Source organism: Amycolatopsis circi (assembly GCF_003385235.1).
Classification (GTDB): domain Bacteria; phylum Actinomycetota; class Actinomycetes; order Mycobacteriales; family Pseudonocardiaceae; genus Amycolatopsis; species Amycolatopsis circi.
Window position 1 is genome coordinate 111,062 of record NZ_PQIA01000019.1, and the last position, 54,689, is coordinate 165,750.

A 54,689-nucleotide genomic window follows, 5' to 3' on the forward strand; every position below is an offset into this window, starting at 1 on the left:
TGACGTCGAGGCCGTAGCGGCCGCTCGCCAGCTCCAGCGCGACGACACCGCCGAGCGAATGGCCGACGACAGCGACCGGGCCGGGCTCGTCGAAAGCATCGGCCACCGCGGCCGCGAGCGCCTCGAACGTGTACTCGGGCAGCTGCGGTGAGCCGCCGTGGCCGGGCAGATCCGGCACGAGCACTCGCCGGTCGAGCAGCCCGGTGAGGCCGTCCCAGACCGCGCCGGTGGCGCCGAGCCCGTGCAGGAGCAGGGCTGGCAGTTCGCCTTGTCCGGTGACGCGCAGCTTCAGCTTTTCCACCGGACGGATCTTTCCGCAGGCGGTGGTCTCGGGGCTAGGGTCGGAACGTGTCGAGTGCTGTCATCGCCGACCCGGACACCTACGTCACGGGCGTGCCTTACGACCTGCTTGCCCGCCTGCGCCGGGAAACGCCGGTGACGCGCATCGGCGACTTCTGGGCGGTGCTGCGCCACTCCGACGTGCGGCACGTGCTCCGCACCCCGGCGGTGTTTTCGTCGCAGCTCGGCGGAACCCAGATCCGCGACCCGGCCAGCGCCGAGGACATCCGGTACGTGCGCCGGATGATGCTCAACATGGACCCGCCCGAGCACGGCAGGCTGCGTGGGCTGCTCACAAAAGCGTTCACGCCGCGCGCGGTCGGCCGGATCGCGGAACGGATCGAAGGCTGGGCACACGATCTCGTCGCGGCGGTGGCCGATCGCGGCGAATGCGATTTCGCCAAGGACATCGCCGCCGACCTTCCGTTGCTCACGCTCGCCGAGGTGTTCGGCGTGCCCGAGCAGGACCGCCGGCTGATGTTCGACTGGAGCAACCGCGTGATCGGCTTCCAGGACGCCGAATACGCGGTGAGCGCGACCGTCAAAGCCGACGACGTCACCGACCTCGCCCGCGCCGCGCTGGCCGTGCGCCCGGAACCCGGACCCGACGGCCGGATGCCGGATCCGCGCAGCCGCGCCGGAATGCCTGATCTCTACGCCTACGCGCACGCGCTTGGGGAGCACAAACGCGCGCACCCCGGCGACGACGTGATGAGCAACCTGATGCAGTACGTGGACGACGACGGCGGCCGTGTGTCGATTGAGGAGTTCGAGAACCTCTTTTGGTTGTTTTCCGTAGCTGGCAACGAAACCCTGCGCAACGGTCTGCCCGGCGGGATGGCCGCGTTGCTCGCGCATCCCGAGCAGTACCGCAAGCTGCTCGACGACCGGAGCCTGCTGCCCGGCGCGGTCGAAGAGATGCTGCGCTGGCACACGCCGGTGATGCACTTCCGCCGCACCGCGACGCAGGACACCCGACTGTCCGATGTGGACATCAAGGCCGGGGACAAGGTCGTGGTGTGGTTTTCCTCGGCCAACCGCGACGAGACGGTCTTTCCGGATCCGGACGTGTTCGACGTGACGCGCGCACCGAGCGAACACCTGACGTTCGGCCACGGCCCGCATTTCTGCCTCGGTTCGCACCTCGCGCGGACGCAGATGCGGGCGTTGTTCGCGGCGGTGTTCGACCAGCTCGGCGAGGTCCGTCTCGCGGGCGAACCCCGCCGGCTGCGGTCGAACTTCCAGAACGGCCTCAAGAGCCTCCCGATCCGCTGGGACTGACCGGCTCAGCCGAAGCCGACGAGCGAAAGCCAGCGGTCCAGGTACACCGTGTCGCCGGCGCGGTGCGCGACCTCCGACGACAACCTGCCGTAGACCATCAGCAGCAGGTCGCCCAGCGGCGCGGCCGCGGTGACCGCCGTGTTCTCCGGCGGGCCCGGGCACCAGGCCGGTCGATCGCCGGTGAGATCGACCGTCCAGGAACTCGCGTGGTCGGTCGGTGCGAGGTGGATCGTGCGGTCCGGGCCCAGCAGTTCGCGCCGTTCGGGTACGTGCTCCAGCAGCTGCGGCAGCGACCCGAGTTCCAGCCATTCCTCCATCGCGTCGTGCGCGACTTCCGGCGTGACGGTGAATTCCCCGCCCGCGGCCAGCGTCGCGTCGGCGCGGTGGATCAGCGTCTCGTTCATGAACCGGCGCGCGTAGAACGCTGCTCTCGGCGGCCCGTTCGGCACCGGTGTGAATACCTCCGCGTCCGGACCCGCTTCGCGCAGCGTCGCCACCAACGCCTTCGCCCCGTCCACGAGCCACGATGCCGGGCGCGGGGTGTTCACCGGATTCTGGAGTCCGTCGGCCTGCAGCCAATGGTCGGCCCGCGTGCGCACGATTTCTTCCGCCCATCGGTGCCCGGTGCTGACGTGATCGAGCAGTTGCCCGAGGTTCCATTCCGGGCACGCCGCGACCCGCGCCGTCCGGTCCGCGCCTTCGACGGCCGCGGCGAGCAGTTCCGTCTGCCGCACGATCTCCGCGCAACGCTCGTGGAAGTCCATCGGGTGTCCTTTCCGGTTCAGATCCGCTGACACCAGACAGTCGGAGCCGACGCGGCTGACCAGACACCGCGGCCGGAGAAGCGGGAGAAACTGGGTTACTCCACGCTCCAGGCGTCTCCCCATTCCGCGTCGCGAGCGGCGCGGTAACGGACGCCGTGCCGCTTCGACACGACGGTGCCGGGCGCGAGCCCGTCGGCCGTGCAGAGGTCGAGTTGCACGAACCCCTTGTGCTTGCGCGGATGCCGGATGATCCGGGCCGACGGACGGTCGACTGGTGCCGACGTGGCCGCCACGTACGAAAACTTTTCGTCCTCGAATCCCAGAGTGCCGGACTTGATCCGCCGGTGCACCCCGCTTCGGGGCAGCCGGGCGGAGAAGTGGCACCAGTCCTCGCCCGGCTTGATCGGGCAGACGTCGTCGTGCGGGCACGGCGCCACCACGCTGCGGCCCATCTCGCGCAGAACGTCGCGAGCCTCGCGGATCCGCTCGAATCCGGCCGGCGTTCCGGGCTCGATGAGCACGACGGTGCCAGCCTTGGCAGCGAGCCACTGGACGATGTCGGTACGGCCGCGTTCGGGCAGTTCGCCGAGGACGTACGAGAGAGTGACCAGGTCGGCCTCCGGCGCGGCTGACGCGGAATCGACCAGCCCGCGCTGCCAGACCGCGGTGCGGACGGCCGGTTCGTCGGCGTTCGCCGCCAGCTTGCGCCCCAGCGCCAGCGCGGCCGCCACCTGCTCCAGGACAGTGCACTTCTCCAGCGACGGCCAGACGCCGGCCGCTGCCCACACCGCCGCTCCGGTGCCGCCGCCGATGTCGACGTGGGTCTTCGGGGCGAACCCGGGCGCGGCGGCAGCCACCTCGCCCAGCACGGCGCTGACCGCCGCGTACGTCGCTGGCATCCGGTACCCGGCGTACGCGGCGACATCCAGCTCAGACGAGAGGATCGGCGACGTCGCCGAGTCGCCTTGTCGATAACGCTTGCTGAGCCGGTCCACGGCCTGCGCGAGCCGGGATTCGGGGAACCGGCCGAGCTCGTCGTCGAGGGCGGCGCGGAGACGTTCGGGGAGTACTGCCACGGACAACGATTCTCCCACGCCCGTTTTGTCCGCCGAAGTTCGCCTGACCTGCTAGTTTCGCGACCGGGAAAAAAGTTTGAGGATCGTGTCGATCCGGCCGCGGCCCGTTCGACGCAGGGGTGAAGGCAAGCCGAGAGCGAAGGGGAACCGAAGATGCGATTCATGGTGATCATGAAGGCCAGCGAAGAGAGCGAATCGGGCCAGCTGCCGAGCACCGAACTGCTCGCCGAGATGGGCAAGTTCAACGAGGAACTCGTGCGGGCCGGCGTGATGCTCGCCGGCGAGGGACTGGCCCCCAGCTCCCAGGGCGCCCGGGTGAAGTTCTCCGGCGACAGTGAGCCGAGCGTGGTCGACGGGCCGTTCGCCGAGACCAAGGAGCTGATCGCCGGATTCTGGATCCTCCAGGTGCGTTCGCTCGAGGAAGCGGTGGAGTGGATCAAGCGCGTGCCCAACACCGACGGCGCGCACCACGAGATCGAGATCCGGCGGATCTTCGAGGCCGACGACTTCGGCGACAACCTCACCCCGGAACTGCGGGACGCCGAAGAGAAGCTGCGCGAGCAGGCCGCGCAGAACTGATGCGGTTCATGGTGCTGGTGAAAGCCAGCGAGGATTCGGAAGCGGGAGCTTCGCCCAGCCCCGAGCTGATCGAGCAGATGGGCCAGTTCAACACCGAACTCGCCGAATCCGGCCACCTCGTGCAGGCCGCCGGGCTGACGCCCAGCTCGGCGGGCGCCCGGCTGCTGTGGTTCGAAGGGGAGGCGGAGCCGGGCGTGGTCGACGGCCCGTTCGCCGAGACCAAGGAACTCGTCGCCGGCGTGTGGATTCTGGAGGGGGAGTCGGTCGCCGAAATCGTCGAGCTGATGAAGCGGGCGCCCAACCCGGACCGGCGGGCGGGCACCGTCGAGATTCGCCCGATGGCGGGCGAGCTCTGACTCCGCGCCCGCCCGAGGGTTGCCTCGGGCGGGCCGGGCCGGTCTGATGGGCCGGTGGACACGCGAAATGCGGTAGAGGCCGTTTGGCGGATCGAGTCGGCGCGGGTGATCGCCGGTCTCGCGCGGATGACCCGCGACGTGGGCCTCGCGGAGGAGCTGGCGCAGGACGCGCTCGTCGCCGCGCTCGAACAGTGGCCGGAGACCGGGGTGCCGCGCAACCCGGGCGCCTGGCTGATGACGATCGCGAAGCGGCGGGCCATCGACCTGTTCCGGCGCAACGAAACCTTCGGCCGCAAGCTGGACGAGATCGGCCGGGAGGCCCAACAACTCGGCGAGGGCGTGCTGCCTGACTTCGACGCCGTGCTCGACGACGAGCAGATCGAGGACGACCTGCTGCGGCTGGTGTTCACCGCGTGCCACCCGGTGCTGTCCGCCCAGGCGCGGGTGGCGCTCACGCTGCGCATGCTCGGCGGGCTCAGCACCGACGAGATCGCCCGTGCCTTCCTGGTGAAGGAATCCACTGTCGCGCAACGCATCGTGCGGGCGAAGAAGACGCTTGCCGAGGCCAAGGTGCCGTTCGAAACCCCGGTGGGCGACGAGCGCGTGGCACGGGTGCCCGCCGTGCTCGAAGTGATCTACCTGATCTTCAACGAGGGCTACTCCGCCACGCGCGGCGACGACTGGATGCGGCCCGCGCTGTGCGAGGACGCGCTGCGGCTCGGCCGGGTGCTGGCGGGCCTGATCCCCGGCGAACCGGAAGTGCACGGCCTGGTGGCGCTGATGGAGATCCAGGCGTCGCGCTCGGGGGCGCGCACCGGCCCGAACGGCGAACCGGTGCTGCTGATGGACCAGGACCGCAGCCGCTGGGACCGCCTGCTGATCCAGCGCGGCCTCACCGCGCTGGCCCGGTCCGAACGGCTGGCGGACGGCACATACGGGCCGTATTCCGCGCAGGCCGCGATCGCCGCGTGCCACGCCGTGGCGGTCACGCCGGAGGAGACCGACTGGGCGCGGATCGCGGCGCTGTACGCGGGGCTGGCGCAGCTCACGCCGTCTCCGGTGATCGAGCTGAACCGGGCCGTCGCGGTCTCGATGGCCGAGGGACCGGAAGCCGGGCTGGTGCTGGTGGACAAATTGCTGACCGAGCCCGCGCTGAAGAACTACCACCTGCTGCCGAGCGTGCGCGGCGACTTTCTGTACAAGCTGGGCCGCCGCGACGAGGCGCGCGCCGAGTTCGAGCGCGCGGCGAAGATGACCGGCAACGAGCGGGAGCGCGCGTTGCTTCTGGATCGGGCCGAGTCGTGCAGCAAGCTGGAAGCGGGAACGAGGTAGCGGGGCACCGTGCGGTGCGGGAGTGCTCGTCATGCCCGCAACGGTCCACCGCGAGCCCGACAATTCCCGGCCCTGCCACCAGCCATCCCCAGGGTTGTCCACAAGTCGACACGCCTGTGGACAACCTGTTTCCGCTGGTAGAAGCGGCGAACAACCGGCAAGAAACCCGATCCGGTGAAAAGATCAGCGGTTTCGCACGTACCCCAGCCGCATCGACAACGCGGCCGCCGTCCCGGCCACCGTCGCACCCAGTTCGTCCGCCCGGCGCATCACCCGAGGCGCCGGCCCGGCGACGCTGATCGCCGCGATCGGACGCCCCGAGTGGTCCCGCACGGCCGCCGCGACACAGCCGACGTCCGGCTCGTTCTCCAGGTCGTCCACGGCCCAGCCGCGCCGCCGCGTGCGCGCCAGCTCGTCCAGCAGCCGGACCGGATCGTTGATGGTCTTGAGGGTGAGGCTGTCCAGCTTCATCCGGCGCACGCGCTCCACCCGATCGGCTTCCGGCAGCGCGGCGAGCCAGGCCTTGCCCAGCGACGTCGCGTGCTGCGGCCGTCGAGTGCCGAGGCGGCAGGAGAGCGTGACCGCGCTGGCACTGCGTTCGGTCGCGACGTAGACCATCGCGTCGTTGTCCGGCACCGCGAGGTACGTCGTCTCCCCGGAACGCTCGGCCAGCGCGGTGAGATACCGCGGCGCGCAGCGGTGCAGGTCGGTCGCCGCCATCGCGCGGGCGCCCAGCTCGACCAGTCGGGTGCCGAGCCGCACGCGTCCGGTGACGGTGTCCGCCTCCAGGTACTCCAGCCGCTTCAGGGTGCCGACGATCCGGTACGCCGCGCTGCGCGACAAGCCCAGCTGGCGGGCGAGCGCGTTCGTGGAGATTTCCTGGTGCTGCCCGACGTGCTCGAGCACCGCGAGCCCACGCTCCAGGGTGCCGCTTTGGTCCAGCCCGCGTACTGCTGCGTCCACGTTCGCCCTCCGCCTGTCGCTCTGCGTTCCCGGTCACCGGTGCGTGGTGCCATCAAGCGGGGTTGGACGCTAACACCTCCGATGTATGGACGGAAGATCTTGACCGATCCTTGTCATTCGGCGACGTAAAGGTTGCGCCGAATGGTTCAACCTCCGATCGGTAAGACTGCTTACAAAGGGTAACGGAGACTGGAGTCACCCTCTCAGGGAAATCACAGCGCCTGTGACGCACGGTTTGCGTGATGTCTACACGTCTGCGTACCCGGGCGTCGGTCGCCGCCGGGCGGCTGACCGCGTGGTTTTCCCGTACCGCCCGGCTGGGCCGCGGCGGGGTGATCGGCGGCCGCGTCACGCTGCGGCTCGACCCCAAGGCGCTGCGCAGGCTCGGCCGCGATCGCACAGTCGTGATCATCACCGGCACGAACGGCAAAACCACTACCTCGCTGATGCTTACCCGCGCGCTCGAAGCGCTCGCCGAGGTCGCGCACAACGGCGACGGCGCGAACATGCCCGACGGCCTGGTCGCCGCGCTCGCCGCGAGCCCGGACGCGCCGTACGCGGTGCTGGAGGTGGACGAAACTTACGTTCCCTGGGTGGCCGAACAGGTGCAGCCCGCGGCGCTCGTGCTGCTCAATCTCAGCCGGGACCAGCTCGACCGCGTAGGCGAAGTCCGGATGATGGAGCGCGACCTCCGCGCCGCCTTCGCCGGGCTGTCGCGCACGGTCGTGGTCGCGAATTGCGACGACGTCCTGGTCACCTCGGCGGCTTCGGCGGCGGCGCGCCCGGTGTGGGTCGGTACCGGACGGCGCTGGTCGGGCGATTCCGTCTCCTGCCCCCGCTGCGGCGGCGCGATCACCCACACGGATCGCGAATGGCGGTGTGCGGTCTGCGCGTTCGCTCGCCCGGAGCCAACCTGGACCCTCGACGGCGACCTGGTCCACACGCCCGGGGGCCGGCAAGTGGACCTCGACCTGCGCCTGCCGGGCGAGGCCAACCGGGCCAACGCCGCTCTCGCGCTCGCCGCCGCGCATTGCGTCGGCGTGCCGCCGCACACCGCCGCGGCCCGGCTGCGCACGATCACCGATATCGGCGGGCGATACCGCACGATTCGCCGCACCCGGCATTCGGTGCGGCTCATGCTTGCGAAAAATCCGGCTGGGTGGGCCGAAACGTTGCGTGTGCTCGACGAGGACACCCCGGTCGTCGTCGCGGTCAACGCGCACGAGGCGGACGGCCGCGACCTGTCGTGGCTCTGGGACGTGCACTTCGAGCGGTTGCGCGGCCGTCAGGTCGTCGTCGCCGGAGAGAGATCCGCGGACCTCGCGGTGCGGCTTTGCTACGCCGAGGTGCCGCATTGGTCGGCCCCGGACCCGGTCAGCGCGATCGACACGCTGCCGCCGGGCGGGGTCGAACTCGTCGCGAACTACACCGCTTTCCGCGACCTGGTCGACCGGTTGCCCGATGTCTGATTCGACCGTCGGCATCGGCCTCCTGCTCCCCGAGGTGCTGGGGACGTACGGCGATTCCGGCAACGCGCAGGTGCTCTGCAAACGCTTGCAATGGCGAGGTTACGAGGCCGAGGTGGTGCCGGTCTCGCTCGACTCCGCGGTTCCGTCCACTTTGGACCTCTACCTGCTCGGCGGCGGCGAGGACATGGCGCAGGTGCTGGCCGCGGACTTCCTGCGCGACTCGCCGGGGCTGCGGAGCGCGGCGAACGCGGGACGTCCGGTGTTCGGCGTGTGCGCCGGCCTGCAGATCCTGGGCACGCGCTTCCTCGGCGTCGACGGCATCGAGCATGCCGGGCTGGGGCTGCTCGACCTGGTCACCGAGCCGTCGCAGCAGCGCGCGGTGGCCGAGTTGATCATCGAACCGAACCTGCTCGAGACTCCGTTGACCGGCTTCGAGAACCATCAGGGCGCGAGCGTGCTCGGACCGGGCAGCGCGCCGCTCGGCCGCGTCGTCCGCGGCACTGGCAACGGCGACGGCACGGAGGGTGCGGTTACTGACCACGTCCTCGGCACCTATCTCCACGGCCCGGCGCTGGCACGCAATCCAGAGCTGGCTGACCTGCTGTTGACCTGGGTGCTAGGCCACGCGCTGAAGCCGTTGGACCTGGCAGAAGTGGACACGCTGCGCTCGGAACGGCTGGCTGCACGCCGCGCCCGATGACGTCTCTCGCTGCTCGTTACGCTGCGTGCGTGAGACTTCTCGCTGCAGCAGGCGTCCGGATGCGGACCACCGGGGTTGCCGTGCTCGCGCTTGCGCTGGCCATCGCGACCGCGTGCGTCGTCGTGGTGCTCCTGCTGCAGCAGTCGCTCGACCGAAGCGTCACCGAAAGCGCGCGAAGTACGGCGCGGCAGGTTGCCGTTCAACTCGTGCGCGCGGGCGCGCGAGACCTGTCACCTAGCGACGTCGCGAGCACCGGTGACACTGAAGCCGTGACGCAGGTCCTCGGGCCGCGAAGCACACCTATCGCGAGCGATCCGGCGATTGTCGGCCGTCCGGCTATCACCGCCGCGCGCCCGGCTCCAGGGCAAGAAACCGTCGAGACGCTGCCGCTCGGTTTAGACGGCGACGGCAGCGACTACCGCTTGGTCTCGGAAGGCGTCAACGGGCCGGGCGGACCGTTCACCGTCATCTCCGCACGGTCGCTTGAGCCAGTCACCGAAGCGTCTGCGCGGCTTACGCTGCTGCTAGGGCTGATCTCGCTGCCACTGCTCGGTATCGCTGGTTTCGCGGTGTACCGCTCGGTCGGGTCCGCGCTGCGACCGGTTGAGCGGATGCGGCGCACAGTCGCCGAGATCTCGACGCGCGACCTCGCGTTGCGCGTGCCGCTGCCGCCTGGCGGCGACGAGGTGCACCGGCTCGCTGTAACGCTGAACGAGATGCTCGAACGGCTCGGTTCCGCGCAGGCCGCGCAACGCCGCTTCGTCGCCGACGCGAGCCACGAGCTGCGCTCACCGTTGTCGACCATCAGCACCGCGCTCGACGTTTCGAACCAGCACCCGGAGACCACCAACGAACTGGTGCCGGTGATCACTCGCGAGACCGCGCGCCTGCGAGAGCTGGTTGACGACCTCCTGATGCTCGCGCGCACCGACGACGCCACAGACCGTCCTGCACGTACTGAGGTTGATCTGGACGACATCGTCCGCGCCGAAGCCGAACGCGTACGCGGCGAAGCAGCTGTCGAGATCGAAGTGCGTGCAGGACCCGCGAAGGTGCGCGGTAGCGAGGCGCAGCTGCGTCGCGCCGTACGCAACCTCGTCGACAACGCTTGCGGGCACGCGCGCGAGCGGATCCGGATTGCGAGTTCGGTGCAAGATGAGATGGTCGTGGTGGAGGTGAGCGACGACGGCCCGGGAGTCGCCGAGGAGGACCGGGAGCGGGTGTTCGAGCGGTTCATGCGGCTGGACGCGTCACGGCGGCGGGGCGGCACCGGGCTGGGCCTGTCGATCGTGGCCGGCATCGCGGCCCGGCACGGCGGCCGCGCGCGGTACGTCGACGTGGCCGATCCGAGCTACCCGGGCGCGCACTTCGTGATCGAACTGCCGAGCATCGAACTGCCCCGGATCGAGGAGGACTGAGCATGCGGTTGCTGATCGTGGAGGACGAGCTGGAGTTCGCCGAAACCCTTCGCCGCGGCCTGGTCGCCGAGGGGTTCACGGTGAACGTGGCGCACACCGGCCGGGACGGGCTCTGGTCGGCGATGGAGCACGATTACGACGCCGTGGTGCTCGACATCATGCTTCCCGAGCTTTCCGGTTACGAAGTGCTGAAACGCTTGCGCGCCGGGGAGAATTGGACGCCGGTGCTGATGCTGACGGCGAAGGACGGCGAGTACGACGAGGCCGATGCCTTCGACCTCGGCGCGGACGACTATCTCTCGAAACCGTTCTCGTTCGTCGTTTTGCTGGCTCGGCTGCGGGCGCTGCTTCGCCGGGGTGCGCCGGCTCGTCCGGCGGTGTTGACCGCTGGGGATCTGCAGCTCGACCCGGCCGCGCGCACTGTCCACAGAGGAGAGACGCGGATCGAGTTGACCGCGCGCGAGTTCGGGCTGCTGGAGTTTTTGCTGCGGCGGCAGGGGGCGGCGCTGACCAAGAACGAGATTCTCGGCCACGTGTGGGATGCGCATTACGAGGGGGACGAGAACGTGGTCGAGGTTTACGTCGGGTATTTGCGGCGGAAGATCGACGCGCCGTTCGGAACCCGGACGATCGAGACGGTGCGCGGGGTGGGGTACCGGCTAGTCGGATGAGCGGGCACGTCCTTTTCCTCAATGGCACGTCCAGTTCCGGCAAGTCCAGTATCGCGGCGGAATTGCTGGATTTGCTGCCGGGACCGTATTTCTACGTGCCGAGGGATGCGATCAACAGCATGCGCTCGCGAACGCAGACGCCCGAATTCGGCACGCCGGAGTTCGACGAGGTTTTCGAACGGACTGTGCGCGGCTACCACCGAATGCTGGCCGGGCTCGCGGCGGCGGGAAACGGGGTGATCGCCGACCACGTACTGAGGCCGCATTGGCTTGCCGACTGCCTGGAAGTATTGCGGGAGCAGGAAGTTACCTTCGTGGGCGTGCACTGCCCGCTGCCGGAACTGCGGCGGCGAGAGCAGGCGCGAGGCGATCGTCCCGCCGGGCTAGCAGAACAGCAATACGCGGTCGTACATGCCCATGGCGATTACGACCTCGAATGCGACACGTCAGTGCACAGTCCGCGAGAATGCGCGCAACTCATCGCGGACTTCGTCGCGAAACCCGGTCGTTCGCAAGCGTTCACCCGATTAAGCCAGTGAAATCCCCGCCACCGCACGCACCACAGCAGTGCACCGGTCCTCGACATACTCCAACCCGGCGTCAGAAGCGATCTGCCGTGCCTCCGCCGACACAAGCCCCTGCTGCAACCACAACGCCTTAGCCCCGATCGCCACCGCGGAACGCGCGATGTCCGGCGCTTCCTCAGCCGGACGGAAGACGTCCACCAGATCCACCGGCTCCGGAATCTCCTCCAGCGATCGGTACACCTTCTCCCCGAGCAGTTCAGTCGCCGACGGATGCACCGGGATGATCCGGAAACCGTGCGCCTGCAGGGAAGCCGGTACGCCGTGCGCGGCCTTGCCCGGGTCGCGACTCAGTCCGACGACAGCGATAGTGCGCGCGTTGGCGAGGATTTCTTCGGGCTTCATACTTTCCTCAACACTCCAAGACAGCGAGGGATTCCACGACAGTCACAAGCGCCACAACCGCAGGCCGCGAACGCGATAGACCGGCCACAGCACCTGCCACGGCGACCGTCGCAGGAAGGCGGAACTGCACACGAGAACATTGCGAGCGACAGTGGACGCGACCTCGTGCCGGTCCGGCCACGCTTCGCCGCGGGCACCGAGCGCTAGGCGAAAGACAGTCAGCAGACCGCGTCCCTGCACGTCATAGCGGGCGCCGGTGTCGCCCGCATCGGGCAGGAGCCGGGCGATTTCCACGCGAAAGGCACCACCAACCGCCGCGCCCGCCGGTACATCGGCAACGCTGCCCACGATCGCCCGGCCATGCAGCCGACGCGCGAATCGCGTGAGCAGCCGTCGTTCCCACCAGGGCAGCAAGCGGCGGTGAGCCAGCAGCGCGGCACACTCGCCGTGGCCGAGGGCGAAGATCTCGGCGAGATCGTCGTATCGGCTGATCGCGGTCGGCTCCGCCAGATGCAGCCGCACCTCGAAGCGGACCCGCGCGATCAGCTCGTCGATCGCTTCCCGCCGGTCGAGCCGTGCTTTCTGCCGCGAAGCCGCCCAGTCGCCCATGGGCACCCACTCTGATCCCGGCAGTGCACCGAGTCCAGTGGTTCAGCCGATCTTCGAGCCGTACATCTCGCCGAGGTCGTCCGCGATCAGCTCGATCCGGGCGCCGTCCGGGTCGGCGAAGTAGATCGACGTGCCGCTTTCTTCCTGGTACTTCACGCCGGCGGCGTCGAGCCGCGAACGCGCGCCCGCCCAGGCTTCCGGAGTGAGCGACAGGGCCAGGTGGTGCAGCCCGCCGAGCACCTCCGCGTACGGGCCGAGGTCGAGGCCGGGCAGGTCGAAGAACGCGACCGCGTTGCCGTTGCCGACGTCGAAGAAGAAGTGGCTCGACCCCGGGTAGTCGCGGTTCTCGATCAGCTCGGTGAGCGGGAAACCGAGGATGTCCTGGTAGAAGGTGATCGTCCGCTCGACGTCGCTGGACAGCAGCGCGGTGTGGTGGATGCCGCGGCCCACGGTCGCCGGGCGTTCCGCGGCGGGGTGCAGATGCTGGTCCCGCAGCCGGTCGCGGGTTTGCGCGAGCTGGGCGACTTCGGTCTCGGTGGGTGCCATTTCGGGTCACGTCCTCTCTGGGAGCCAACACGAAGAACCGTACGCCGACAAACTCTCGCGAGCAAGAGGTTTCTAAGTAAGAGAAGTAACTCGTACCGGTGAATGGAACGAACGGGTTGGCTCAGCCGGCGCGGTCAGGCAAAGTTCGGCCCGTGGAACCCGCTGAGCTGCAGGACGCCGTCGCGCTGCTGACGAGCGCGTACGAGCGCCACGAGCCGATCGATCCGCTCGTGAAGACCTTCCCCGACGGCACCGTCGAAGACGCCTACCGCGTGCAGCAGGAGCAAGTCCGCGCGTGGGTGGCGGCGGGCGACGTGGTGCGCGGCCACAAGGTCGGCCTCGCCTCCGCGGCGATGCAGCGCCAGATGGGCGTGAACCAGCCCGACTTCGGGCACCTGACCAGCTCGATGTTCCTGCTCGAACACCAGCCGATCCCGACGACGCGGTTCCTGCAGCCGCGCATCGAACCGGAGATCGCGTTCGTGCTCGGCGCTCCGCTGCGCGGTCCGGGCGTGACTGTCGCCGACGCCGTCCGCGCGGTCGACTTCGTACTTCCGTCGCTGGAGATCGTCGATTCGCGGGTCCGGGACTGGAAAATCTCGATCTTCGACACCGTCGCGGACAACGCGTCGTCCGGCGGTGTCATCCTCGGCAGCAGCCCGACTAACCTGCGCGACGTCGACCTGCGGCTCGCCGGCTGCACGCTGCACGTCAACGGCCAGCTCGCGGCCACCGGCGCGGGCGGCGCGGTGCTGGGTTCGCCGATCAACGCACTGGTGTGGCTTGCCAACACCGTCGGCCCGCTCGGCGTGAAGCTGGAACCCGGCCACGTCGTCCTGCCCGGTTCGATGACCGCCGCGCAGACCGTCCGCCCCGGCGACACCGTCGTGGCGACCATGGCCGGCCTGGGCAGCGTGACCGCGGTGTTCGCTCCGGAGGAGGAAAAGTGACCGCCGAAATCGTTGCCGCAGCGCAGGAATTGCTCAACCGGACGGAAGAAAGCGCGCAGCTCACCGACACTTGGCCGGACCTCGACCTCGCCACCGCCTACGCGATCCAGGACGAGGCTCTGCGGCTGCGTCAGGAACGCGGCGAGACGTTGATCGGGGTAAAGCTCGGGCTAACGTCGCGGGCGAAGCAGCAGCGGATGGGCGTCGAAGAACCCCTGCTCGCGTGGCTGACCGACGCGATGGTGCTGCCCGCGGGCGCGCCGACGCCGCAGCTCATCCACCCGCGCGCGGAGCCGGAATTGGTGTTCGTGCTCGGCGAGCGACTCGCCGGTCCGGGCGTTACCGCGGCTACCGCTCTGGGCGCGGTTTCCCAGGTATACGGCGGAATCGAGATCATCGACAGCCGTTACCGCGACTACCGGTTCACCCTGCCGGACGTCGTCGCGGACAACGGATCGTCAGCTCTGTTCGGGCTCGGCTCGGTCGGCCGCCCACCGTCCTCTTTGGACCTGTCGCTGGAAGCCGCACTGCTCGAAGTGGACGGTCAGATCGTCGACACCGCGACCGGTGCCGCGGTTCAGGGACACCCGGCCGAGGCGTTGGCATTGGCGGCGAATTCCTTGGCCGCACGCGGTTTGGCGCTGGAACCGGGCTGGCTCGTGCTGACCGGCGGGATGACCGACGCCGTCGAACTGCGGCCCGGCTCTCGCGTCGCCGCGCACTTTTCGAACCTGGGTTCGGTGACGATCAGCGGGTAGCGAGCCGTTTGATCCCGGAGATCACGCGCGGCCACACTTCGCGCGGCAGGTCGTGTCCCATGCCGGGCACGAGGTCGAGGTCGGCACCCAGCGCGCGGGCGGTCGCGCGGCCGCCGGACACGTGCACGAGCGGGTCCGCCGTACCGTGAATCACCAAGGACGGCAAGGAAAGCCGGCGCAGATCGGCGGTCCGGTCGCGGGAGGACAGGATCGCGGCGAGCTGCCGGAACACGCCCGCCGGGTTGAGGCCCCGGTCGTACGTGCGTTCCGCGCGCTCGCGGAAGTGGTCCTCGTCGAACACGTAACCGGGCGAGCCGATCAGCCTGGACGTGCGCACCAGTTGCGTTACGTAGTCCTCGCGCGTGCGCGGTCCCGGGGCCAGCATCGCGAGCGCGGCGCGCGGGCTGGGCAGGCCGACGGTGCGCGCGCCGGTGGTCGACATGATCGAGGTCAGCGTCCGCACGCGCTCCGGATGCCGGATCGCGAACTCCTGCGCGATCATTCCGCCCATCGACGTGCCGACGACGTGTGCGCGTTCGATGCCGAGCGCGTCGAACAGTTTGCCCGCGTCGTCGGCCAGATCGCCGAGCGAGTACGGCGCGGACCGCAGGAAGTACGCGAGCGGCAGGCTGGCCCGGCCCGTCCACCACTGCGAGCGGCCGACGTCGCGGTTGTCGAACCGGTGCACGTGGAAACCGGCCTCGGCGAGCTGGACGCAGAACTCGTCGTCCCACCAGATCATCGGCGCGGCGAGGCCCATCACCAGCAGCAACGGCGGCGCATCCGGGTCGCCGAACGATTCGTGGCACAGGGTGATGCCGCCCGCTTCGATGGTCTGCTCGCTCATGGGGTCAGTCTCGCGCACTCCGGAGGTAGCGGGCACGGAGGAACGGGCGGAACTCGTCGGCGGACCCGAGCCGGACATCGATTTCGTGGGTGAGGACGTCCCCTTCGGGGGTGATCCGGTGGACCGCGACGCCGCGTTCGGTCTGCTTTTCGAGGTGCAGCGTGCCGTCGCGCCAGCCGCCGCGCGCGGGAGACGCGGGCGGGAAGCCGTAGCTGTCGAAGCCGAACCACAGCGTGTCGCCCGTTGTCGGGTCGACGGTGAAGACGTGGTGTCCCAGCATTCGCGTGCCGTCTTCGCGGGTCTGGACGTAGTCCTCCAGTACGGCGAATCCGTCGAGCGCGCGGCGGTAACTGCAGGTCGCGGTGGCGGTCGCGGCGGGAGCCCAGGGCGCGGCGGCGAGTTCTTCGGTGCCGGACCAGTCTCCGACGAGGGCGGCCAGGGCTTCGTGCGCGGCGCCGACGACGGGCATTTCCATGAGTGTCCCCCTAGGTTTCGACAGGTACCTGTCGAAGTGGAACACTAGCACGCATGTCATCGAGGACGCCCCGCGCGGAAAGCCTTACCCAGCTCGTCAACGAGGTCTTCGTGGCCAACGGCGCACTGCTGGCCGCAGGCGACGCACTTACCGCGGAAGGCGGGTTGACCGCCGCGCAATGGCAGGTCGTCGGCTTCCTCGAAGACGGTCCGGTGACCGCGGCGGAGCTGGCCCGGCGGCGGGGACTGCGGCGGCAAAGCGTGCAGGAGACGGTGAATCGCCTGCTGCGAGACGGAATGCTCTCCCGCGCCGACAATCCGGCGGACGCCCGCGCGCCGCTGCTGCGGCTCACCGCCAAGGCTCGGGCGGCGTTGCGCGTTCTTGGCTCTAGGCAGGCGGAATGGGCGGATGGCGTCGCTTCGCAGTTGCCGCTGGCAGACGTCGAGACGACCTTGCGCACGCTTCGCGCGTTGCGCGATCTGGTCTGAGCGAACCGCGGGTAGTACTCTCCCGCTAGAGCGATCTATCAAATCGCAAGGGGGCGAGCAGTATGGACGTTCTGCACGAGAAGGGACTCGGCCCGCTGCGGGTGATTCTGGCGTTCACCCTGGTCAGTACGGTCCTGCACTACACCCACAACGTCGTGCGCGCGGCGGACTACCCGCAGGTCCCGGGTATCAGCGTGCCGGTCACGCAGGTCGTCGTGGCTTTGAGCTGGGTGGTCTTCACCGTGTTCGGCGTGCTCGGTTATCGCGCCTACGTGCGCGGCCAGTACTGGCGATCGCTGGCGTTTCTGCTGGTCTACTCGCTGTCCGGACTGGCGAGCGCGGGGCATTTCCTGGTCGGCGTGCCGCAGATCCCGGCGTTCTGGTTCGCGACGATCTTCACCGACGCGTTCGCGGCGGTCGCGCTGTGGGTATTCGGGTGCTGGGCGGCGATGCGCCTCAACCGGGTGAGCGTCGGGCAAATGTCTACACAACATTGACGTTCGTTGAAAGCATGTAGACAATCGGGGGCGTGACCACCACCACACCTGTCACGTTCGAGCGGCATCCGGACACCTACCGGCACTGGCGGCTGACCGTCGATGGCGAGGTCGCCTGGCTGGAGATGGACGTCGACGAGCAGGGCGGCCTAGTGCCCGGGTACGAGCTGAAGCTGAACTCGTACGACCTCGGCGTCGACATCGAGTTCTACGACGCCACGCAGCGGCTGCGGTTCGAACATCCGCAGGTGCGCGCGGTGATCGTGACGAGCGCCAAGGACAAGGTGTTCTGCGCCGGGGCCAACATTCGGATGCTCGCCGCGTCGCCGCACGAGTGGAAGGTGAACTTCTGCAAGTTCACCAACGAGACCCGCAACGGCATCGAGGACGCGACCGAGTTCTCCGGCCAGACCTACGTCGCGGCGGTGAACGGCAGCTGCGCCGGCGGTGGCTACGAGATCGCGTTGGCCTGCGAAAAAATCCTGCTGGTGGACGACAACTCGTCCACCGTCGCGTTGCCCGAGGTGCCGCTGCTCGGCGTGCTGCCCGGCACCGGCGGGCTGACCCGCGTGGTCGACAAACGGCGCGTCCGCCGGGACCTCGCGGACGTGTTCGCCACGCGGCCGGACGGGGTCAAGGGCCGGACCGCGGTCGACTGGCGGCTGGTGGACGAGCTGGTGCCGCGCGTCGGGTTCCGCGAGAAGGTGCTGTCGCGGGCGCACGAGCTGGCCGCCGAATCCGACCGGCTGCCTGCCGAGCAGGGGATCGAGCTGGCGCCGCTGGAGCCGTCGATCACCGACGACGGAATCGAGTACCGGCACGTTCGCGCCGCGTACGATCGGCCGAACTCGCTGGTCACGCTCACCGTGCTCGGTCCTTCCGGAGAACCCGAACTGGACGGCTGGTTGTTGCGGCTGACGCGCGAAATGGACGACGCGATCCTGCGGCTGCGCACGAACGAACCGGACCTCGGTACCTGGGTGCTGCGCACCGAAGGCGATCCGGAGGCGGTGCTCGCGCACGAGGAGGTCGTGCTCAGCGGAAAAGACTGGCTGAGCAACGAAATCCTGCACTACTACAAGCGCACGTTGAAGCGGCTGGACGTCACGAGCCGCACCTTGATCGCGTTGATCGAACCGGGCAGCTGCTTCGCCGGGAGCCTGCTTGAGCTGGCCTTCGCGGCGGATCGGCAGTACCTGTTGGACGGGCCGCCGATCGACGACGAAGACTCGCCGGAACGCGCGTCAATCACCTTGTCCGAAGCCAATTTCGGCGTCTTCCCGATGGGCAACGGCCTGTCCCGGCTCGAGTCGCGGTTCTACGGCGACGACGACCACCTGACGTGGCTGGCCCGCGAACGCGACCGTCCGTTGAGCGCCGCCGAGGCCGTCGAACTCGGCCTGGTCACCGACGCGCCGGACGACCTCGACTGGGAGGACGAGATCCGGATCGCGCTGGAGGGCCGGGCCTCGCTGTCGCCGGACGCGCTCACCGGGATGGAGGCGAACCACCGGTTCGTCGGCCCGGAAACGATCGAAACCAAGATCTTCGGGCGGCTGACCGCCTGGCAGAACTGGATCTTCACCCGACCGAACGCCTCCGGTCCCGAGGGCGCGCTACGGCGCTACGGCACCGGGCAGAAGGCGGTCTTCGACAGGAAGCGGGTCTGAACGATGCCCGAAAAGATCGACTACGACGCCAAAATCCCGAACAACGTCCACCTCGCCGACGATCGAAGGCTGCAACGCGCGCTGGAGGGCTGGCAGCCGAAATTCATGAACTGGTGGGGCGAGATGGGTCCCACACTGGAGACCGAGGGCGTGTACCTGCGCACCGCGGTGAGCGTCGGCCGCGACGGCTGGGCGCACTTCGACCACGTGAACGTGCCGGATTACCGCTGGGGCATCTTCCTCGCCGAGCGGGAACCGGACCGGCGGATCGCGTTCGGCGAGCACGCGGGCGAACCGGTGTGGCAGCAGGTACCCGGCGAGTACCGCGCCGACTTGCAGCGGCTGATCGTGATTCAGGGCGACACCGAACCGGCGTCGGTCGAGCAGCAGCGGTTGCTCGGGCTCACCGCGCCGTCGCTGTACGACTTGCGCAATCTCTTCCAGGTGAATGTGGAGGAGGGACGCCACCTGTGGGCGATGGTCTACCTGCTGCACGCGTACTTCGGCCGCGAAGGCCGGGACGAGGCCGAGGGGCTGCTGCTGCGCAACTCCGGCAGCCCGGACGCGCCGCGCATCCTCGGCGCGTTCAACGAGGAAACGGCCGACTGGCTCGCGTTCTACATGTTCACGTACTTCACCGACCGCGATGGGAAATACCAGCTCGGCACGTTGAAGGAAAGCTCGTTCGACCCGTTGTCGCGCACCTGCGAGTTCATGCTCAAGGAAGAGGCGCACCACATGATGGTGGGCACCACCGGGGTCGACCGGGTGGTGCTGCGCAGCGCGGAGCTGATCCGCGAGCACGACACGTACGACATCGCGTCGCACGGCGGCATCCCGCTGGAGGTGATCCAGCGGTACCTGAACTTCCACTACACGGTGTCGCTCGACCTGTTCGGCAGCGAGACGTCGACCAATGCGGCGAACTACTACACCGCCGGGCTCAAGGGCCGCTGGCAGGAGGCGCGGCGCAAGGACGACCATAAGCTCACTGAAGATGCCCGCCTGCTCGACCGTCCGCGCGACGACGGGACCTGGACGTCCGAGGAACTGCAGGCCATCCTGCTGCTGAATCTCGACCTGCGCGGCGAGTACACCGCGGACTGCCAGACCGGGGTCAACCGGTGGAACAAGATCCTCAGCGACGCCGGCATCGACTTCCGGTTCGCGTTGCCGCACCCTGGTTTCAACCGCGAGGTCGGCATAAACTCCGGCCACCACGTTACTCCGGACGGCAGCATCGTCGACGAGTCCACGTGGGAGGCAGCGCGGCACCACTGGCTGCCGACTGCCGAGGATCTGACGTTCGTCCGGTCGCTCATGCACCCGGTGTACGAGCGCGGGAAGATCGCCAGCTGGGTCGCGCCGCCGAGGCAGGGCATCAACGGAAAACCTTTCGACTACGAGTACGTGTACCTCACCTGAGGGGGCACCCCGATGACGGTTCCCGCGCACTTCAACGCCGCGGAGTACCTGCTCGGCAGCGGCCGGCCGGACGCGCTCGCGGTCGTGTCGCCGCGGCGCACGCTCAGCTACGGCGAGCTGGCCGCCGAGACCCACCGGGTCGCGTCCGGACTGCGCGCGCTCGGCGTGCGGCCGGAGGAGCGGGTGATGTTCTGCATGGTCGACGACGTCGAACTGCTGAGCGGGATCCTCGGCGCGATGCTCGTCGGCGCGGTCGCGGTGCCGGTGTCCACAATGGTCACCGGGCTGGAACTGGGCCAGGTGCTCGCCGATTCGCGGGCGCGGGTGCTGTGCGTGTCCGGGGAGTTTTCGGCGCAGGCGGCAGGAGCGCTGACCGGTGCGCCCGAGGTGACCGACGTCGTGCTCGACCGGGCGGATCCGGCAGAATTCCCCGCCGGGGTGCGGACGCATCGGTGGCCGCTGACCGCTTCGGACGATGTGGTTGCCGCGCCGACCTGGGAGGATTCGCCCGCGCTGTGGCTGTACACCTCGGGCACGACCGGGCAGCCGAAGGGCGCGATGCACCGGCACGGGAGCATCCGCGCGGTGTGTTCGACTTACGCGTCGCAGGTGCTGGGAGTGTCCTCTTCGGACCGATTCCTGTCCGTTCCCAAACTGTTCTTTGCCTACGGGTTGGGCAATTCGGCGTTCTTCCCGCTCTCTTGTGGAGGGACGACGCTGCTGGAGCCGGCACGTCCGACGCCGGGGATCATCGCCGCGCGGGCGCGGGCGGATCGGCCGACGTTGTTCTTCGGAGTGCCGACGTTCTATGCGGCGCTGCTGGCCAGCGACGTGCCGGATGACTCGTTTTCCTCGGTGCGGTACGCGGTCTCGGCCGGAGAGCCGTTGCCATCAGCGCTGTTCACGCGGTTTCGTTCGCGGTTCGGGGTCGAGATCCTGGACGGGATCGGGTCGACCGAGGCGTTGCACATCTTCCTGTCCAACCAGCCGGGCGCGGTGCGGCCGGGGAGCACCGGCGTGGCGGTGCCGGGGTATTCCGTCGAGCTTCGGGACGAGCAGGGCACGGTCATTTCAGAGGCGGACCGGGCGGGCGAGCTGTTCGTGTCCGGCCCGTCCATCGCGACCGGGTATTGGGCGCGATACGAGACTACGAAACAGGTTTTCCAGGGACCGTGGCTGCGGACCGGGGACAGTTATGTGCGCAATTCGGACGGCACCTACACGTGTCTCGGCCGATTCGGTGACATGTTGAAGGCGGGCGGAATCTGGGTGTCTCCGTCCGAAGTGGAGGAACGACTGCTGCAACATCCGGCCGTTGCCGAGGTCGCGGTGGTCGCCGCGCCGGACGAGGACGGATTGGACAAACCGGTGGCGTGCGTGGTCGCCGCGCCTTCGGCCACTGTGGACGCTGAGGAGCTGATCGAATTTTGTCGCGAGGGCTTGGCGGCGTTCAAGCGACCGCGCGGGGTGGTGGAGATGGCCGAACTGCCGAAGACGGCGACCGGGAAGATCCGGCGGAACGTGATCCGCGAAATGGTGCGCGAGTCGCTGCTCGTGCCGCAGCCGCAATCGTGATCGACTGGCCGGCATGATCGACGAGCACTTCGTGGTGGACGCCCACGTGCACACCCCGCGACTGCCTACGCTCAAGCCCGCGTGGCTGGACTGGGCGCGCGACTTCGCCGGCGAGTACCCGTGGCGCACGGTGTACGACGCGGACGGCACGGTGATCCCCGCGGCGATGGACGACCTCATGGCGAGCGAGGGCGTCGACCGGGTGCTGTTGTTTTGCGAATACAGTCCGCGGGCTACCGGCATCCAGGCGATTGAAGACAATCTTCCGTTGGTCGCCTACAACCCGGAGCGATTCCGGCTGGTGGCGAACGTCAACCCGCATCTGCACCATCCGCTGGTCGACGAGGTGGAACGGCAGATCGCGCTGGGCGCGGTGGCGCTGAAGATCCACCCGGTGCACGGAGCGTTTTCCCCGGCGGACAAGGAGCTGTACCCGGTCTACGCCTTGTGCGCCGAACGTGGGGTTCCGGTGATCCTCCACTCCGGACTGTCGGTTTTCCCCGGATCCCGTGCTGGCTATGGGGATCCCGCGCTGCTGTCCGATGTGGTCGAAGACTTCCCGTCGGTGAACTTCGTGTTCGCGCACGGCGGTCGAGGCTGGTGGTACGACGTGGCGGCGTTCATGGCCCAGGCGAGGCCGAACGTCTGGCTCGACCTCGCCGGGCTGCCGCCGAAGAAGCTGCCGGAGTACTACGCGCGCTTCGACCTCGTTCGGTTGGCGCGTAAGTGGATCTTCGGCACTGACTGGCCGGGTGTGCCGGGAACCGCGGTGAACGTCCGCGCGGTTGCCGATCTGGGGTTGCCTGCTGATGTCTTGGAAGGCGTTTTGTCCGGCAACGCGTTACGGCTGATGCCCGGCTTGCGCTGAACTACTTCCGCCAGAACAGGTGATGCACGACCCCGCTGGGGCTGGGGATTTTCTCCAGGTGATAGCGGTCGGTCAGCTCGTCCGGGCTTTCCCAAAGCCGTTCCCCAGCCCCGAGTTCGATCGGCGCGACGGCGATGTGCACCGTGTCGACGAGTCCGGCGTCGAGGAATTGGCGGATCGTGTGGACGCCGCCGCCGATCCGCACGTCCTTGTCGCCAGCGGCCTTCTTCGCCTGCGCGAGCGCTTCCTCCGGACCTGCGTCGAGGAAGTGGAAAGTGGTCTGGCCCAAGGTGATCGAGGGACGTTCGTGGTGGGTGAGGACGAAGACCGGGGTGCGGAACGGGGGTTCGTCGCCCCACCAGCCCTGCCAGTCGTGGTTCTCCCACGGGCCGCGTTGCGGACCGAATTTGTTGCGTCCCATTATTTCCGCGCCGATGCTGTCGCTGCGGTGCATGTCGCGGGTGAAGTAGTCGTCGAGTCCGCGGGTGCCTCCCGGTTCGCTGCGCATGGGCCAGCTTGCGGTGGCCCCGGCCCAGGAGAAGAGCGGTCCCGGATCGGGATGGCCGAACGGCTGCTCGAGGGTTTGGTCGGGACCGGCGCCGTAGCCGTCGGCGGAAAGGTTGAAACACTGGACGCGTACGAGCATCGGGAACCCCCTGCTTGTCTTTTGCAAGCACTATGCCCGAGGTGATGGTAAAGTGCAAGTGGTCGGAGGAGGTGTGCGATGCCGGACGGTCCGCGCTCGGGGTGCCCGATCAACGCCGCGATCGAGGTGATCGGCGACCGGTGGAGCCTGCTGGTCCTGCGCGACATCATGTTCGGCGATCGGCGGCATTTCCGGCAATTGCAGTCGCAGTCCGAGGAAGGCATCGCGTCGAATATCCTCGCCGACCGATTGCGCACGCTGACCGAGGCGGGATTGCTTACGCGCGATTCGGCGGGGCGCGGGCAGCGCGCGACTTACAGTTTGACGGAAGCGGCAATTCAGCTGGTGCCGGTGTTGGTTCAACTGGGGAGCTGGGGATTGCGGCATCGGCCGACGACGCCGGAATTGCGCGTGCGGGCGGAACTCCTGGAGGCGGGCGGGCCGCCGTTGTGGGAGGAATTCATGGCGGAGCTTCGGGAGCGGCATCTGGGGACTCCGCGGCCGGACGGGGACGGGCCGACGGCTACGGAGCGGTTGGCGGCGGCTTACGCGGAGGCCGTCGCTCGCGGGTGACGCCTCGTTTCCGCCTGGCCGAGGCGCTTGCCCGGTCCTGGATACATCGCGCAGAAGTTGATCACTCCATTCGGCATTCGCCCGGTTGAGGCGGATCCTCCGAGATGCCCGGTTCGTCAGCCTTCCCGAGCGAGGAAGGGAGCCGGGAATGCCGGACGAGGACGAAGTGCGCCGTGTGTCGACGAAAATGTATCGGATCGTCGGCGCGAATCCGGGCCTTCGTGGGGACACGGACGACGCTTGCCAAATGGCATGGCTGGAATTCCTGCGACGCCAGCCGACCCTTAATGATTCGCACAGTTTGGCCGGTTGGCTGGCGACCGTCGCGCGGAGGCACGCGCTCCGAGCGACGGAAAAGCGTTCGCAAGTTACTTTTGTCGACGATGCGGAACTGGAGACGCATGAATCGGCGGAGTCTCCCGAGCGGGAGACATTGGCCAGCGAATTGGCGGTCGCGTTGTGGCGAGCGGTCGAGAGGTTCCCGGAACGCCACCGGCGGATGATGTTTCTGCTGGCGTATTACCCGGAGCTTCGGCACGACCAGTTGGCCGCGGAGCTGGGCATCGCGACGTCGAGCGTGAGCCGGATCCGGCAACGCTGCCTGAGGACCCTTCGGCGACGACTGGAGTCGCAGGGCTTCAGTTATCCATGACCGGACGGCGAGCCAAAACCGCCGGTCGAGGCCGCGAAACACGGTACGATCCCGACCGTCGTCCAGACGGTGATCAGGGGGGTCGCGGTGAGCGGTATCAAGGTGCTGGTGGCGGGGGCGAGCATCGCGGGGCCCGCGCTGGCCCACTGGTTGCGCCGGCGGGGAGCCGAGGTGACCGTGGTGGAGCGGGCTCCCGAGTTGCGTCCCGGCGGGCAGGCGGTGGACGCGCGCGGGGTGGCCAAGGACGTCATCGCGCGCATGGGGCTGGACGCGGCGGTGCGCGCGGCGTGCACCGACACCGCCGGCGCGTACACCGTCGACGCGAACGGGCAAGTGCTGGAGACCTTCCGCGCCGACGACGACGGCGGCGACGGGTTCATCGCGGACATCGAGATCCTGCGCGGAGACCTGTCCCGGGTGCTCTACGACGACACCCGCGAGGGCGTCGAATACCTCTTCGGCGACCGGATCGCCGAACTCGCCCAGGACGCCGACGGGGTCGACGTGGTCTTCGCGGGCGGCGACCGGCGGCGTTTCGACCTGGTGGTCGGGGCCGACGGGCTGCACTCGTCGTTGCGGTCGATGGTTTTCGGGCCGCACGAGCGGTATCTCCATCACCTCGGGCATGTGCTGGCCTTTTACAGCGTGCCCAACGAGTTCGGGCTGGACCGTTGGCTGTTCGAATATCAGGATCAGGAGTCCGGACGCACCGCTCTCCTGCGCCCCATCCAGGACGCCACCCGTGCGATGGCGATGTTCTACTTCGCCGCGGCTGATTTCGATGTCGACTACCGAGACATCGCCGCCCAGAAGGTTCTGCTGCGGGAACGGATGTCCGGCTTCGGCTGGCGGGCTCCGGACATCCTCGCGCACCTGGACGACACCCCGGACTTCTACCTCGACCAGGTCGCCCAGGTGGTGATGGACCGCTGGTCGAACGGACGGGTCGGGCTGCTCGGGGACGCGGCGTTCAGCTCGTCGCCGATGTCCGGGCAGGGCACCGGGCTGGCCCTGGTCGGCGCCTACCTGCTGGCCGGTGAACTGGCCGCCGCCGGATGGGACGCCGACGCCGGGTTCGCCCGCTACGAGGCGCGGATGCGCTCGTTCGTCGAAGCCAACCAGGAAATCGGCCGGCTGAACGCCCGCAGTCGCGAGGTCCCTGGGCCGGACGCCGAGCCGAGTCCCGATTTCGCCAGCGAATGGTTCATGGAGCTGGTCGGGCGCGCGATCAACGGCGTCGAACTGCCCGACTACGCGGGGGTTCCGGACTCCGGACCCTCGATCGCCTCCTCGGCCAAGCCGTAGGGGCTCAGCCGTTCACTGACCGAAGCGTCCGCATCGCCTCCGCCAACCCGGCGGCATCCGGGCCCAGCGGGGTAAGCACGATCCGGCGCAGGATCTCCGCGCAAGCTGCCCTCGCCTTGACCGCCACCTCGAGCCCATGCTCGGTCAGCGCGGCGAACGTCACCCGGCGGTCCTCTGGGCTGGGTATCCGGCAGATCAGGTCGGCGGCGACCAATCGGTCGGCCACCTTCGTGAAACCCCCGCTGGAAAGGGCGGCTTCGGTGGCGAGGCGGGTCATCGGCATCCGGTGTTCCGGGGACCGCACCAGGCGCAGCAGGATGTCGAACGACGCGGGGGCCAGGCCGAATCGCTCGGCGATCTCGCCCATCAGCGCGTTCTGCGTGGCCAGATAGCCCTCGATCACGAGGCCCCACCACGTCACGATCTCGTCGTCGTCCGTCTGCGGATCCGGGGTCATCCGGCGGAGTCTACCCGGAATAACTCTCGCGCGCGAGAAGTTACCTGGACAATGAAGGGAGCGGCGCATACTCCTGGAAGCGAAGCCGCCGAACGAGGAGCGACGATGATCCACCAGTACACCGAGGGCGATCCCGATCTCCCGGTGCTTCTTCTCCTGCACGGAACCGGCGGCGGCCCGGACGATCTGCTCGGGTTGGCGAACGAGCTGAGTCCGGGTTCGGGGACGCTCGCGCCGACCGGGCCGGTGTCGGAAAACGGTGCGGCGCGGTGGTTTCGGCGGCTGTCCGAGGGCGTATTCGACCACAAAGACGTGCGCGCACGGGCGGACGAGCTGGCGGATTTCCTCAACACAGCACGCGAAAAGCACGGGTTTAGCAGGGTGGTAGCGGTCGGGTTTTCCAACGGTGCCAACATCGCGGCCGCGGTAGCGCTCACGCGGCCGGATGCGCTCAAGGAAGCCATTCTGTTCTCCTCGATGTCCCCGTTGCCGGAACCGCCGCGGCTCGATCTCACCGGCACTCGCGTGTTCCTTTCCAACGGTGAGCAGGACCCGATGGCTCCGCTGCCCGCCAACGACGAACTCGTGCGGCAGCTTCGCGAACGGCACGCCGAAGTGGCGACGCACCGCTGGCCGGGAGGGCATCAAGTGACCGTCGACGGAATAAGCGCGGCCAGGGCTTGGCTCGCTAGGGTCGAGGCATGACCGAGCTGACTCGCGCGCAAGACCTGCTCGCCTCCACGATCCTCGCCGACGGACACAACGACCTGCCCTGGGCGCTTCGCGCCAAGGCCGGCCCGAACCCGGTCGAAGCGGTCGCCGGAGTGGACCTGACGGTGGGCCAGCCGACGCTGCACACCGACTTTCCCAAACTCGCCGAAGGCAAGCTGGGTCTGCAGTTCTGGTCGGTGTACGTCCCGTGCGAGTTCAAGGGCGACAGCGCGGTCACCGCGGTCCTCGAACAGATCGAGGTGGTTTACCAGCTGGCCGAGCGCTACCCCGAGCGGCTGCGGCTGGTGACGACGGCCGACGAGGCCGAGGCGGCGTTCGCGGACGGGCGGATCGCGTCGCTGCTCGGCGCCGAAGGCGGGCACAGCATCGCGGAATCTCTCGGGGTGCTGAGGGTTCTGCGTCGGCTCGGCGTCCGGTACATGACGCTGACGCACAACTTCAACACCACCTGGGCGGACTCCGGAACGGACAAGCCCGAGCACGACGGGCTCACCGAGTTCGGCCGCGAGGTCGTGCGCGAGATGAACCGGATCGGCATGCTCGTGGATCTTTCTCACGTCGCGCCGAGCACCATGCGCGCCGCGATCGAGGTGTCCAGCGCGCCGGTGATCTTCAGCCACTCGTCGTGCCGCGCGGTCAACGACCACCCGCGCAACATCCCCGACGACGTGCTCGCCCAGCTTCCCGGCAACGGCGGCGTCGCGATGATCACCTTCGTGCCCGCCTTCATCTCCGCCGCGGTCACCGAGTGGGACAACCAGCTCCGGGACGCGATGACGGCCGCCGGACAGGAGTTCCTCGACCTCGGCCAGCGCGGCCGGTTCGCCGAGACCTGGGACGCGCCGCCCAAGCCGAAGTCGACGATCGAGGACGTCGTCGCGCACCTCGAGCACGCGCGCGAGGTCGCCGGGATCGACCACATCGGGCTCGGCGGCGACTACGACGGAGTCGGCGAGCTGCCGGAAGGCCTCGAGGACGTGTCGAAGTACCCGGTGCTCATCGCCGCGCTGATGGAACGCGGCTGGAGCGACGAGGACTGCGCGAAACTCGCCGGCCGCAACACGCTGCGGGTGCTGCGCGACGTCGACGCGAAGCTCTGAATTAGCGCATCACGGCGAGTGGGCGGACAATCACGATATGTCCCACGCGCGAAACGACGGTCCCGAAGGGGCCGCGAAATCGGAAATTCCCGAGGCGCCGGGCACCGAGGTGCCCGGCGCGCTCGACCCCGCCGCCCCGGGCACCGCTCCGGGAGCCGAACCCGGACCGCGACCGCCCGCCGCGAAACCCGCGAGCCGCCCCGGCAAGGGCAAGGTCAAGTCGACCCGCATCAGCGGCACCTGGATCGCCGTCATCGTGGCGATCATCCTGCTGGTGTTCCTGCTGGTGTTCATCCTGCAGAACCTGGACACGGCGACCGTCCACTTCCTGGGCGTGTCCGGCAGCATGCCGCTCGCGGTGGCGATGCTGTTCGCCGCCATCGCGGGCGCGGCGCTGGTCGCGCTGATCGGCGGGGCGCGGATTCTCCAGCTGCGGAAGCAGGCTCGGCGGCGTAGGTGAGTCTCGTGAGTGTTTATCCCGGTTCTAACCGGGATAAACACTCACGACCTCTCAGCCCCAGCAGGACCTCGCACACCGCCGGATCCCCGCTGAGCCGCACCCGCGTGCTCACTTCCGCTGCGGGCAAGGTCCCGCTGCATAACCGCCAGAACGAGTCCGCGTCAGTCGCCAGCGAAGCGAGCGGAGACCGCGACGTCGCCGCAGCCCGGTCGATCGTCCAGCCCACCGCAGTAGCGTGGACGGTCCACCGCCCAGCCCCCTCCACCGAAAACGCCACCTGACGTCCGGCCCGCGCGGTCACCGTGCGCAACGTCTGCGGCAGCGAACGCAGAAACGTGTCCACCACCGGCGTCCGGAATTCCGGCTCGTCGAGCAGCGGAGCCTCGACCGCCTCCCGGATCTGCTGCTGATGCACCCACTGCTCCGCGTAATCACGAGCGACCGTCAGCCACAACGGCGCCGCGGCCGGTTCGTCCAGGTCCCGGTGCTTCCACAGTTCGGTCAGCTGCGTCGTGCTGTCCACGAACATCGCGAACAGCACCTCCGGCGACAGCTGCCGGCAGGCGGAAACCCAAGACGTCCCGTCCGCGAAGTGCCCGTCCCGGTCCCGCGACAGCCGCGTGAGCTTCAAACCGAGGATGTGCGCGGTGAGGTCGTGCACCGTCCATTCGCCCAGCGCGGGCAAAGCCCACTCCGGCGTCCGGAGGTCGGAGAGAACTCCGATCAGCGCCTGTTCCTCGCGGACGAGCAGCGGCAGCACGTCGATCGGCGGTCCCCACGGCGCGGTCATGCGCGTCATCCAACACCCACCAGCCCGGCATCACAGGGCCATCCGGCCTACTCGCAGGTAGCATCAGCGCGAACAGTGAGGGGAGCAGCCCGTGGACTACCAGCGACCGAACGGCCGGGGCACCGCCGAGGACGTGGCCAACCTGGCCCGCCGGGCCGGTCAGCTCGCCGGATGGGCGGCGCGCACCGGCTTCGACCTGACCCGCAAACTCCCCGGGATCGACACCGCCGACCGCGGCCTCAAACAGGTCGAACGCGGGCTGCTGAGCGAACTGCGCCGCCGCCTCGACGAGGTCGACGACCCCTACCACGCGGCGCTGACCGCGGCGTCCGCGATGAACCGCCCCGACATCGGCAGCCGCGCCGTCGAAACGACCGTCACGCTGGTGCCCGCCCGCGACCACGTCGAACCGCTGCGCGCGGCGATGGCCGAACTGCTCAACCACTCCATCGGCTTCGGCCGCGAGCGCGCCCGCGAGTACCTGTACGCGATCATCCTTCGCCAGCTCACGCCTGACGAGGCGCGCATCCTCTCCGCGCTGTCGGACGGTTCGCCGTTCCCCTCGATCGACGTCGCCGAGCGCAGCGCCATGGGCGGCACCGGCCGGATCATGCTGCGCAACGCCTCGACGGTCGGCAAGGCGGCCGGGGTTTCGCTGCCGGACCAGGTGCCCGGCTACGTGACCCGGCTGATCGGCCTCGGCCTGGTCGAACTGGACGAGGAGGTGCCCTCGCTCGAGACGCAGTACGAGATCCTGCTGACCGACGAGTCGGTCCGCGAGGTGGAGAAGCAGGTGAAGCGGATCAAGATCATCCGCCGCACCATCCACGTCTCGCGGCTCGGCGCGCAGTTCTGGCAGGCCTGCGACCCGAGCCTGGGCTGAACCCGATGGGCGAGTTCGTCTCGAAGGTCCTCGACGACTTCGTCCGGCACTGGCCGCTGTATGTCTCCATCCCGATCGTCGCCGCGCTGATCGGGTACGGCACGAAGCTGGTCGCGATCCGGATGATGTTCCAGCCGGTCGAGTTCATCGGCGTCAAACCGTTCCTGGGCTGGCAGGGCATCGTGCCCAAACGGGCCGCGCGGATGGCGAGCATCGCCTGCGACACGATGACCGAGCAGCTGATCAAACCGGCCGAGGTCGTCGCCCGGCTCGACGCGGACCGGATCGCCAAGGAAATCGAGAAACCGCTGCTGGCGGCGGTCGAGGACATCGTGCGCGAGGTGGCTGGGCACTACCAGCCGGGCCTGTGGGAATCGCTGCCGGTCGGCGTGCAGCGGCTGGTGATCCAGCGCGTGCAGGCCGAATCGCCGCACATGGTCAAGGCCGTGCTCGAACTCATCCAGTCCGATGTGGACAGTGTGTTCGACCTCAAGGGCATGGTGGTGACCAGCCTCGTCAAGGACAAACGGCTGCTCAACCGGATCTTCCAGGAAGCCGGCGCGGAGGAGTTCAAGTTCATCGCGCGCTCCGGGCTCGTGTTCGGCGGCCTGATCGGCGTGATCCAGATGATCGCGTGGGTGCTGTTCAAATTCCCGCCGATCATGCCGTTGTTCGGCCTCTTCACCGGCTGGTTCACCGACTGGCTCGCGCTGCGGATGATTTTTTACCCGCTGGAGCCGAAGAAATACTTCGGCGTCACCTGGCAGGGCTTGTTCCTCAAACGGCGCGCGGAAGTCGCCGAGGCCTACGGCGAGTTGATCGCGAAGGAAATCATCACCCCGCACAACGTCATCGAGGCGGTGCTGCAGGGCCCGCTTTCCGACCGCGTGCTCGCGCTCATCCAGCGGCAGCTCGACCGCGAGCTGGGCCGGGCGGCGAACGTGGCGAAACCGTTGCTGGTCTTCGCCATCGGCAGCCGCCGCTATCAGGACATGAAGCTCGCCATCTCGGAGCAGATCATGACCCGGCTGCCGGACACCATGCGCTACATCGAGGATTACGCCACCGACGCGATGGACATCCGGAACGTCCTGGTCGGCAAGATGAAGGAATTGTCGCCCGAGGAGTTCGAGCAGCTGCTGCGCCCGGCTTTCCAGCAGGACGAATGGATTCTCATCGCGACGGGGGCGGTGCTGGGGTTCGCGGTGGGGGAGGCGCAGGTGCTGGTGCTGGAGCATCTAGCGTCGTGAGTGGCAATCCCGGTTCTAACCGGGATTGCCACTCACGAGCTTGGGCCTTGTGGAGGAGCGGGCCGGGCCGGGAGACTGACCCTCATGGGTGAGACGGCGGTGCCGTGGCCGCAGGAAATCCGGATCGCGATGGCCATGGTGGGGGGATCCAGCCTGGCAGTGTGGATGGGGGGAGTCGCTACCGAAACGTCGGCGTTGCTGCACGCTTCGCGCACGCCGAACGAGAGTAACGGCTACCGGAAACTTCTCGACCTTTTGCACGCTTCGGTGCGCCTCGACGTGCTCACCGGCACGAGTGCGGGCGGCATCAACGCCGCGTGCCTCGGTTTGGCGGAGGCGTACCGGTCGACACCGGCGATCTTGCGCGACACCTGGTTCTCCGCCGGGTCGCTGGAAAACCTGATCCGCGACCCCGGCGAGACGCGGCCGCGTTCGGTGCTGAACGGCGACAAGGTGCTGTTGGGCGGTCTGGTCCAGGCGATGCACGACATCACCGGGTCGGGCGTCGTGCCGACCGAGCCGCCAGACGTGACCGTGCTGCTCACCGGGACCATGATCGACGGCGAGACCACGCAATACGACGACGCGCTCGGAAATCGGGTGCGGGACACCGAACATCGCATGCTCTTCCGCTTCGACGGTCCATTGTGGAATAACCAGGTGCACGCCCCGCTCGCGCTCGCCGCGCGGTCGAGCGCGTCCTTCCCGGGTGCCTTCGAGCTGTCGCGAATGCCGATCGGCCCCGAGGCGGCGGACCGGCTGCATCCGGACATGACCGACTACACCGAGCTGGTGCGTTCGCATTGGCTCGCCGACGGCGGCGTGCTGGTGAACAAACCGCTGCGGCCGGCGCTGCGGGAGATCTTCGAACGCTCGTCCTCGACGGATGTGCGGCGGCTGCTGCTGTACGTCGTCCCGACTGTCAACGGGGAAGCCAAGCCGGTGGCGTGCGACCCGGCCGATCCGCCGATGCTCGGCACCGCGCTGGCGAAGGTCGCTTCGACGATCATGAGTCAGACGATCAGCGTCGAGCTGGAGGAATTGAGCCGGCACAACTCCGCTGTCACGCGCACCCGGGACACACGGGTCGCGCTCGCGTCGCTCGGCCTGCGCGGCGGACAGCTGGTGGACGACCGGGTGCACCGGGCGTACCTCGACCGCCGGGTCGCGCTCGACGCGGCCGACCTGGTGCGCGCGGTCACCCGCCGCTACGAACTGTCCGATGAGGACAGTGGGTGGGCGGCCGGGAGTTCGGCGCTGCTGCAGGACATCGCTGCGGACGGACTGCGTCGCGGCATCCCGGAGACACTGCCCGGCGAGTCGGTCACGGTCGGCGAGATGGTCCGTTACCGCACCTCGACGCTGGAGGACGCGGTCGCCACCGGAATCCAGCTGATCAACGCGGGTTTCCGGATGGGCCCGGATCTCGAGCAGGCGACGCAGCTCAACGAGGCCCGCGCGAAGATGCACGCCGCCCGCCGGAGCGCGGCTCGCGAGGCCCGGCTGCCCGCGTGGGTGGCCCGGCACGAACCGCCGCGGCCAGGCACGACGATGCCGGACTGGATCGGCCAGCTCGCCAACGAATGGGCCGACCTCGGGGCGTCGGACGCGGTACGCGAGGCGTGGCCGGAGCTGACCGCCGCGCTGCGGTCGGCGGCTCCGGTGCTGCAAGCGTTGTCGAGCAAGGAAAACCAGTGGTCGGCGGACGCGGCCGACACGGTGACGACGCTGCTGGACTGGTTCGGCCTGGACAACGCGGACGTCGCGGACGGCTTCGTGATGGCGCGTTTCCTGTTGCTGCACCTGGCAACGCGTGGCCTCCTGGCCGAGGCTCCGGCGGTGGACCAGCGCGTCGACCTGGTGCAGATGAGCGCGGACAGCCGCACTCTGCTGGATCTGGCTCGCCCCCGCGGCCGGGACAAGCTGACCGGCACCCAGGCGAACAACTTCGGCGCGTTCTACAAGGCTTCCTGGCGCGCGAACGACTGGATGTGGGGCCGGATCGACGCCGCGGGCTGGCTGACGCAGTGCCTGCTCGACCCGAAACGCCTGCGGGTGCTGCGCGACATCGTAGGCCCCGAGGAATTCCGGGAGCAGGTAAGGACAACGTTCCGCGCCATCGGCTGGGAGCCGCCTTCCCCCGCGGACAACGGGATGCCCTCGGACCTGCCCGGGTTGCTCGCGCAATTGGGCGACGAACTCGCTTTCCTTGGCCTGGACGCGAATCTGTCGCCGGTCGGCTTCGGGAAAGAACTGCCGACCAGTCTTCCGGTGACGTCGATGGTGCTGGCGAAGTCGCGGCAATTGGCCATCGCGCGGGAGGAATTGCCGGTTCTCGCGCGCCAGGCCGAGGCGGATGCGAAGGAGGGCAACGGAAAGGCGTCGGAGAGTTTCCGGAAGCTGATGGTTTCCCGGCCGCTCGAACAAGAAGCCCAAAAAACCGCTGCCCAGCCGGAAAACTCCGGTCAGCAGGACGCGGCTCAGCGCGCTTTCCAGGCCTGCCAAGTCTCCGCCGAACGCTTCGAGGGCGAACTCGGCAGCACTCTGCTCGCCAAAACCATTGTCAAAGCCGGGGCCGCCGGGCTCAACGCCGCGTCCACCGCCACCCGGGTCCCGAAAACTCTCCAGCCGCTGGCGAAGTTCGCACAGCTCAGCAGCCGCAGTTCGTGGTGGGTCACGCAGGGCGCGACGCGGCTGGGCCGTCCCTGGAACCTGCTCGCCGCCGCCATCACCGCGATCGCCGGGTTCGTGCTCAGCGGCGAGGGCGGATCCGTCCTGCAATGGCTCGGCCTGCCGGTAGCCGGCGGTGCGCTCGTGTTCCTCGTGGTGAGCCTGCTGACGTTGAGGCGCACGTGGCGAATGGTGCTCACCGTGCTGGGCGTGCTGGTGATAGCGGCGTTGCTGTTCGCGGCTTTCCTGCCGCCGATCGCGCAGCCGTTGTTCGGCTGGCTCGGTACCGTTGTGGACGGATGGCGCCGCGGGCAGGCTCCGCTGTGGTGGCTCGCCGTCGTCGCGCTGCTCTTGCTGCCCGCGGTCTGGACGCCGCTGTCCGGGCTCGGACGGCGCGGCCGCGAGAAGCGGCGGCGGTCGCCTGCGGACAGTCCGCACTCCAGCAGGTAGAACGCGATTTTCGGCGCTGGAGTTGCGCCGGGGCCCGCGAAGGCCCATGGTCGGGAGTCACAGGTCGCATACCGGAGGTGTGCGGCCCAGAGGCACGGCGTGCCCAGAACTCAGCCTGGCTAAACATGTTTGTGGCACTCCTCACCGGGGTATCCGCGTCCTCCCTGGTGAGGGCGGTGGGCGTGGCATGGATCGCTGGCGGCGCGAAAATTCTCTGTTACGTTTCCAAAGTATGTCCGGAAAGCACTTGATCGAATCCCCGACCAAGGCCGATGGTGCCGCGCTTTGGCGAATCGCGCGCGATTCGCAGAAGCTTGATCTCAACTCGCCGTATGCGTACCTGTTGTGGTGCAAGGATTTCGCGGAGACCTCGGTCGTCGCCCGCGTCGACGGTGAGCCAGTCGGATTCGTGATCGCTTACCGAAGGCCGTCCGCACCGGACGTCGCGCTCGTGTGGCAGGTCGCCGTCGACGCTTCGCAACGCGGAAAAGGCCTGGCCGGGCAGTTGCTGGACAGCCTGTACACGCGTCTGGTCGGCGAGGGCGTGCGGTACCTGGAAACCACGATCACTCCGGACAACCAGGCGTCGATCCGGCTCTTCGAGTCGTTCGCGAAGCGCTGGGACGCGGATCTGGAACACCGCCGGTTGTTCGAAGTCGCTGATTTTCCGCAGGGGGAGGCGCACGAACCCGAGGATCTTTACCGCATCGGGCCGTTGCGCCGGTAATAACCCGTCAATTTCGCCGAGTAGGAGCGAAAGAAATCGTCATGAGCATCTTCGAAGAGCTCGAATCAGAAGTCCGCAGTTACAGCCGGGGATGGCCGGTCGTCTTCGACCGGGCGCAGGGCAGCAGGCTCTACAGCGAGGACGGCAAGGCCTACCTCGACTTCTTCGCCGGTGCTGGCGCGCTGAACTACGGGCACAACAACCCGCACCTCAAGAAGGCGCTCGTCGACTACATCCAGCGCGACGGCGTCACGCACGCGCTCGACATGTACACCGTCGCGAAGCGGGACTTCCTGGAAACCTTCAAGGAGAAGATCCTCGCGCCGCGCGAACTGGACTACAAGATCGTCTTCCCCGGCCCCGGCGGCGCGAACGCCGTGGAGGCCGCGCTGAAGCTGGCGCGCAAGGTGACCGGCAAGGAATCGGTCATCAACTTCACCAACGCGTTCCACGGCATGACGCTCGGCGCGCTGTCGGTCACCGGCAACTCGATGAAGCGCGGCGCCGCGGGCATCCCGCTGGTGCACGCCACGCCGATGCCGTATGACAAGTACTTCGACGGCGCGATGCCGGACTTCATGTACTTCGAGAAGCTGCTCGAAGACTCCGGCAGCGGCCTGAACGAGCCCGCCGCGGTGATCGTGGAGGGCGTGCAGGGCGAGGGCGGCATCAACGCCGCGCGCCTGGAATGGCTCAAGGGCCTCGACGACCTGTGCAAGCGGCACAACATCCTGCTCATCCTCGACGACGTGCAGATGGGCTGCGGCCGCACCGGCCCGTTCTTCAGCTTCGAGGACGCCGGCATCTCGCCGGACATCGTCTGCCTGTCGAAGTCGATCGGCGGCTACGGCCTCCCGATGGCGCTCACGCTGATCAAGCCGGAGCTGGACGTCTGGGAGCCGGGCGAGCACAACGGCACCTTCCGCGGCATCAGCCCGGCGTTCGTCACCGCGACCGAGGCGCTGCGCGTCTACTGGAGCGACGACGAACTGGAGAAGTCCACCAAGGCCAAGGGCGAGCGCATCGCGAGCACCTTCAAGGACCTCGTGGAGACCTATCCGGAGGCGAACCTCGTCGCGAAGGGCCGCGGTCTGGCGCGCGGTCTCGAATTCGCGAACGGCGAGCTGGCCGGCGCGGTCTGCAAGGAGGCCTTCGAGCGCGGCCTGCTGATGGAGACCTCCGGTCCGGACGGCGAAGTGATGAAACTGCTGCCGCCGCTTACCCTCACCGACGACGAACTGAGCGAAGGCCTCGCGATCATCACCGAGTCCGTCGCCGCCGTTCTGAAGTAACCGCCCCGAAGAACAAGAAGGAGCCCTTCACTTGCTGGTCCGCACCCTCGACGAGATCACCGACACCGACGCTGACATCAAGACCCCGAACTGGCGAAGCAAGCGCATCATCCTCGCGAAGGAGGGCGTCGGCTTCTCGGTGCACGAGACGACGCTGTACGCGGGCACGGTGAACGACTTCTGGTACGCCAACCACATCGAGGCCGTTTTCATCACTTCCGGTGAAGGCGAGATCGAGGACCTCGCCACCGGTGAGGTGCACCCGCTCAAGCCGGGCACGCTGTACCTGCTGAACGACCACGACAAGCACCAGGTCCGGCCGAAGACCGAGATCAAGTGCGTCTGCGTGTTCAACCCGCCGGTCACCGGCCGCGAGGTGCACGACGAGAACGGGGTCTACCCGCTCGTCACCGAAGACTCCTGACGCTGAGCTGCTCCCACCACCACCCCGAGAAAGAAGAAACGCCAGAAGAACTGGAGGCGAGCCACTGTGACGATCATGGACACCCGGGTCGAAGACGGTTACCCGACCCGGATCACCGGTACGCCGGAGCACCTTCCGCGCGTGCACCCCACGGTGTGGGGTACCGAGGCTGACGGCCCGATCGACGCCGCGACCCTGGCGAATCACGACGCCAAGGGCTACACGGTCGTGGACGGACTGCTCTCGCCCGGTGAGGTCCAGACGTACTGGCAGGAGGTCGTCCGGCTGTCGTCGGACGAGAAGCTGCGCGACGACGAACGCGTCATCACCGAGGCGCGGACCGGCGAGGTCCGGTCGATCTTCGACGTGCACGAGATCTCCGGCCTGATCGCCGAGCTGGTGCGCGATCCCCGGGTGCTCGACCGGGCGCGGCAGATCCTCGGCTCCGAGGTCTACATCCACCAGAGCCGGATCAACTACATGCCGGGCTTCAAGGGCACCGGCTTCTACTGGCATTCCGATTTCGAGACCTGGCACGCGGAGGACGGCATGCCGTCGCCGCGCGCGGTGAGCTGCTCGATCGCGCTCACCGACAACTACCCGTACAACGGCGGGCTCATGGTCATGCCGGGCTCGCAGCGCACGTTCGTGCAGTGCGTCGGCGAGACCCCGGACCGCAACTACAAGAGTTCGCTCAAGGACCAGCGGGTGGGCGTGCCGTCGCCGGACGACATCACCAAGCTCGCCGCCGACTGCGGCATCGACCAGTTCACCGGTTCGGCCGGTTCGGCGCTGTGGTTCGACTCGAACATCATGCACGGGTCGTCGAACAACATCACGCCGTATCCGCGCTCGAACATCTTCCTGGTGTTCAACAGCGTGGAGAACGCGTTGCAGGAGCCGTTCGCCGCGGGCGAGCGGCGGCCGTCGTTCATCGCGGGCCGCAACCCCGCGCCGATCAAGCGGTGACCAGCGACACCTTCGCCAAGCGGCGGGTCGCTCGTAACGAACAATGTGCGCCCTGTTACGTTGTCGCCACCTCGCAGCTCGTCTGCGGAGGCACGGTTGTCCGCAGCGGTCCGGGTTCTTGCTCGGGGTGAGCCCCCCGAACCGCGGGCGGACGGCCGCGATGCACGGGTGGACCGCGCCCCCTGGCGGCCCGGCCGACGATCATTGAGTCCGGCCCCGCACCATCAGATCGGGACTGATGGTGCGGGGCCGGACTCGTCTGTTCAGGGGACGAATTCACGAAAGAGCGGTTTCTGCGGGCTGCCGCTGACGGTAAGTTGACCTGTCTGGCTGGGGGTGAGCCTGGGAGGTGCGCGCGAGCATGGCCGATGCCGGCGCGCGGGTCGAACTGCTCGGCCCGGTGCGGCTGCTCGACGGCAGCCGTGCGGTTCCCGTCGGCGGCCCCGGGGTGAGGGGGCTGCTGGCGCTGCTCGCGCTGCGCGTGGGCAAGGTGGTGCCGCTCGAGGAGATCATCGACGCGCTGTGGGGCCACGATCCGCCCGCCACCGCCCGCACGATCGTGCACGGCAACGTGTCGCAGCTGCGCCGCCTGCTGCGGGAGATGGCCGATCCGGTCGCCGAGATCAGCACCCGCCCGCCCGGCTACCAGCTTTCCCTCTCCCCGGACCGGATCGACGCGCATCGCGCGCGGGCGCTGCTGGACCAGGCCGCGCTGGAATCGCCGGAGAGCGCCTCGAAGCTGCTCGGCGAGGCGCTCGCGCTGTGGCAGGGCCCGACGCTGTCCGGCGTGCCCGATTCGGTACGGGCGCCCGAATTGGACGAGCTGCGGCGTGCGATCCGCTACGCCCGGGTCAACGCGGATCTCGACCTCGGCCGCTACGACGAGCTGATCGTGGAGCTGAGCCCGCTCGTCCACGCCGACCCGCTCGCCGAACGCATCGCCGGACAGCTGATGCGCGCGCTCTACCACGCCGGGCGGCGAGGGGAAGCGCTCGAGCTGTACCGCACCGTCTCGCGGGCCACGCTCGGCTCGCTCGGCGTCGAACCCGGCGTCGACCTGCGCTCGCTGCACGAGCGGGTGCTCAACGACGATCTCGCCGCGCACGAGAGCGCGGTGCCGGAGCAGGCCGTCGCGCCGTCTCAGCTGCCGCCTGCGCTGCCGACGCTGGCCGGGCGCGAGGCGGAGGTGGAGTGGCTCGACGGGCTCGCTGAACGCGGTGACAGCACCGTGATCGTGTCCGGCACCGCCGGGGTCGGCAAGAGCGCGCTGGTCATCTGGTGGGCGCACCGCGCGGCCCGGTTGTTTCCCGACGGCGTGCTGTACGCGGCGCTGCAAGGATTCGACCCGCACCACGCGCCGCTGGAACCGGGCGACCTGCTGTCGCAATTCCTGCTCGGCCTCGGCGTGCCGGCCGACGAGGTGCCGGAGCGCATGCACGAACGCGTCGCGCTGTACCGCTCGCTGATCGCCGGACGGCGGATGCTCGTGCTGCTCGACGACGCGCGTTCGGCCGAACAGGTGCGTCCGTTGCTGCCTCCGGGCGCACGGTCGATGACGGTCGTGACCAGCCGGTCGCGGCTGGAGGCACTGGCGGTGTCCCACGCGGCGAGGCTGCGCGTGCTCGGCACGCTTGCGCCGGAAGCCGCGGTGAGTGTCATCGAGGAATTGGCCGGACCCGCGGACTTCGACCTCAACCACGCGCTGGCCCGGCTGTGCGGCTACCTGCCGCTCGCGCTGCGGATCGCCGGGGCCCGGCTCGCCGCTAGTCCACAGTGGACACTCAAAGATCTTGTCGGCGAGCTGGGTAACGAACGCACCCGGCTGGCCGGACTCGACGTGACCGGAGCCGACGACGGCGTGCGGGCCGCGTTCGACGTCTCGTTCCGCGGCCTGCCCGACAGCCTCGCCCGGACGCTGCTGCGGCTCGGCGCGGTGCCCGCTCGGCACACCGGACCGCACCTGACGGCGGCCATCGCGGAGATCCCGGTGGCGCAGGCCCGCCGCGAACTCCGCACTCTCGCCGCGCACAACCTGATCGCCGAAACCTCGCGCGACGCCTTCGCCCCGCACGACCTCGTCCGGCTGTATCTGCGGGAGCTGGCGGAAACCGAACTGGACCCGGCGGAACGCGCGGCGGTGCTCGACCGGGCGATCCGCTACCACCAGGCCGCCTCGGACACCGCGCGCCGGAAGATGCTGCGGATCGTCGATCCGCTCGACCTCACCGGACTCGTGCCGCCGGACGCGCTGCCGCCGCTGGAAACCTTCGCCCAAGCCCAGGACTGGTTCGCCGCGGAATGGCCGAACCTGCTGGCCGTACTGGACGCCGCACACGCCGACGGCCGCTACGCCGACGTCTGGCGGCTCGCCCGGGTCGCGCACACCTACCGGGTCGTCTGCCCGCTGTACGAGGAATGGATCCGGCTGGTCGACCTCGGCCTGGCCGCGGCCGAGGCCGCGAACGAACCGCTCGGCCAGTGCTGGATGCTGATCTCCCGCTGCGCCATCGCGCTGACCTTCGAGCTGTCGCAGGGCAGCATCGCCGACGCCGAACGCGCGGTCGGACTGGCCTCGGGGCTCGACGGACGCTCGCTCATCGTCGCCAAGATCCACCTCGGCAGCGTGCTGACCCTGCTCGGCCGCTACGCGGAGGCGATCGAACGGCTGCTGGAGGCCGTCGCGGAGACCGAACGCACCGGCGATCTCGAACTGCGCGGCCAGGCGCTCAACAACTGCGCCGAGACGGAGAAGCGCGCCGGTCGTCCCACCGAGGCGATCACACATCAGCTGGCGTCGCTGAAGATCGACCGCGAACTTGGCGACGACAGCTATGCCGTGGTGTCGCTGAACAACCTCGCCGAGCTGCACCTGGGCATCGACGACCTGGAGGCTGCGGAACGCTACGCGCGGGAGGCGGTGTCGCTGGCCGTCGCGCGGCAGTTCGAGCTGCAGGAGGGCATCCTGCGGCTCACGCTGGCCCGAATCCTGCGCGGCCAGGAACGGCTGGACCCGGCGCGGGAGCAGTATCGGCGGGCGATCGCGTTGTACGAGCGGATGAACCCTCGGCAGGTCGAGGACTTGCGCAAGGAAGCTGCCGACCTGGAGTGAGCGGCAATGCCCGGAACTCAAGGCGGCGCCTGCGTCCCCAGGTCCGTGAGGGGAACCCTGACGGACTCAGAGTCCGTCAGGGTTCCCCTCACGGACAGCCAGCTCCCAGCACCCGCAAGGCGACGAGGCTCAAGTTCCTCGCAGGGGAGTGAGCGGGCAGTCGGCGCGCTGCGCTCTTGTACAACGTTCAGCTGTGTTTTCGCAGGTCTGCGTGGTAATAATCGCGTCCGCTTAGCGGATTCTTAGCCATCGGGCGGTCAGCGCGCGTAGGGTCGGCCGCGACGCTGGCGGAGCCCTAGGGGAGGGGCAGGCTGTGAAGCCGGCGACGGGACCGCGGCAAGCACCGCGCGGACCTGGAAGAGCCGCCAGGAGCGGTTCGGTGGCGGTTGGCCGGCCGAGATGGGGGTAGGCCGGCCGGCCGCCAGGCTCTAGTCGACGTTCGCGGTGCAGAGCGCGATCGAGCTGCCGCTGCTCTCGGCGACCTTTTTGCCGTCGACGAGGATCTGGCAGCTGATCTGGTTGGTCACGCCCGCGTTGGCGGTGTCCGCGGTGAGCGAAAGAATCGGCGTGCCGCCGTCGTAGGAGGCGTGCCCGTGCCAGTCGTCGGTGCTCGGCGGGGTGGACGCGGTGCGCTGGTCGTTCAGCGTGCCGTAGCGAACGGTCGCGCCGCCCGCTGAGGTCACCACGAAGTCGACCGAATGCTTCTCGCCCGGCTGCGGCGGGATGTGCAGGTCGCCCGCTCGCGCGGTGCCGAACATCGACGGGTACAGCGTCATCGCGCCGCACAGCAGGACAGCTAGCGCGGAAAGCGTAGTTCCGGTGAGAGCGACACCCAATCCGCGCATTGTGCCCTGGGAGGAAAGTACGATTCCCGCAATTCCGCCGATGAGCCCGAGGCCGGCGACCGGCCAGGCGAGGAAACCCCAATCCGGCAGGAAGGCGACACCGGCCGCGGCCAGTCCGAGCGTGACCCCGAGGCCGCCGGGCCAGTTCGCCTTCCTCCGGACCGGCGCTTGCTGGGGCGGGCGGGACGGCGTTTGCTGAGATGGCCGGAGCGGACCAGGGCGAGCGGTGGTCCGGCTGTGTCGTGCGGGTGCGGCCGGATACGGCTGCTCGGTCGTCATGCGTGCCTCTTCCGCTGTGTTGGCGAAGACGCTAACGCAGATGCCCGCGAAGTTGGAATAATCGTTATCGAGAGATAATGTCATTCATTTACCGCGTGCGGGCAATCGGGGTCATTTCCCGCCGGATTGCGCGAAGCGGCGCCATTTGCTGGCCGAAAAGGACTTTCCGCTGATTCCGAAGAGCGACCGCGCGCTTACCCGGCGGCCTTGACCTGGCGACGCGGTGCTGTCCGCGCGCCAATTCAGTGATCGAAAAGGTTGACTTCCGGAGTGATCTCCAGAAGTTCGTGCACCGGTCTGCCGCGCCGTCCGTCGATCGTCGTCGTGCGCACCACGCGCAACCGCGCGGTCACCGGGCGATCGAGATTTTCCTTGATCTGGTCGAGCAGATCCGGGGCGACCGCGCCCTGAATGGTTCCGCCGGATTCCCGCTCCAGATAGAAGATCCGGCGCCGGGTACGCACGCCGTCGAGGCGTCCGGTCACCGTCTCGTAGCCGACCGCCTCGCGCGATTCGCGCAGACTGCCCTGCAGCACCCGAGCCTGTTCGGTGGTCATGCTCCGGGTCACCTGCTCGCCCGCGGTGGGCGTGAGCGCCATGCCGATTCCGGCGTGCTTGCTGACCGCGTTGACGACATCGCTGACCGCGTTGCGCACGGTGTCGCGCTGGAGCAGCACCGCGTCGAGCGCGCCGTCGTCGGAACCGTTGGCGGGCAGGAAATCGCAGAGTTCTTTCACCGCGCGCTCGGACAGCGTTTCGATGCCGTCGTGGATCAACGCGTCGTCGACCGCCGGTTCCGGGAAACCGAAGAAGATCGCGTTGCCGGCCTGTCCTTTTTGGATCAACGGGGCCTTGTCGCGGTCCGCCTGCTGAACGAAGGTGACCTCATTCGACGGATTGCGGATGATGTGGCCGATCTTCGCCGTCGCGTCCTGCAGCGCCCGGCTGATGTCGGAAAAGGTGTACGCGTCGATGTGCGTTTCGCCGATCACCGACACGTGCAGCAGCGGCGCGCGGCAGGTGCGTTCGAACTTCGCGTTCGCCGCCATCGCCGAGGCCCGCGCGAGGTCGTCCAGCCACGTGCCGCCGGGAATCTCGTCGGCGATCCGCCGGAACTCGTTCCTCACCACACCATCTCCGGGATGCCTCTGCCGCCGTCGGCCCACACCGATTCCCACACGTCCTCGTCGCCGGGACGGCACAGGAAGCCGTCGAGCATGCCGCCGACCGGCTGGATCTGCTCGAGGTACATCGCGGGCTGGCCGACGATGATGCCGCGCAGGGTCAGCAGGCCGTACAGCGCGGTGCGGCCGCTGTCGTCAAGCCGCTTCAGCGCGCCCCATTCGTCCGGCAGCAGCACCACGTCGAGTCCGCGCGGCGGATGCGCCGTGCGGGTGACGAAGGCGCCGCCGAGCCAGGCCCTCCCGGACGTGATCACCCGCTGGGCGACCCCGAGGTAGCTGTTGAGCGCGCTGAAGAGGATCTCGCGCTCGTTCTGGTGCGGCGCGTCGTAGACCAGGCGTTCGTAGACGTCGGCGAGGTCGGCGTGGTGGCGGCCGGGCGGCAGCAGGTTCTGTGGCGTCCAGTGCGGAAGCGCCATCCGACCTCCTGACGTCGTCCGGGGCCCTCGGCGCCCGCTTACCGTGCGTAGCCGAATCTACCAGGTGGGTGTCAGCCACTGCGTCCAGGTCGGCGGGGCGCGGGTTCGTCGTCGTGCGGCCAGTGCGGACTCCGCTGGTCGTCGTCGGGCCAGCTCAGTTCGCCCGACAGCCGCGGCTCGGGATCGGGCAGCGGATGCCCGGCCGAGTCGTGCGTCGGACGCCGCTCGTCGTACGGCTCGTCCGGGTCGACTTCCGGATAGTCGTTGTAGACGCGTTCAGGCTGGTCGTCGTAGTGCGGGTAGGCCGGTTCCTCGTAGTCCTCGTACGGATTCGCCCGCGGGATGTGCCGGGTCTCCTCGGTCGGCGCCTCGACGGGCGCGGCCGCGGGCCGGTACGGCTGCGCCTCGGCTCCGATTCCGGCTCCGGAGCCGGAGCCGGAGCCGGAGCCGGGGCCGGGGTCAGGGTCGGCCTTCGGCCGGGCCGCCCGCGTGAACAGCCACATGACCGCCGCCCCGAGCAGGAACGAGACGAGCAGCCACAGCCAGATCTGCCCGAAGAGCCAGAGCATCCGCCATCACCTCTGTTCCGCTGTGATCTCGACCCGCCGGTCGCTGTCGTTCCCGCTGTCCGAACCGCTCGTGCTGGCCACCGCGAGCAATCGGTCCGGCGGCACGTCCTCGCGGATCAGCAACCGGATCACGGTCAGCGCCCGGTTGCGGGAAAGCTTCAGCGCGGCACTGCGTCCGCCCGGACCGTCGGCGACCCGGCCGACGACGCGGTAACGCACGTTGTCCGGTGCGTCGCGAAGCAGCGGCGCGAGGTCGCGCGCGGCCTGCTCGCCTTGGTCGGTGAGCTGTGCGGTGTCCGGCTCGAAGGTGATCGGCGCGGCCGCGAGCTTGCGGTCCAGTTCGGCCTGGATCCCGTCGCGGTCGGTCGGCGGCGCGGAAGGCGGGGCGGACGGGCTCGGCGGCGGGCTGGCAGGCGGTGTCGTCGACGGTGCGGGCGAGGGCGCGGATTGCGCAGGCCCGGCACCGCCGGAGGCTTGCGCCGATTCGACTCCGTCGACGCCCTGCACGATGCCCAGCGCGCGCCCGGCGTCTTCGGCCGGGAATCCTTCGAGGGTCGCCTGCCGTCCGGAGAACTTCACGTCGCCGCCGCGGAGGCCGGCCGCGTCGAGCGCGGAGCGTGATCGCGCGGCGAGGTCGTCCTGGATCCCGCTTCCCTGGAGCCAAGTGACGAGGCCCGCGAGCAGTGCGGTGACCACCACCGCGACGGGGATCAAGCGAAGCCACCCTCGTGCACCGGACATAAAAGGACCATATGCCGGGCCCGTCCGGTTGGCGACCTGGTGTCGGCCGCCGTTCGGGTGGCTCTCGCGACAGTGCCGGTGCCGGTGGTCACCGGCACCGGCACTGTCGAGGGAACGGCGTTCAGGAGGCGGTCGCGTTGCCCCGCACATCGCCCCGTACGTCGAGGCTGATGCTCGCCGGGTTGTCCGGCACGAGCGGGACGTCCGGCACGAGCGGCGCGAGGGGGGCCAGTTCCGGCCGCTTCGGCGACAGACCGTCGCCCATGGACTCGCCGCGCAGCTGGCGGCGGATCCACGGCAGCAGGTGCATCTTGGTCCACGCGAGGTCCGACCGCCGCGACGTCATCCAGGTGGCGGGCTCACTGCTCGCCGGATACGGCTCTCGCCAGTCCTCGCTGACCGGGACGCCGAGCACCTCGGCGGTAAGCAGCGCGATCCGGCGGTGCGCGTCCGGCGTGAAGTGCAGCCGGTCGTCGCTCCACGCGCGACGGTCGTGCAGCGGCTCCATCGCCCACATGTCGACCATCTTCGCGCCGTGCCGGGCCGCGATCGCCCACAGGTGCGTGTTGTAGATCGCGACCTTGCCGCGCAGCACGCTCATCACCGACAGCGATTTGGTGTCCGGCCCGTTGAAGATCACCACCGGGATCCCGGCCGCGCGCAGCTTCGCCACCCCCGCCTCGAAGCGCTCCGCGATGGCGTCGACGTCGGCCCCCGGGACGATCACGTCGTTGCCGCCCGCGCACAGCGTGACCAGGTCGGGCTTCAGCTGCAAAGCGATCGGGAGCTGCTCGTCCATGATCTCGTCGAGCATCTTGCCGCGCAGCGCCAGGTTCGCGTACTGGAAACCGGGCTCGTCGCCCGCCAGCATCTCGGCGAGCCGGTCGGCCCAGCCCCGGAACGTCCCGTCCGGCTGCCCGTCGTTGAGGCCCTCGGTGAAGCTGTCCCCGATGGCTACGTAGCTGTTGATCCCGTACACGCTGGGTTCCCCTTTCCCGCTGGTGCGCGCCTGTTCCCCTGAGAAGTCCCGGCTGTAGTTGTACACCCCAACTAACAGTCGGATATCCCCATATCCTTCCCGCCGGACACGACCGGTTCAGCCGGACGTCACAGTCTCTTACCTTGTCGGGGGTTTCCGCCTCCCTATTACGGCATTTTCACCGGGACGAAGCTCACGATCGGGCTGGTAGCGGGCGCCGTGTGGGGTAGGTCTCCCGGCCTGGGGGTCGGCCGGGAGTTGCGGCAGGCTGGAAGCTGTGACAGACGAGACTGCGAAGGGGCCGGCGCGGGAGTCGCTCACGCAGATCCTCGGCGGGCGGCGCGGCGCGATCGACGCCAGCATCCCGCCCGCCGCGTTCGTCGTCGGCTGGCTCGCGTCGGCCCAGTCGATCGCCTGGGGAGCCGGGGTCGCGATCGGCGTCGCCGTGCTGCTGGGCGCGTACCGGCTGATCCGCGGCGACAAGGCCCGCGCGGTGGTGGTGAGCCTCGCCGCGGTGGTGATCGCCGCGCTGATCGCGATGCACACCGGCCGGGCCGAGGACTTCTTCCTGCTGCAGCTGTTCTCGAACGCGGCGAGCGCGCTGCTGTTCGCGGCGAGCATCGCGGTGCGTTGGCCGTTGCTCGGGGTGATCGTGGGGTTGCTCCTCGGGCAGAAGACCCGCTGGCGGCGCGATCCGGCCCTGTTGCGCGCGTACTCGTGGGCGAGCGGCGTGTGGGTGCTGCAGTACTTGCTGCGCGTGGTCGTTTACGGCCTGTTGTGGTGGACCGGGCAGGTGGTGGCGCTCGGGGTGGCGCGCACGGTGCTCTCCTGGCCGCTCGTGGCGGCGACGGTGGCGGTGAGCGGCTGGGTCCTTTACCGGAGCCTTCCAGCAGAACACCCGGGCCTTCGCCTGGCGAAAGACCCGGGTGCGGGCGAGTCCGAAAACGGACCCGGAAGTTAAGGCGGCCCCCGGCGAGGGGGGAGGGTCCGGGGGCCGGTTCCTACGGTACCTGGACCGGAGGGGTTGAGTCGACGGTTTCGACTCTTCCGCTCAAGTTTTGGTGGCATTCACCCGTCGGGATGGTCGTGGGGTGTCCTCGCCCCAGGCCTCCACCGGCGCGAGCCACGCCGCGCCGAGCACGCCATCGGAGCTGGTCAGAACGGTGAGATCGGCGAATTCGGTCCGCACGCGAGCCCCGACCGGGCTGTTTTCGGCCAGCACGCTGCCGACGAGCACGATCGGAGTTTTTTCTCCCGGCTCGCGCGTGGCGCGAGCCACGCGCACGAGATGCCGGGCGCCCCGCGCGACGATTTCCTCGGCGACCGGTTCTCCGGCGGCAGCCGCGGCACTCACCAGCGGCGCGTACCGGGCCAGCCGGACCGGGGGTTCCGCGTTGGCGTGGGTCACGAGTGCCCACATGACTTTGAAGCGGTCGGACAAGTCCACTGCGGACGGTTCGAACGCTTCGGCGAGGACCGCCTCGGCCAATCCGCCGAGCGGGTCGTCGCCTTCGAGCGCGGCGAGCGTGGCGCGCACGGCTTCGCGGCCGAGCCAAAATCCGGAGCCCTCGTCGCCGAGCAGCCAGCCGTGGCCGCCCGCGGTGCGGACCATCCGGCGGCCGCGGATGCGCCCGGCGATCGAGCCGGTGCCGCCGATGAGCACGGTGCCGTCCGGTTCCGACGTCGCGGAGGCGTAGGCCACCTCGGCGTCGCCGGTGACACGGACCAGCCCGCCGAGGCCGATCCGCTCCCACGCCGCGGCGAACTCCGCGGCGACCTTCGGGTCGGACAGCTTGCTCTCGCCCGCCATGCCGACCACGACGCCGAGCACGTCGGTCCGTCCGTCCAAAGCGGATTCGACGGCTCCGGCGATCCGCGCCGCCGCCTCCGCCGGAGGATGCGAATTCGGGTTCGCGCCTCCCGCGGCGCCGGTGCCGTGCACGACGCCGGCGGCGTCGACCGCGATCGCTCGCGTCGAGGTGCCGCCGGCGTCCACGCCTACTACGAGGGTCACCGGGTCTTGGTCACCTTCAGCAGGCCGCGCGGGTTGTCCGGGTTGCCGCCGCGAGCGAGCGACAGCCCGAGCGCGATCCGCTGGATCGGCAGGATTTCCAGCACTGGAGCCAATTCCTCGACGGTCGGGGCGACCGGGATGCGCAGCGCGGCGGGCACGGCGTCTGCCGCCGAACCGACCGCGAGCACGTCCGCGCCGCGCTCGCCGACCGCTTCGAGGACCTCGCGCATGGCCTCGCCGCCGCGGCCGAGGCTGGTGGCAGCGAGCACGGCGGTCTCGCCGTCGACCGCCGCGACCGGGCCGTGCAGCAGGTCCGCGCCGCTGTATGCGCGGGCCGCGAGGTAGCTCGTCTCGGCCAGCTTCAGCGACGCTTCGAGCGCGCTGGCGTAGGAGTAGCCGCGGCCGGTGGTGAGAACGCGGTCGACAAAGCGATACCGGTCCACCGCGCGCTGGACGCCTTCGACGGAACCGTCGAGCGTCTGCTGGGCCAGTTCGCCGATCTTCTCGGCGTCCTCTCCCTTGCCGCCGCGGATCGCGTCGATGAAGAGGTACAGCGCCATCAGCGTCGCGGAGTACGTCTTGGTCGCCGCCACTGCCTTCTCGAGCCCGGCGCCGATGTCGACACCCAGTTCGGAAGCCGCGCGCAGCGGCGAGTCGGGGGTGTTGGTGACGGAGACGGTCAGCGCGCCCTGGCGGCGAGCGGCCTCGGTGACCTCGATCAAGTCCGGTGAGCCGCCGCTCTGGCTGACCGTGATGAAGAGCACGTCGCGCAGGTCCGGGCGAGCGCCGTAGAGCGTCGCGGTGGACGGCGAAACGAGCCCGGCCGGCAGGCCCAGGAGTACCTCGATCAGGTATTTCGCGTACAGCGCGCCGTGGTCGCTCGAACCGCGAGCGGCGAGCAGCGCGAACCGCGGCGGGTTCTGTGAAATCTTTTCCGCGACTTCCGCGATGCCGGACCGCCGCTCGACCAGCCCGGCGAGAATGCCGGGCTGCTCCGAGATTTCCGCGGCCATGTGCTCGCCGGGACGTAGTTGGGTCATCACTTTCCTCTCCGCCGGGACGGGTGTCCCGGTGTGCTGAGCGGCGTCCGGTCAGGTCTAGACCAATGCTAGCCGGGCGGAGCGGGTCGGGAGAAGGGTACGTTTCCTCACGGGTCAGTGGCGCGTTTAATGTGGGAAGACTGAGGGAGCCGGGCATGCTGGAGACACCCCCCGCGAGCGAGGCGGGGACTGCTGCGCGAGGGCAGCGCGAACCCAAGTACTGGGCGCTGAAGCAGCATCTGCTGGACCTGCTCGACGCACTGCCGCCGGGATCGCCGATCCCGACCGAGCGGGCGCTGGCGGGCGAGTTCACCGTTTCGCGCACCACCGTGCGCCAGGCGCTGGCGGATCTCACCGCCGAGGGCAGACTGCACCGCGTCCAGGGCAAGGGCACCTTCGCCGCCGAGCCGAAGCTCGCGCAGCGGCTGCAGCTGTCCTCTTATACCGAGGACATGCGCAAGCAGGGCCTGAAGCCGTCGTCCCAGTTGCTGGAACTCGAAGAGCTGCCGGTCGAGGGCGAGATGACGAAGCTGCTGCAGCTGCGCAACGGCGCGAAGATCCTGCGGCTGCGCCGGCTCCGGCTCGCCGACGGCCAGCCGATGGCGCTCGAAACCACGCACCTGCCGCTCGGCCGGTTCCGCGGGCTGCGCAAGCACATCACCGCGGGCGGTTCGCTGTACGCGGTGCTGCGCGAGCATTACGGCGTCGAGCTGGAGCGCGCGGAGGAGACCATCGAGACGTCGCTCGCCGGGCCGCAGGAAGCGGAGATCCTCGGCGCGGACGTCGGCATGCCGGTGATGATGCTGACCCGGCATTCGTTCGCCACCGACGGCAAGCCGGTCGAATTCGCCCGCGCGGTCTATCGCGGCGACCGGTACAAGTTCGTCACCACGCTGCTTCCCTGACCCCGTGCCGGCCGACGTTCGCTGGGGCACGCCCGCGGCTCGCGGCGTGCTCTGGACGACCATCCTCGGCTCGGGGATGGCGATGCTCGACGGCACGATCGTGAACGTCGCGCTGCCCCGGATCGGCGAGGAGCTGGGCGCGTCGGTCGCCGGTCTGCAGTGGATTCTCGACGGCTACCTGCTGGCGTTGGCCGCGCTGATCCTGGTCGCCGGATCGCTCGGCGACCGCTACGGCAGACGGCGCGTGTACCTGATCGGCGTCGTGTGGTTCGGGCTCGCGTCCGGACTGTGCGCGGCGGCGACGTCGACCGAGCTGCTCGTGCTCTTCCGCGTGCTGCAGGGAATCGGCGGGGCGTTGCTGACGCCGGGTTCGCTGGCGATCCTGCAGTCGTCGTTCTCGCACGAGGACCGGGCTCGCGCGATCGGCTCGTGGTCCGGGCTCGGCGGGATCGCCGCGGCGGTCGGGCCGCTGCTCGGCGGACTGCTGGTGCAGGCGTGGTCGTGGCGGCTGGCGTTCCTGATCAACCTGCCGCTCGCGGTGGTCGTCGTGCTGATGGCGCGGCGATTCGTGCCGGAGTCGAGGGATACCGCGGCGACCGGGCATCCGGACTACGTCGCCGCCGCGGTCGGCGCGCTGGGGTTGGCCGGGGCGACCGGGGCGTTGGTCGAGGCACCGGTGCGCGGGATCGGCGATCCTGTCGTGTTGGTCGCGCTGGTGGTCGGTGTTGCCGGGCTGGGGTTGTTTCTCTGGCTCCAGCACCGTGCTGCCGAACCGCTCGTGCCGCCTTCGCTGTTTCGCGACCGGACCTTCACGCTGTCGAATGCGTTGACGTTCGTGGTCTACGCGGCGCTTGGCGGCGTGATGATGTTGCTGGTTCTGCAGCTTCAGGTGTCGCTGGGTTATTCGCCGACGCTGGCCGGTCTGGCCGGATTGCCGATCACGGTGCTCATGCTGCTGCTTTCCGGCCGGTCGGGTGCGCTCGCGCAGCGGATCGGGCCGCGGCTGCAGCTGGTGGTCGGGCCGATCGTGGTCGGCGTCGGGATGTTGCTGCTGACGCGGGTGGGGCCGGGGTCGTCGTACCTCGGGTCGGTGCTGCCCGCGGTGGTCGTGTTCGGGCTGGGGCTGGCCACTGTGGTCGCTCCGGTGACCGCGACGGTGCTGGCCGCCGCGCCGGATCGGTACGCCGGGGTCGCGTCCGGAGTGAACAATGCGATCGCCCGATCGGGTGGACTTCTGGCGGTGGCGGTGCTGCCCGCCGCGGCTGGTTTGACGGGTTCGGCCTATCGGGATCCGGCCGCGCTGACTGCTGGCTGGCAGACAGCGCTGGTGATCTGCGCGGTGCTGGCGATCGTCGGCGGGCTTATCGCGTTAGGAATTCACAACGGGGTGCTCGGCGCCGCAGAAGCGGATGATTCGCCGCATCCCGGGGATTGTCTGCATTGCGGGGTGGAAGGGCCGCCCACGCACGTCCATCCCGGTGCGCGTCGCTGATCTTCCGGTGGGGGAAATGTGCTGGGGTTTGTGGGTGCCGGGGAGCTGACCGCTGCCGTCGTGAGCGGACTCGACGGGAGCTTGCCGCACTGAACGCTTCCCAACTCGGCTCATCGCGAGGCACCACAACCCCGCCGACGCGCTCGAACAGTTCTCGCGCGAAGCCGTCTTCGGGGTACATCGCAGTAAGGCTTTGCCGCTGCGCCGCCTGTGGCCACGGAAGCGACTGGCGACTATCGCCGGGTGGATGGTCGCGCAGGGCGTCGAGGCTGACGCGGCTTCGGCGTACGTGACGCATGTGTTCGCGCAGGTCGGGAAGTCACTGGCTGGGAGCGGCCCGTTAGAAGAGCTGACTGCCCGGCATATGACTCCGGGCGGGATCAACGGGCAGTTGCTGACTGACCTGCGCCGGGACCGGATGCCGGAGATGGTGCGGCAGGGCCTGGACGCGGTGTTGACCCGGTTGCGCGGGTCAGCCGCGAGATCGGGCGACTAGCCGGGTCTCGATGCTCTGCAGCGCCGTGATCAAGGTGCCGATCTCTGCGGTGTCCGTGAACGTCCCGTCGAGCAGCGTGGACCAAGTGTCGCGCAGCCGCTGCAGGTTCTCCGCCGCCTTTTCGGTGGGGTAGAGGCGTACTCGGCGGGCGTCGTCGGGGTCGGATTCCCGGCGCAGCAGGCCTTTGGTTTCCAGGCCCCGGACGGCCCGGCTGACGTTGCTGGAGATCATCTGCGTGGCCTCGGCCGCGGCGTTGACCGTGGCTCCGGGGTGCCGGTCGACGAACCGCATCACCGCGCCTTCCAGCGGCGTCCCCGACTCGGCGTTGGCTTCCTTGGCGGCGTTGATGTGCCGGGCCACCGCGAGGATCAGGTCGGCGAGTTCGAAGAGCCGTTCGTCTTTCACCCGGCCAGTATAGCTATCGTTTGACAGGTATCTCCTCGGCGACGTAGGTTAGCTATCAATTGATAGCTAAGGAGGCGGTCATGGCCGCAGGCAAGAGCGCGTTGATCATCGGGGCGTCGCGGGGGCTGGGCTACGCGCTGGCCTCCGAGTTCCTGGTTCGCGGCTGGCAGGTGACCGCGACCGAGCGGACGCCCTCCGCGCTGCACGAGCTGGGCGATCTTACGGTGGAGACCGTCGACATCGCGGTGCCCGAACAGGTCGCGGCGCTGCGCGAACGGCTGGCCGGGTCGGCGTTCGACCTGCTGTTCGTCAACGCCGGAACCAACTACACGACCGACCCTTCGGCGACCTTCACCGACGTGTCCACCGAGGACTTCGTCCAGGTCATGGTGACGAACGCGCTGAGCCCGATGCGCGTCGTCGAGACCCTGCAGGACCTGGTCCCCGAGACGGGCACCATCGGCGTGATGTCGTCGGGCCAGGGCAGCGTCGCCGACAACACGAAGGGCGGCTTCGAGGTTTACCGGGCGAGCAAGTCCGCGCTGAACCAGCTCATGCGCAGCTTCGCCGCCCGGCACGCCGACGACCCACGCACGCTGCTGCTCATGGCACCCGGCTGGGTACAGACGGACCTAGGCGGCCCCAGTGCGCGGCTGACTATCGACGAGAGCATCCCCGGGGTCGCCGACACGATCGAAGCTTGGGCGGGCAAGGGCGGGCTGCACTACCTGGACCGGCAGGGCCAAACCGTCAACTGGTGACAGCCGTGGTCCCGGCCAAGGTCCGTGAAGGGCTCCTTGAGGGAATCAGATTCTCTCAAGGAGCCCTTCACGGACGTTCGGTATCGCGCGCCAAGCCCATCAGCCGGAGAGAACCCCTGTGCACCGCCGACTCAATGCGGCATCGGGGCAGCCTCACCTAGGCGAGCAGTTCGGCCAGCATCGCCGGATCGATGTTCCCGCCGGAAACGATCGCTACCGTGCGGCCGCCGGGGAGTTCGTCGCGGTGGTGCAGGTACGCGGCCGGAGCGGTGGCCCCGCTGGGCTCCGTGACCAGGCGACCTTGCCGGGCCAGCGCCCGGACGGTGTCGCGGATTTCGTCCTCGGTCACCGTGATGACGCCGTCCAGGACGTGCTGCAGGTGCGCGAACGTGAGCGCGGACGGCTGCGCACGCAGGCCGTCAGCGATGGTGCGGGCGCGGTCGGTGATGGGCCAGTCCACGATCTCGCCCGCGGCGAGGCTGGCCGCGGTGTCTGCGGCCAGTTCCGGTTCGACGCCGTAGACCTTCGCGTTCGGGCATTTCGCCTTGATGGCGGTGCCGACCCCGGAGGCGAAACCGCCGCCGCTGATCGGGACCAGAACGGTTTCGACGTCCGGCAGATCCTCGGCGATCTCCAGCCCGACGGTGCCCTGCCCGGCGATGATGTCCGGGTGGTCGAACGGCGGGATGAGCGTGAGACCGCGTTCCTCGGCGAGCGCGAGCGCCGCCGATTCCCGTTCCGCGATCGGCACTTCGCGGACCTCCGCGCCCCAGCGGAGGGTGGCTTCGACCTTCAGCCGCGGAGTGACGTCCGGCACCACGATCACCGCGGGGATCCCGAATTCGCGCGCCGCGTAGGCGACTGCTTGCGCATGGTTGCCGCTCGAATACGCGACCACGCCGCGTTTCCGTTCGGCGTCGGCGAGTGCGGCGATCGCGTTGTACGCGCCGCGGATCTTGAACGCGCCGATCGGTTGCAGGCTCTCGGGTTTCACCCAGAATTCGCCGGGAACCCAGAGCTGGCGCAGCAACGGGGTGTGCACCGCGGTGCCCTTCACCCGCCCGGCCGCGATTTCGATGTCGGAGATCGTCACGAGGTGCATGCGGCGAGTATGTCAGGAAAGTGTGAGCTTTAGTCTATCCATTTTGGACAGTCAACGTGTCGTCCCTCACGCCGGGGCAACGAAGGGAGCACCTCAGGCGACTTAACCGTTGAAGAAACAGGGACAACGGCCGGGAAACGATCAGAACGGAATCATGAGCGAGGAGCAGAAGGAAACCGCGGAGGACAAGAAGAAACTCCGGATGACCCCGGTGCTCGCCGCGGCGCTGGCGGCGGTCACCGCCGCGTTGCTGGGTTCGACGCTGGGGGTCGCGGGAACAGTCATCGGCGCCGGGGTGGCCAGTGTGGTCAGCACCGTCGGCGGCGAGTTGTACCTGCGTTCTCTGCAGCGCACTCGTGATGCCGCGCGGAAGGCGATGGAGACCGC

At 68.9% G+C, this 54,689-nt stretch carries 59 protein-coding genes (2 of these 59 running past the window's edge); 37 read left to right on the forward strand and 22 right to left on the reverse strand.

What is annotated here, in order from left to right; translation table 11 throughout:
- Positions 1–301, reverse strand: partial view of an alpha/beta fold hydrolase gene (locus D0D37_RS10590; RefSeq protein WP_116200325.1) — the 5' portion only. Its footprint begins 428 nt before the window's first position; only the first 301 of its 729 coding nucleotides appear in the window; the start codon lies at positions 299–301; its stop codon lies beyond the left edge, outside the window.
- Positions 302–348: 47 nt separating this feature from the next.
- On the opposite strand from D0D37_RS10590, the gene D0D37_RS10595 reads away from it, so the two are divergent.
- Positions 349–1,620: a cytochrome P450 gene (locus D0D37_RS10595; protein WP_116200326.1), complete on the forward strand. Its 1,272-nt coding sequence runs from the start codon at positions 349–351 to the stop codon at positions 1,618–1,620.
- A gap of 5 nt (positions 1,621–1,625) precedes the next feature.
- On the opposite strand, the gene D0D37_RS10600 is transcribed toward D0D37_RS10595, so the two are convergent.
- Both D0D37_RS10600 and D0D37_RS10605 read right to left on the reverse strand, forming a co-directional pair.
- Positions 1,626–2,384 (reverse strand): maleylpyruvate isomerase family mycothiol-dependent enzyme, encoded by a 759-nt coding sequence (locus D0D37_RS10600; protein WP_116200327.1) that lies wholly within the window; start codon positions 2,382–2,384, stop codon positions 1,626–1,628.
- Positions 2,385–2,479: 95 nt separating this feature from the next.
- Complete coding sequence (locus D0D37_RS10605; RefSeq protein WP_116200409.1) at positions 2,480–3,460, reverse strand: small ribosomal subunit Rsm22 family protein; 981 nt, start codon at positions 3,458–3,460, stop codon at positions 2,480–2,482.
- Between the two features lie 153 nt (positions 3,461–3,613).
- Here D0D37_RS10605 and D0D37_RS10610 point away from each other — a divergent pair, with 153 nt between their 5' ends.
- From D0D37_RS10610 to D0D37_RS10620, 3 genes are read left to right on the forward strand one after another with little or no spacing between them, the layout of a single operon-like run.
- Positions 3,614–4,039 carry a YciI family protein gene (locus D0D37_RS10610; protein ID WP_116200328.1) on the forward strand — a complete coding sequence of 142 codons (426 nt, stop codon included), beginning with the start codon at positions 3,614–3,616 and terminating at the stop codon, positions 4,037–4,039.
- On the forward strand, positions 4,039–4,395 hold the full coding sequence (locus tag D0D37_RS10615; protein ID WP_116200329.1) for a YciI family protein: 357 nt from the start codon (positions 4,039–4,041) through the stop codon (positions 4,393–4,395). Before D0D37_RS10610 ends, D0D37_RS10615 begins: the two co-directional genes overlap by 1 nt.
- A 54-nt stretch (positions 4,396–4,449) precedes the next feature.
- Entirely contained in the window at positions 4,450–5,727 is a 1,278-nt protein-coding gene (locus D0D37_RS10620; protein WP_116200330.1) for an RNA polymerase sigma factor, read from the forward strand.
- Between the two features lie 183 nt (positions 5,728–5,910).
- Here the strand turns inward: D0D37_RS10620 and D0D37_RS10625 are convergent, their stop codons facing one another.
- Positions 5,911–6,690, reverse strand: coding sequence for an IclR family transcriptional regulator (locus D0D37_RS10625; RefSeq protein WP_078870254.1), 780 nt, complete (start codon positions 6,688–6,690; stop codon positions 5,911–5,913).
- Positions 6,691–6,932: 242 nt separating this feature from the next.
- On the opposite strand from D0D37_RS10625, the gene D0D37_RS10630 reads away from it, so the two are divergent.
- The 5 genes from D0D37_RS10630 to D0D37_RS10650 are packed head-to-tail and all read left to right on the forward strand — an operon-like array spanning position 6,933 to position 11,487.
- Complete coding sequence (locus tag D0D37_RS10630) at positions 6,933–8,159, forward strand: MurT ligase domain-containing protein (protein WP_116200331.1); 1,227 nt, start codon at positions 6,933–6,935, stop codon at positions 8,157–8,159.
- Positions 8,152–8,859, forward strand: a complete 708-nt coding sequence (locus D0D37_RS10635) for a type 1 glutamine amidotransferase (RefSeq protein WP_116200332.1) — start codon at positions 8,152–8,154, stop codon at positions 8,857–8,859. Before D0D37_RS10630 ends, D0D37_RS10635 begins: the two co-directional genes overlap by 8 nt.
- Positions 8,860–8,888: 29 nt before the next feature.
- Positions 8,889–10,277 (forward strand): HAMP domain-containing sensor histidine kinase, encoded by a 1,389-nt coding sequence (locus D0D37_RS10640; protein ID WP_244223466.1) that lies wholly within the window; start codon positions 8,889–8,891, stop codon positions 10,275–10,277.
- Between the two features lie 2 nt (positions 10,278–10,279).
- A complete protein-coding gene (locus D0D37_RS10645) occupies positions 10,280–10,948 on the forward strand; it encodes a response regulator transcription factor (protein ID WP_116200334.1) in 669 nt (222 codons plus the stop codon).
- Complete coding sequence (locus D0D37_RS10650) at positions 10,945–11,487, forward strand: chloramphenicol phosphotransferase CPT family protein (protein ID WP_116200335.1); 543 nt, start codon at positions 10,945–10,947, stop codon at positions 11,485–11,487. Before D0D37_RS10645 ends, D0D37_RS10650 begins: the two co-directional genes overlap by 4 nt.
- Here the strand turns inward: D0D37_RS10650 and D0D37_RS10655 are convergent.
- The 3 genes from D0D37_RS10655 to D0D37_RS10665 are packed head-to-tail and all read right to left on the reverse strand — an operon-like array spanning position 11,476 to position 13,032.
- Complete coding sequence (locus tag D0D37_RS10655) at positions 11,476–11,877, reverse strand: CoA-binding protein (protein WP_116200336.1); 402 nt, start codon at positions 11,875–11,877, stop codon at positions 11,476–11,478. The genes D0D37_RS10650 and D0D37_RS10655 overlap by 12 nt on opposite strands.
- A 42-nt stretch (positions 11,878–11,919) precedes the next feature.
- Positions 11,920–12,486 carry a hypothetical protein gene (locus D0D37_RS10660; protein WP_116200337.1) on the reverse strand — a complete coding sequence of 189 codons (567 nt, stop codon included), beginning with the start codon at positions 12,484–12,486 and terminating at the stop codon, positions 11,920–11,922.
- A 42-nt stretch (positions 12,487–12,528) separates the two neighbouring features.
- Entirely contained in the window at positions 12,529–13,032 is a 504-nt protein-coding gene (locus D0D37_RS10665) for a VOC family protein (RefSeq protein ID WP_116200338.1), read from the reverse strand.
- 152 nt (positions 13,033–13,184) lie between these two features.
- On the opposite strand from D0D37_RS10665, the gene D0D37_RS10670 reads away from it, so the two are divergent.
- Both D0D37_RS10670 and D0D37_RS10675 read left to right on the forward strand, forming a co-directional pair.
- Positions 13,185–13,982: a 2-keto-4-pentenoate hydratase gene (locus tag D0D37_RS10670; RefSeq protein WP_116200339.1), complete on the forward strand. Its 798-nt coding sequence runs from the start codon at positions 13,185–13,187 to the stop codon at positions 13,980–13,982.
- Positions 13,979–14,740, forward strand: a complete 762-nt coding sequence (locus D0D37_RS10675) for a 2-keto-4-pentenoate hydratase (RefSeq protein WP_208719894.1) — start codon at positions 13,979–13,981, stop codon at positions 14,738–14,740. Before D0D37_RS10670 ends, D0D37_RS10675 begins: the two co-directional genes overlap by 4 nt.
- Here D0D37_RS10675 and D0D37_RS10680 read toward each other — a convergent pair.
- Both D0D37_RS10680 and D0D37_RS10685 read right to left on the reverse strand, forming a co-directional pair.
- On the reverse strand, positions 14,730–15,587 hold the full coding sequence (locus tag D0D37_RS10680; RefSeq protein ID WP_116200340.1) for an alpha/beta fold hydrolase: 858 nt from the start codon (positions 15,585–15,587) through the stop codon (positions 14,730–14,732). The two genes, D0D37_RS10675 and D0D37_RS10680, sit on opposite strands and share 11 nt — an antisense overlap.
- A gap of 4 nt (positions 15,588–15,591) precedes the next feature.
- Positions 15,592–16,056 (reverse strand): DUF1579 family protein, encoded by a 465-nt coding sequence (locus D0D37_RS10685; protein ID WP_244223467.1) that lies wholly within the window; start codon positions 16,054–16,056, stop codon positions 15,592–15,594.
- 59 nt (positions 16,057–16,115) lie between these two features.
- On the opposite strand from D0D37_RS10685, the gene D0D37_RS10690 reads away from it, so the two are divergent.
- From D0D37_RS10690 to D0D37_RS10715, 6 genes are all read left to right on the forward strand, one after another.
- Positions 16,116–16,550, forward strand: coding sequence for a MarR family winged helix-turn-helix transcriptional regulator (locus D0D37_RS10690; RefSeq protein ID WP_116200342.1), 435 nt, complete (start codon positions 16,116–16,118; stop codon positions 16,548–16,550).
- Positions 16,551–16,612: 62 nt separating this feature from the next.
- A complete protein-coding gene (locus D0D37_RS10695) occupies positions 16,613–17,047 on the forward strand; it encodes a hypothetical protein (protein ID WP_116200343.1) in 435 nt (144 codons plus the stop codon).
- A 32-nt stretch (positions 17,048–17,079) separates the two neighbouring features.
- Positions 17,080–18,717 (forward strand): 2,3-epoxybenzoyl-CoA dihydrolase, encoded by a 1,638-nt coding sequence (boxC, locus tag D0D37_RS10700; protein ID WP_116200344.1) that lies wholly within the window; start codon positions 17,080–17,082, stop codon positions 18,715–18,717.
- Positions 18,718–18,720: 3 nt separating this feature from the next.
- Entirely contained in the window at positions 18,721–20,142 is a 1,422-nt protein-coding gene (gene boxB, locus D0D37_RS10705; RefSeq protein WP_116200345.1) for a benzoyl-CoA 2,3-epoxidase subunit BoxB, read from the forward strand.
- Between the two features lie 12 nt (positions 20,143–20,154).
- Positions 20,155–21,717, forward strand: coding sequence for a benzoate-CoA ligase family protein (locus D0D37_RS10710; protein WP_116200346.1), 1,563 nt, complete (start codon positions 20,155–20,157; stop codon positions 21,715–21,717).
- A 13-nt stretch (positions 21,718–21,730) separates the two neighbouring features.
- Positions 21,731–22,585 (forward strand): amidohydrolase family protein, encoded by an 855-nt coding sequence (locus D0D37_RS10715; protein ID WP_116200347.1) that lies wholly within the window; start codon positions 21,731–21,733, stop codon positions 22,583–22,585.
- A 1-nt stretch (position 22,586) separates the two neighbouring features.
- On the opposite strand, the gene D0D37_RS10720 is transcribed toward D0D37_RS10715, so the two are convergent.
- Entirely contained in the window at positions 22,587–23,231 is a 645-nt protein-coding gene (locus D0D37_RS10720; RefSeq protein WP_116200348.1) for a dihydrofolate reductase family protein, read from the reverse strand.
- Positions 23,232–23,309: 78 nt separating this feature from the next.
- Here D0D37_RS10720 and D0D37_RS10725 point away from each other — a divergent pair, with 78 nt between their 5' ends.
- The 3 genes from D0D37_RS10725 to D0D37_RS10735 all read left to right on the forward strand — a co-directional run bounded on the left by D0D37_RS10725 (position 23,310) and on the right by D0D37_RS10735 (position 25,761).
- A complete protein-coding gene (locus D0D37_RS10725; RefSeq protein WP_116200349.1) occupies positions 23,310–23,804 on the forward strand; it encodes a winged helix-turn-helix transcriptional regulator in 495 nt (164 codons plus the stop codon).
- Positions 23,805–23,952: 148 nt separating this feature from the next.
- Positions 23,953–24,456 carry an RNA polymerase sigma factor gene (locus D0D37_RS10730; RefSeq protein WP_116200350.1) on the forward strand — a complete coding sequence of 168 codons (504 nt, stop codon included), beginning with the start codon at positions 23,953–23,955 and terminating at the stop codon, positions 24,454–24,456.
- An 87-nt stretch (positions 24,457–24,543) separates the two neighbouring features.
- Positions 24,544–25,761, forward strand: a complete 1,218-nt coding sequence (locus D0D37_RS10735) for an FAD-dependent monooxygenase (protein WP_116200351.1) — start codon at positions 24,544–24,546, stop codon at positions 25,759–25,761.
- 4 nt (positions 25,762–25,765) lie between these two features.
- On the opposite strand, the gene D0D37_RS10740 is transcribed toward D0D37_RS10735, so the two are convergent.
- Entirely contained in the window at positions 25,766–26,218 is a 453-nt protein-coding gene (locus D0D37_RS10740; protein ID WP_116200352.1) for a MarR family winged helix-turn-helix transcriptional regulator, read from the reverse strand.
- A gap of 105 nt (positions 26,219–26,323) precedes the next feature.
- Between D0D37_RS10740 and D0D37_RS10745 the strand changes: the two genes are divergently transcribed.
- From D0D37_RS10745 to D0D37_RS10755, 3 genes are read left to right on the forward strand one after another with little or no spacing between them, the layout of a single operon-like run.
- Positions 26,324–26,923 carry an alpha/beta hydrolase gene (locus D0D37_RS10745; protein ID WP_244223468.1) on the forward strand — a complete coding sequence of 200 codons (600 nt, stop codon included), beginning with the start codon at positions 26,324–26,326 and terminating at the stop codon, positions 26,921–26,923.
- Positions 26,920–28,050 carry a dipeptidase gene (locus D0D37_RS10750; protein ID WP_116200354.1) on the forward strand — a complete coding sequence of 377 codons (1,131 nt, stop codon included), beginning with the start codon at positions 26,920–26,922 and terminating at the stop codon, positions 28,048–28,050. The genes D0D37_RS10745 and D0D37_RS10750 overlap by 4 nt, the downstream gene beginning before the upstream one ends.
- A gap of 37 nt (positions 28,051–28,087) precedes the next feature.
- On the forward strand, positions 28,088–28,510 hold the full coding sequence (locus D0D37_RS10755; RefSeq protein ID WP_116200355.1) for a lipopolysaccharide assembly protein LapA domain-containing protein: 423 nt from the start codon (positions 28,088–28,090) through the stop codon (positions 28,508–28,510).
- A gap of 13 nt (positions 28,511–28,523) precedes the next feature.
- On the opposite strand, the gene D0D37_RS10760 is transcribed toward D0D37_RS10755, so the two are convergent.
- Positions 28,524–29,300: a maleylpyruvate isomerase mycothiol-dependent enzyme family protein gene (locus D0D37_RS10760; protein WP_425266919.1), complete on the reverse strand. Its 777-nt coding sequence runs from the start codon at positions 29,298–29,300 to the stop codon at positions 28,524–28,526.
- 91 nt (positions 29,301–29,391) lie between these two features.
- Here D0D37_RS10760 and D0D37_RS10765 point away from each other — a divergent pair, with 91 nt between their 5' ends.
- The 8 genes from D0D37_RS10765 to D0D37_RS10800 all read left to right on the forward strand — a co-directional run bounded on the left by D0D37_RS10765 (position 29,392) and on the right by D0D37_RS10800 (position 41,074).
- A complete protein-coding gene (locus D0D37_RS10765; protein ID WP_116200357.1) occupies positions 29,392–30,183 on the forward strand; it encodes an Abi-alpha family protein in 792 nt (263 codons plus the stop codon).
- A 5-nt stretch (positions 30,184–30,188) separates the two neighbouring features.
- Complete coding sequence (locus D0D37_RS10770; protein WP_116200358.1) at positions 30,189–31,433, forward strand: DUF445 domain-containing protein; 1,245 nt, start codon at positions 30,189–30,191, stop codon at positions 31,431–31,433.
- 84 nt (positions 31,434–31,517) lie between these two features.
- Positions 31,518–34,553 (forward strand): patatin-like protein, encoded by a 3,036-nt coding sequence (locus D0D37_RS10775; RefSeq protein WP_116200359.1) that lies wholly within the window; start codon positions 31,518–31,520, stop codon positions 34,551–34,553.
- Positions 34,554–34,785: 232 nt separating this feature from the next.
- The gene (gene ectA / locus D0D37_RS10780) at positions 34,786–35,280 is read left to right on the forward strand and encodes a diaminobutyrate acetyltransferase (protein ID WP_101437262.1); all 495 of its coding nucleotides are present in this window, start codon (positions 34,786–34,788) and stop codon (positions 35,278–35,280) included.
- A gap of 41 nt (positions 35,281–35,321) precedes the next feature.
- A complete protein-coding gene (gene ectB / locus D0D37_RS10785) occupies positions 35,322–36,572 on the forward strand; it encodes a diaminobutyrate--2-oxoglutarate transaminase (RefSeq protein ID WP_116200360.1) in 1,251 nt (416 codons plus the stop codon).
- Positions 36,573–36,603: 31 nt separating this feature from the next.
- Complete coding sequence (locus D0D37_RS10790; protein WP_009084077.1) at positions 36,604–36,996, forward strand: ectoine synthase; 393 nt, start codon at positions 36,604–36,606, stop codon at positions 36,994–36,996.
- A 66-nt stretch (positions 36,997–37,062) separates the two neighbouring features.
- The gene (gene thpD / locus D0D37_RS10795) at positions 37,063–37,965 is read left to right on the forward strand and encodes an ectoine hydroxylase (protein WP_116200361.1); all 903 of its coding nucleotides are present in this window, start codon (positions 37,063–37,065) and stop codon (positions 37,963–37,965) included.
- A gap of 361 nt (positions 37,966–38,326) precedes the next feature.
- Positions 38,327–41,074, forward strand: coding sequence for an AfsR/SARP family transcriptional regulator (locus tag D0D37_RS10800; protein WP_116200362.1), 2,748 nt, complete (start codon positions 38,327–38,329; stop codon positions 41,072–41,074).
- A 428-nt stretch (positions 41,075–41,502) separates the two neighbouring features.
- Here D0D37_RS10800 and D0D37_RS10805 read toward each other — a convergent pair whose 3' ends face one another.
- From D0D37_RS10805 to D0D37_RS10830, 6 genes are all read right to left on the reverse strand, one after another.
- The gene (locus D0D37_RS10805) at positions 41,503–42,198 is read right to left on the reverse strand and encodes a hypothetical protein (protein ID WP_116200363.1); all 696 of its coding nucleotides are present in this window, start codon (positions 42,196–42,198) and stop codon (positions 41,503–41,505) included.
- Between the two features lie 242 nt (positions 42,199–42,440).
- Positions 42,441–43,325, reverse strand: coding sequence for a hypothetical protein (locus D0D37_RS10810; protein WP_116200412.1), 885 nt, complete (start codon positions 43,323–43,325; stop codon positions 42,441–42,443).
- On the reverse strand, positions 43,322–43,798 hold the full coding sequence (locus tag D0D37_RS10815; protein WP_116200364.1) for a DUF6932 family protein: 477 nt from the start codon (positions 43,796–43,798) through the stop codon (positions 43,322–43,324). Before D0D37_RS10815 ends, D0D37_RS10810 begins: the two co-directional genes overlap by 4 nt.
- Before the next feature lie 71 nt (positions 43,799–43,869).
- Positions 43,870–44,367 carry a LapA family protein gene (locus D0D37_RS10820; RefSeq protein ID WP_116200365.1) on the reverse strand — a complete coding sequence of 166 codons (498 nt, stop codon included), beginning with the start codon at positions 44,365–44,367 and terminating at the stop codon, positions 43,870–43,872.
- Positions 44,368–44,373: 6 nt separating this feature from the next.
- Positions 44,374–45,108: an OmpA family protein gene (locus D0D37_RS10825; RefSeq protein ID WP_116200366.1), complete on the reverse strand. Its 735-nt coding sequence runs from the start codon at positions 45,106–45,108 to the stop codon at positions 44,374–44,376.
- A 121-nt stretch (positions 45,109–45,229) separates the two neighbouring features.
- Complete coding sequence (locus D0D37_RS10830) at positions 45,230–46,087, reverse strand: SGNH/GDSL hydrolase family protein (RefSeq protein ID WP_116200413.1); 858 nt, start codon at positions 46,085–46,087, stop codon at positions 45,230–45,232.
- Positions 46,088–46,364: 277 nt separating this feature from the next.
- Here D0D37_RS10830 and D0D37_RS10835 point away from each other — a divergent pair, with 277 nt between their 5' ends.
- On the forward strand, positions 46,365–47,048 hold the full coding sequence (locus D0D37_RS10835) for a DUF3159 domain-containing protein (RefSeq protein WP_116200367.1): 684 nt from the start codon (positions 46,365–46,367) through the stop codon (positions 47,046–47,048).
- Positions 47,049–47,138: 90 nt separating this feature from the next.
- Here D0D37_RS10835 and D0D37_RS10840 read toward each other — a convergent pair whose 3' ends face one another.
- Positions 47,139–48,101, reverse strand: a complete 963-nt coding sequence (locus D0D37_RS10840; protein ID WP_116200368.1) for an N-acetylglucosamine kinase — start codon at positions 48,099–48,101, stop codon at positions 47,139–47,141.
- Positions 48,098–49,141 carry an SIS domain-containing protein gene (locus D0D37_RS10845; protein WP_162834150.1) on the reverse strand — a complete coding sequence of 348 codons (1,044 nt, stop codon included), beginning with the start codon at positions 49,139–49,141 and terminating at the stop codon, positions 48,098–48,100. The genes D0D37_RS10840 and D0D37_RS10845 overlap by 4 nt, the downstream gene beginning before the upstream one ends.
- A gap of 155 nt (positions 49,142–49,296) precedes the next feature.
- Between D0D37_RS10845 and D0D37_RS10850 the strand changes: the two genes are divergently transcribed.
- The 3 genes from D0D37_RS10850 to D0D37_RS10860 all read left to right on the forward strand — a co-directional run bounded on the left by D0D37_RS10850 (position 49,297) and on the right by D0D37_RS10860 (position 52,034).
- Complete coding sequence (locus D0D37_RS10850; protein WP_009084055.1) at positions 49,297–50,046, forward strand: GntR family transcriptional regulator; 750 nt, start codon at positions 49,297–49,299, stop codon at positions 50,044–50,046.
- Positions 50,047–50,050: 4 nt separating this feature from the next.
- A complete protein-coding gene (locus tag D0D37_RS10855; protein WP_116200370.1) occupies positions 50,051–51,538 on the forward strand; it encodes an MFS transporter in 1,488 nt (495 codons plus the stop codon).
- A 247-nt stretch (positions 51,539–51,785) separates the two neighbouring features.
- Positions 51,786–52,034 (forward strand): pyrroline-5-carboxylate reductase dimerization domain-containing protein, encoded by a 249-nt coding sequence (locus D0D37_RS10860; RefSeq protein ID WP_116200371.1) that lies wholly within the window; start codon positions 51,786–51,788, stop codon positions 52,032–52,034.
- Here D0D37_RS10860 and D0D37_RS10865 read toward each other — a convergent pair.
- Positions 52,011–52,439 carry a MarR family winged helix-turn-helix transcriptional regulator gene (locus D0D37_RS10865; RefSeq protein WP_116200372.1) on the reverse strand — a complete coding sequence of 143 codons (429 nt, stop codon included), beginning with the start codon at positions 52,437–52,439 and terminating at the stop codon, positions 52,011–52,013. The two genes, D0D37_RS10860 and D0D37_RS10865, sit on opposite strands and share 24 nt — an antisense overlap.
- Before the next feature lie 80 nt (positions 52,440–52,519).
- On the opposite strand from D0D37_RS10865, the gene D0D37_RS10870 reads away from it, so the two are divergent.
- The gene (locus D0D37_RS10870; protein ID WP_116200373.1) at positions 52,520–53,200 is read left to right on the forward strand and encodes an SDR family NAD(P)-dependent oxidoreductase; all 681 of its coding nucleotides are present in this window, start codon (positions 52,520–52,522) and stop codon (positions 53,198–53,200) included.
- A 157-nt stretch (positions 53,201–53,357) separates the two neighbouring features.
- On the opposite strand, the gene D0D37_RS10875 is transcribed toward D0D37_RS10870, so the two are convergent.
- The gene (locus D0D37_RS10875) at positions 53,358–54,302 is read right to left on the reverse strand and encodes a threonine ammonia-lyase (RefSeq protein ID WP_116200374.1); all 945 of its coding nucleotides are present in this window, start codon (positions 54,300–54,302) and stop codon (positions 53,358–53,360) included.
- 154 nt (positions 54,303–54,456) lie between these two features.
- On the opposite strand from D0D37_RS10875, the gene D0D37_RS10880 reads away from it, so the two are divergent.
- On the forward strand, positions 54,457–54,689 hold the 5' end (the start) of the coding sequence (locus D0D37_RS10880) for a hypothetical protein (protein WP_116200375.1). The gene runs 577 nt beyond the window's last position; the window shows 233 of its 810 coding nt (coding positions 1–233); it begins with the start codon at positions 54,457–54,459; its stop codon lies off the right edge, out of view.

Coding starts and splice junctions, on each gene's coding strand:
- D0D37_RS10745 (WP_244223468.1), top strand. CDS start 26,324: ATGATCCACCAGTACACCGAGGGCGATCCCGATCTCCCGGTGCTTCTT.
- D0D37_RS10805 (WP_116200363.1), bottom strand. CDS start 42,198: ATGACGACCGAGCAGCCGTATCCGGCCGCACCCGCACGACACAGCCGG.
- D0D37_RS10815 (WP_116200364.1), bottom strand. CDS start 43,798: ATGGCGCTTCCGCACTGGACGCCACAGAACCTGCTGCCGCCCGGCCGC.
- D0D37_RS10740 (WP_116200352.1), bottom strand. CDS start 26,218: ATGACCCCGGATCCGCAGACGGACGACGACGAGATCGTGACGTGGTGG.
- D0D37_RS10600 (WP_116200327.1), bottom strand. CDS start 2,384: ATGGACTTCCACGAGCGTTGCGCGGAGATCGTGCGGCAGACGGAACTG.
- D0D37_RS10800 (WP_116200362.1), top strand. CDS start 38,327: ATGGCCGATGCCGGCGCGCGGGTCGAACTGCTCGGCCCGGTGCGGCTG.
- D0D37_RS10615 (WP_116200329.1), top strand. CDS start 4,039: ATGCGGTTCATGGTGCTGGTGAAAGCCAGCGAGGATTCGGAAGCGGGA.
- D0D37_RS10775 (WP_116200359.1), top strand. CDS start 31,518: ATGGGTGAGACGGCGGTGCCGTGGCCGCAGGAAATCCGGATCGCGATG.
- D0D37_RS10870 (WP_116200373.1), top strand. CDS start 52,520: ATGGCCGCAGGCAAGAGCGCGTTGATCATCGGGGCGTCGCGGGGGCTG.
- D0D37_RS10690 (WP_116200342.1), top strand. CDS start 16,116: ATGTCATCGAGGACGCCCCGCGCGGAAAGCCTTACCCAGCTCGTCAAC.
- D0D37_RS10725 (WP_116200349.1), top strand. CDS start 23,310: ATGCCGGACGGTCCGCGCTCGGGGTGCCCGATCAACGCCGCGATCGAG.
- boxB (WP_116200345.1), top strand. CDS start 18,721: ATGCCCGAAAAGATCGACTACGACGCCAAAATCCCGAACAACGTCCAC.
- D0D37_RS10820 (WP_116200365.1), bottom strand. CDS start 44,367: ATGCTCTGGCTCTTCGGGCAGATCTGGCTGTGGCTGCTCGTCTCGTTC.
- D0D37_RS10825 (WP_116200366.1), bottom strand. CDS start 45,108: ATGTCCGGTGCACGAGGGTGGCTTCGCTTGATCCCCGTCGCGGTGGTG.
- D0D37_RS10720 (WP_116200348.1), bottom strand. CDS start 23,231: ATGCTCGTACGCGTCCAGTGTTTCAACCTTTCCGCCGACGGCTACGGC.
- D0D37_RS10845 (WP_162834150.1), bottom strand. CDS start 49,141: ATGACCCAACTACGTCCCGGCGAGCACATGGCCGCGGAAATCTCGGAG.
- D0D37_RS10860 (WP_116200371.1), top strand. CDS start 51,786: ATGGTCGCGCAGGGCGTCGAGGCTGACGCGGCTTCGGCGTACGTGACG.
- D0D37_RS10750 (WP_116200354.1), top strand. CDS start 26,920: ATGACCGAGCTGACTCGCGCGCAAGACCTGCTCGCCTCCACGATCCTC.
- ectA (WP_101437262.1), top strand. CDS start 34,786: ATGTCCGGAAAGCACTTGATCGAATCCCCGACCAAGGCCGATGGTGCC.
- ectB (WP_116200360.1), top strand. CDS start 35,322: ATGAGCATCTTCGAAGAGCTCGAATCAGAAGTCCGCAGTTACAGCCGG.
- D0D37_RS10685 (WP_244223467.1), bottom strand. CDS start 16,056: ATGCCCGTCGTCGGCGCCGCGCACGAAGCCCTGGCCGCCCTCGTCGGA.
- D0D37_RS10850 (WP_009084055.1), top strand. CDS start 49,297: ATGCTGGAGACACCCCCCGCGAGCGAGGCGGGGACTGCTGCGCGAGGG.
- D0D37_RS10650 (WP_116200335.1), top strand. CDS start 10,945: ATGAGCGGGCACGTCCTTTTCCTCAATGGCACGTCCAGTTCCGGCAAG.
- D0D37_RS10760 (WP_425266919.1), bottom strand. CDS start 29,300: ATGACCGCGCCGTGGGGACCGCCGATCGACGTGCTGCCGCTGCTCGTC.
- D0D37_RS10695 (WP_116200343.1), top strand. CDS start 16,613: ATGGACGTTCTGCACGAGAAGGGACTCGGCCCGCTGCGGGTGATTCTG.
- D0D37_RS10610 (WP_116200328.1), top strand. CDS start 3,614: ATGCGATTCATGGTGATCATGAAGGCCAGCGAAGAGAGCGAATCGGGC.
- D0D37_RS10660 (WP_116200337.1), bottom strand. CDS start 12,486: ATGGGCGACTGGGCGGCTTCGCGGCAGAAAGCACGGCTCGACCGGCGG.
- D0D37_RS10635 (WP_116200332.1), top strand. CDS start 8,152: ATGTCTGATTCGACCGTCGGCATCGGCCTCCTGCTCCCCGAGGTGCTG.
- D0D37_RS10755 (WP_116200355.1), top strand. CDS start 28,088: ATGTCCCACGCGCGAAACGACGGTCCCGAAGGGGCCGCGAAATCGGAA.
- D0D37_RS10715 (WP_116200347.1), top strand. CDS start 21,731: ATGATCGACGAGCACTTCGTGGTGGACGCCCACGTGCACACCCCGCGA.
- D0D37_RS10630 (WP_116200331.1), top strand. CDS start 6,933: ATGTCTACACGTCTGCGTACCCGGGCGTCGGTCGCCGCCGGGCGGCTG.
- D0D37_RS10875 (WP_116200374.1), bottom strand. CDS start 54,302: ATGCACCTCGTGACGATCTCCGACATCGAAATCGCGGCCGGGCGGGTG.
- D0D37_RS10770 (WP_116200358.1), top strand. CDS start 30,189: ATGGGCGAGTTCGTCTCGAAGGTCCTCGACGACTTCGTCCGGCACTGG.
- D0D37_RS10730 (WP_116200350.1), top strand. CDS start 23,953: ATGCCGGACGAGGACGAAGTGCGCCGTGTGTCGACGAAAATGTATCGG.
- D0D37_RS10655 (WP_116200336.1), bottom strand. CDS start 11,877: ATGAAGCCCGAAGAAATCCTCGCCAACGCGCGCACTATCGCTGTCGTC.
- D0D37_RS10680 (WP_116200340.1), bottom strand. CDS start 15,587: ATGAGCGAGCAGACCATCGAAGCGGGCGGCATCACCCTGTGCCACGAA.
- D0D37_RS10710 (WP_116200346.1), top strand. CDS start 20,155: ATGACGGTTCCCGCGCACTTCAACGCCGCGGAGTACCTGCTCGGCAGC.
- D0D37_RS10645 (WP_116200334.1), top strand. CDS start 10,280: ATGCGGTTGCTGATCGTGGAGGACGAGCTGGAGTTCGCCGAAACCCTT.
- D0D37_RS10665 (WP_116200338.1), bottom strand. CDS start 13,032: ATGGCACCCACCGAGACCGAAGTCGCCCAGCTCGCGCAAACCCGCGAC.